Origin of the sequence: Bilophila sp. 4_1_30 (assembly GCF_000224655.1) — a bacterium.
In the GTDB taxonomy this organism is placed as follows: Bacteria; Desulfobacterota; Desulfovibrionia; order Desulfovibrionales; family Desulfovibrionaceae; genus Bilophila; species Bilophila wadsworthia.
This window is the reverse complement of the sequence record NZ_JH114233.1, coordinates 95,630-141,240: the sequence shown is the minus strand read 5'-3', so window position 1 is coordinate 141,240 and position 45,611 is coordinate 95,630. Positions and strand designations below refer to the sequence as shown.

Annotated in this window: 52 protein-coding genes, 1 pseudogene and 1 CRISPR repeat array; of the genes and pseudogenes, 14 read left to right on the top strand and 39 right to left on the bottom strand. The window is 57.8% G+C overall.

Features of this window, described 5'->3' with window-relative positions; genetic code table 11:
• The 10 genes from HMPREF0178_RS12765 to HMPREF0178_RS21040 form a co-directional block, all read right to left on the bottom strand.
• The coding region (locus tag HMPREF0178_RS12765) for a phage tail tape measure C-terminal domain-containing protein (RefSeq protein ID WP_009368463.1) at nt 1-4,708 on the bottom strand (4,708 nt) is incomplete at its 3' end.
• A 220-nt stretch (nt 4,709-4,928) separates the two neighbouring features.
• Nucleotides 4,929-5,234 carry a hypothetical protein gene (locus HMPREF0178_RS21570; protein WP_157134931.1) on the bottom strand — a complete coding sequence of 102 codons (306 nt, stop codon included), beginning with the start codon at nt 5,232-5,234 and terminating at the stop codon, nt 4,929-4,931.
• On the bottom strand, nt 5,209-6,273 hold the full coding sequence (locus tag HMPREF0178_RS12760) for a type I restriction endonuclease (protein ID WP_009368462.1): 1,065 nt from the start codon (nt 6,271-6,273) through the stop codon (nt 5,209-5,211). The genes HMPREF0178_RS21570 and HMPREF0178_RS12760 overlap by 26 nt, the downstream gene beginning before the upstream one ends.
• 155 nt (nt 6,274-6,428) lie before the next feature.
• Nucleotides 6,429-6,876: direct repeats of the CRISPR family, unit length 28 nt; unit sequence CTTCTAAACCGCCTACTCGGCGGATAAC.
• A gap of 97 nt (nt 6,877-6,973) precedes the next feature.
• Nucleotides 6,974-7,927, bottom strand: a complete 954-nt coding sequence (gene cas1f / locus HMPREF0178_RS12755; RefSeq protein WP_009368461.1) for a type I-F CRISPR-associated endonuclease Cas1f — start codon at nt 7,925-7,927, stop codon at nt 6,974-6,976.
• On the bottom strand, nt 7,918-8,511 hold the full coding sequence (locus tag HMPREF0178_RS12750) for a type I-F CRISPR-associated endoribonuclease Cas6/Csy4 (protein WP_009368460.1): 594 nt from the start codon (nt 8,509-8,511) through the stop codon (nt 7,918-7,920). The genes cas1f and HMPREF0178_RS12750 overlap by 10 nt, the downstream gene beginning before the upstream one ends.
• Before the next feature lie 2 nt (nt 8,512-8,513).
• Nucleotides 8,514-9,575: a type I-F CRISPR-associated protein Csy3 gene (gene csy3 / locus HMPREF0178_RS12745; RefSeq protein WP_009368459.1), complete on the bottom strand. Its 1,062-nt coding sequence runs from the start codon at nt 9,573-9,575 to the stop codon at nt 8,514-8,516.
• 13 nt (nt 9,576-9,588) lie between these two features.
• Nucleotides 9,589-10,422 (bottom strand): type I-F CRISPR-associated protein Csy2, encoded by an 834-nt coding sequence (locus tag HMPREF0178_RS12740; protein WP_009368458.1) that lies wholly within the window; start codon nt 10,420-10,422, stop codon nt 9,589-9,591.
• The gene (locus HMPREF0178_RS12735; protein WP_009368457.1) at nt 10,419-11,663 is read right to left on the bottom strand and encodes a hypothetical protein; all 1,245 of its coding nucleotides are present in this window, start codon (nt 11,661-11,663) and stop codon (nt 10,419-10,421) included. Before HMPREF0178_RS12735 ends, HMPREF0178_RS12740 begins: the two co-directional genes overlap by 4 nt.
• A gap of 14 nt (nt 11,664-11,677) precedes the next feature.
• The gene (locus HMPREF0178_RS12730; protein WP_009368456.1) at nt 11,678-14,911 is read right to left on the bottom strand and encodes a CRISPR-associated endonuclease Cas3''; all 3,234 of its coding nucleotides are present in this window, start codon (nt 14,909-14,911) and stop codon (nt 11,678-11,680) included.
• A gap of 591 nt (nt 14,912-15,502) precedes the next feature.
• Nucleotides 15,503-15,727: a helix-turn-helix transcriptional regulator gene (locus tag HMPREF0178_RS21040; protein WP_009368455.1), complete on the bottom strand. Its 225-nt coding sequence runs from the start codon at nt 15,725-15,727 to the stop codon at nt 15,503-15,505.
• 168 nt (nt 15,728-15,895) lie between these two features.
• On the opposite strand from HMPREF0178_RS21040, the gene HMPREF0178_RS12725 reads away from it, so the two are divergent.
• The 6 genes from HMPREF0178_RS12725 to HMPREF0178_RS12700 all read left to right on the top strand — a co-directional run bounded on the left by HMPREF0178_RS12725 (nt 15,896) and on the right by HMPREF0178_RS12700 (nt 18,643).
• On the top strand, nt 15,896-16,234 hold the full coding sequence (locus HMPREF0178_RS12725; protein WP_009368454.1) for a hypothetical protein: 339 nt from the start codon (nt 15,896-15,898) through the stop codon (nt 16,232-16,234).
• Nucleotides 16,235-16,287: 53 nt separating this feature from the next.
• Entirely contained in the window at nt 16,288-17,220 is a 933-nt protein-coding gene (locus HMPREF0178_RS20540) for a Rha family transcriptional regulator (RefSeq protein WP_009368453.1), read from the top strand.
• A gap of 128 nt (nt 17,221-17,348) precedes the next feature.
• Nucleotides 17,349-17,546 (top strand): hypothetical protein, encoded by a 198-nt coding sequence (locus tag HMPREF0178_RS12715; RefSeq protein ID WP_009368452.1) that lies wholly within the window; start codon nt 17,349-17,351, stop codon nt 17,544-17,546.
• A 47-nt stretch (nt 17,547-17,593) separates the two neighbouring features.
• The gene (locus HMPREF0178_RS12710) at nt 17,594-17,998 is read left to right on the top strand and encodes an ASCH domain-containing protein (protein WP_009368451.1); all 405 of its coding nucleotides are present in this window, start codon (nt 17,594-17,596) and stop codon (nt 17,996-17,998) included.
• Nucleotides 17,999-18,125: 127 nt separating this feature from the next.
• The gene (locus tag HMPREF0178_RS12705) at nt 18,126-18,380 is read left to right on the top strand and encodes a type II toxin-antitoxin system Phd/YefM family antitoxin (protein WP_009368450.1); all 255 of its coding nucleotides are present in this window, start codon (nt 18,126-18,128) and stop codon (nt 18,378-18,380) included.
• A 2-nt stretch (nt 18,381-18,382) separates the two neighbouring features.
• Complete coding sequence (locus HMPREF0178_RS12700) at nt 18,383-18,643, top strand: Txe/YoeB family addiction module toxin (RefSeq protein WP_009368449.1); 261 nt, start codon at nt 18,383-18,385, stop codon at nt 18,641-18,643.
• Nucleotides 18,644-18,707: 64 nt separating this feature from the next.
• On the opposite strand, the gene HMPREF0178_RS22600 is transcribed toward HMPREF0178_RS12700, so the two are convergent.
• The 11 genes from HMPREF0178_RS22600 to HMPREF0178_RS12645 form a co-directional block, all read right to left on the bottom strand.
• On the bottom strand, nt 18,708-19,508 hold the full coding sequence (locus tag HMPREF0178_RS22600) for a Bro-N domain-containing protein (protein WP_009368448.1): 801 nt from the start codon (nt 19,506-19,508) through the stop codon (nt 18,708-18,710).
• Nucleotides 19,509-19,528: 20 nt separating this feature from the next.
• Nucleotides 19,529-19,744, bottom strand: a complete 216-nt coding sequence (locus tag HMPREF0178_RS12690) for a hypothetical protein (protein WP_009368447.1) — start codon at nt 19,742-19,744, stop codon at nt 19,529-19,531.
• An 89-nt stretch (nt 19,745-19,833) separates the two neighbouring features.
• On the bottom strand, nt 19,834-20,220 hold the full coding sequence (locus HMPREF0178_RS12685) for a hypothetical protein (protein ID WP_009368446.1): 387 nt from the start codon (nt 20,218-20,220) through the stop codon (nt 19,834-19,836).
• A gap of 79 nt (nt 20,221-20,299) precedes the next feature.
• Nucleotides 20,300-21,697, bottom strand: a complete 1,398-nt coding sequence (locus tag HMPREF0178_RS12680; protein ID WP_009368445.1) for a hypothetical protein — start codon at nt 21,695-21,697, stop codon at nt 20,300-20,302.
• Nucleotides 21,694-22,131, bottom strand: coding sequence for a hypothetical protein (locus tag HMPREF0178_RS12675; protein WP_009368444.1), 438 nt, complete (start codon nt 22,129-22,131; stop codon nt 21,694-21,696). Before HMPREF0178_RS12675 ends, HMPREF0178_RS12680 begins: the two co-directional genes overlap by 4 nt.
• Nucleotides 22,131-22,613, bottom strand: coding sequence for a hypothetical protein (locus HMPREF0178_RS12670; protein WP_009368443.1), 483 nt, complete (start codon nt 22,611-22,613; stop codon nt 22,131-22,133). The genes HMPREF0178_RS12675 and HMPREF0178_RS12670 overlap by 1 nt, the downstream gene beginning before the upstream one ends.
• 2 nt (nt 22,614-22,615) lie before the next feature.
• Nucleotides 22,616-22,984, bottom strand: a complete 369-nt coding sequence (locus HMPREF0178_RS12665; protein ID WP_009368442.1) for a hypothetical protein — start codon at nt 22,982-22,984, stop codon at nt 22,616-22,618.
• On the bottom strand, nt 22,981-23,493 hold the full coding sequence (locus tag HMPREF0178_RS12660) for a DnaT-like ssDNA-binding protein (RefSeq protein ID WP_009368441.1): 513 nt from the start codon (nt 23,491-23,493) through the stop codon (nt 22,981-22,983). Before HMPREF0178_RS12660 ends, HMPREF0178_RS12665 begins: the two co-directional genes overlap by 4 nt.
• Nucleotides 23,494-23,636: 143 nt before the next feature.
• Nucleotides 23,637-23,942: a hypothetical protein gene (locus HMPREF0178_RS12655; RefSeq protein ID WP_009368440.1), complete on the bottom strand. Its 306-nt coding sequence runs from the start codon at nt 23,940-23,942 to the stop codon at nt 23,637-23,639.
• 8 nt (nt 23,943-23,950) lie between these two features.
• Entirely contained in the window at nt 23,951-25,078 is a 1,128-nt protein-coding gene (locus HMPREF0178_RS12650; RefSeq protein ID WP_009368439.1) for a P22 phage major capsid protein family protein, read from the bottom strand.
• Nucleotides 25,079-25,102: 24 nt separating this feature from the next.
• Nucleotides 25,103-25,894, bottom strand: coding sequence for a DUF6651 domain-containing protein (locus HMPREF0178_RS12645; protein WP_009368438.1), 792 nt, complete (start codon nt 25,892-25,894; stop codon nt 25,103-25,105).
• A gap of 202 nt (nt 25,895-26,096) precedes the next feature.
• Here HMPREF0178_RS12645 and HMPREF0178_RS12640 point away from each other — a divergent pair, with 202 nt between their 5' ends.
• The 4 genes from HMPREF0178_RS12640 to HMPREF0178_RS12625 are packed head-to-tail and all read left to right on the top strand — an operon-like array spanning nt 26,097 to nt 27,299.
• Nucleotides 26,097-26,351, top strand: coding sequence for a type II toxin-antitoxin system HicA family toxin (locus HMPREF0178_RS12640; RefSeq protein WP_009368437.1), 255 nt, complete (start codon nt 26,097-26,099; stop codon nt 26,349-26,351).
• Nucleotides 26,348-26,686 (top strand): type II toxin-antitoxin system HicB family antitoxin, encoded by a 339-nt coding sequence (locus tag HMPREF0178_RS12635; protein ID WP_009368436.1) that lies wholly within the window; start codon nt 26,348-26,350, stop codon nt 26,684-26,686. The genes HMPREF0178_RS12640 and HMPREF0178_RS12635 overlap by 4 nt, the downstream gene beginning before the upstream one ends.
• An 11-nt stretch (nt 26,687-26,697) precedes the next feature.
• Nucleotides 26,698-27,000: a HigA family addiction module antitoxin gene (locus HMPREF0178_RS12630; RefSeq protein WP_009368435.1), complete on the top strand. Its 303-nt coding sequence runs from the start codon at nt 26,698-26,700 to the stop codon at nt 26,998-27,000.
• A gap of 2 nt (nt 27,001-27,002) precedes the next feature.
• On the top strand, nt 27,003-27,299 hold the full coding sequence (locus HMPREF0178_RS12625; RefSeq protein WP_009368434.1) for a type II toxin-antitoxin system HicB family antitoxin: 297 nt from the start codon (nt 27,003-27,005) through the stop codon (nt 27,297-27,299).
• Nucleotides 27,300-27,311: 12 nt separating this feature from the next.
• Here HMPREF0178_RS12625 and HMPREF0178_RS12620 read toward each other — a convergent pair whose 3' ends face one another.
• From HMPREF0178_RS12620 to HMPREF0178_RS12610, 3 genes are read right to left on the bottom strand one after another with little or no spacing between them, the layout of a single operon-like run.
• Nucleotides 27,312-29,156, bottom strand: coding sequence for an ATP-binding protein (locus HMPREF0178_RS12620; protein WP_009368433.1), 1,845 nt, complete (start codon nt 29,154-29,156; stop codon nt 27,312-27,314).
• Nucleotides 29,153-30,739, bottom strand: a complete 1,587-nt coding sequence (locus tag HMPREF0178_RS12615; protein ID WP_009368432.1) for an ABC transporter substrate-binding protein — start codon at nt 30,737-30,739, stop codon at nt 29,153-29,155. Before HMPREF0178_RS12615 ends, HMPREF0178_RS12620 begins: the two co-directional genes overlap by 4 nt.
• A 3-nt stretch (nt 30,740-30,742) precedes the next feature.
• On the bottom strand, nt 30,743-31,399 hold the full coding sequence (locus HMPREF0178_RS12610) for a response regulator transcription factor (protein ID WP_009368431.1): 657 nt from the start codon (nt 31,397-31,399) through the stop codon (nt 30,743-30,745).
• Between the two features lie 169 nt (nt 31,400-31,568).
• On the opposite strand from HMPREF0178_RS12610, the gene HMPREF0178_RS12605 reads away from it, so the two are divergent.
• From HMPREF0178_RS12605 to HMPREF0178_RS12595, 3 genes are read left to right on the top strand one after another with little or no spacing between them, the layout of a single operon-like run.
• A complete protein-coding gene (locus HMPREF0178_RS12605; protein WP_009368430.1) occupies nt 31,569-33,242 on the top strand; it encodes an amidohydrolase in 1,674 nt (557 codons plus the stop codon).
• Between the two features lie 28 nt (nt 33,243-33,270).
• Nucleotides 33,271-34,503: a nitrate/nitrite transporter gene (locus HMPREF0178_RS12600; protein WP_009368429.1), complete on the top strand. Its 1,233-nt coding sequence runs from the start codon at nt 33,271-33,273 to the stop codon at nt 34,501-34,503.
• A 14-nt stretch (nt 34,504-34,517) separates the two neighbouring features.
• Nucleotides 34,518-35,939, top strand: coding sequence for an outer membrane homotrimeric porin (locus HMPREF0178_RS12595; RefSeq protein WP_009368428.1), 1,422 nt, complete (start codon nt 34,518-34,520; stop codon nt 35,937-35,939).
• A gap of 155 nt (nt 35,940-36,094) precedes the next feature.
• On the opposite strand, the gene HMPREF0178_RS12590 is transcribed toward HMPREF0178_RS12595, so the two are convergent.
• The 4 genes and pseudogenes from HMPREF0178_RS12590 to HMPREF0178_RS23045 form a co-directional block, all read right to left on the bottom strand.
• Nucleotides 36,095-37,354, bottom strand: a complete 1,260-nt coding sequence (locus HMPREF0178_RS12590) for a DUF4055 domain-containing protein (protein ID WP_009368427.1) — start codon at nt 37,352-37,354, stop codon at nt 36,095-36,097.
• Between the two features lie 9 nt (nt 37,355-37,363).
• Entirely contained in the window at nt 37,364-38,782 is a 1,419-nt protein-coding gene (locus HMPREF0178_RS12585; RefSeq protein WP_009368426.1) for a hypothetical protein, read from the bottom strand.
• Entirely contained in the window at nt 38,763-39,203 is a 441-nt protein-coding gene (locus HMPREF0178_RS12580; protein ID WP_039959049.1) for a hypothetical protein, read from the bottom strand. The genes HMPREF0178_RS12585 and HMPREF0178_RS12580 overlap by 20 nt, the downstream gene beginning before the upstream one ends.
• A 72-nt stretch (nt 39,204-39,275) precedes the next feature.
• Nucleotides 39,276-39,398, bottom strand: a pseudogene (locus HMPREF0178_RS23045) (HGGxSTG domain-containing protein); the annotation flags it as partial.
• A gap of 50 nt (nt 39,399-39,448) precedes the next feature.
• On the opposite strand from HMPREF0178_RS23045, the gene HMPREF0178_RS12575 reads away from it, so the two are divergent.
• Entirely contained in the window at nt 39,449-39,928 is a 480-nt protein-coding gene (locus tag HMPREF0178_RS12575; protein WP_009368424.1) for an ASCH domain-containing protein, read from the top strand.
• Here HMPREF0178_RS12575 and HMPREF0178_RS12570 read toward each other — a convergent pair.
• From HMPREF0178_RS12570 to HMPREF0178_RS22045, 11 genes are all read right to left on the bottom strand, one after another.
• Complete coding sequence (locus tag HMPREF0178_RS12570) at nt 39,925-40,593, bottom strand: hypothetical protein (RefSeq protein ID WP_009368423.1); 669 nt, start codon at nt 40,591-40,593, stop codon at nt 39,925-39,927. The two genes, HMPREF0178_RS12575 and HMPREF0178_RS12570, sit on opposite strands and share 4 nt — an antisense overlap.
• Nucleotides 40,559-41,260 (bottom strand): phosphoadenosine phosphosulfate reductase family protein, encoded by a 702-nt coding sequence (locus HMPREF0178_RS12565; protein ID WP_009368422.1) that lies wholly within the window; start codon nt 41,258-41,260, stop codon nt 40,559-40,561. Before HMPREF0178_RS12565 ends, HMPREF0178_RS12570 begins: the two co-directional genes overlap by 35 nt.
• Nucleotides 41,260-41,448, bottom strand: a complete 189-nt coding sequence (locus HMPREF0178_RS12560) for a hypothetical protein (protein ID WP_009368421.1) — start codon at nt 41,446-41,448, stop codon at nt 41,260-41,262. Before HMPREF0178_RS12560 ends, HMPREF0178_RS12565 begins: the two co-directional genes overlap by 1 nt.
• Before the next feature lie 69 nt (nt 41,449-41,517).
• Nucleotides 41,518-41,793 (bottom strand): hypothetical protein, encoded by a 276-nt coding sequence (locus HMPREF0178_RS12555; RefSeq protein ID WP_005027273.1) that lies wholly within the window; start codon nt 41,791-41,793, stop codon nt 41,518-41,520.
• A 316-nt stretch (nt 41,794-42,109) separates the two neighbouring features.
• Entirely contained in the window at nt 42,110-42,388 is a 279-nt protein-coding gene (locus tag HMPREF0178_RS12545; protein ID WP_232281272.1) for an RNA-binding protein, read from the bottom strand.
• A gap of 11 nt (nt 42,389-42,399) precedes the next feature.
• A complete protein-coding gene (locus HMPREF0178_RS12540) occupies nt 42,400-42,786 on the bottom strand; it encodes a D-Ala-D-Ala carboxypeptidase family metallohydrolase (protein WP_009368418.1) in 387 nt (128 codons plus the stop codon).
• A gap of 285 nt (nt 42,787-43,071) precedes the next feature.
• Entirely contained in the window at nt 43,072-43,350 is a 279-nt protein-coding gene (locus tag HMPREF0178_RS12535; RefSeq protein WP_232281300.1) for a hypothetical protein, read from the bottom strand.
• Nucleotides 43,351-43,382: 32 nt separating this feature from the next.
• A complete protein-coding gene (locus tag HMPREF0178_RS12530) occupies nt 43,383-43,658 on the bottom strand; it encodes a hypothetical protein (protein WP_009368416.1) in 276 nt (91 codons plus the stop codon).
• Entirely contained in the window at nt 43,639-44,145 is a 507-nt protein-coding gene (locus tag HMPREF0178_RS12525; protein ID WP_009368415.1) for a VRR-NUC domain-containing protein, read from the bottom strand. The genes HMPREF0178_RS12530 and HMPREF0178_RS12525 overlap by 20 nt, the downstream gene beginning before the upstream one ends.
• An 11-nt stretch (nt 44,146-44,156) precedes the next feature.
• A complete protein-coding gene (locus HMPREF0178_RS12520; protein WP_009368414.1) occupies nt 44,157-45,218 on the bottom strand; it encodes a hypothetical protein in 1,062 nt (353 codons plus the stop codon).
• Nucleotides 45,219-45,220: 2 nt separating this feature from the next.
• A partial coding sequence (locus HMPREF0178_RS22045; protein ID WP_232281271.1) for a hypothetical protein occupies nt 45,221-45,611 on the bottom strand: 391 nt, incomplete at its 5' end.

The following is a 45,611-nucleotide window of genomic DNA, read 5'->3' as shown; positions in this document are numbered from 1 at the left end:
ATGGCGTTGATCTGTTCCTGTATCGCCTGTTGCTGAAGCTGGACCCGCTGCTGTCCAGCGCATCCATCTGCGCCTTGAGCGAATCGTATTCGGACTTCGCGGCGTCCTGCGCGGCCTTCGCCGTCTCCGCCGCGTGGAGCTTCAACAGTTCCGCCACCTGCGCGGAGCCTTCCCCGAACTGTTGGATCGTCTCCCGCAACTCGTTGGCTTGCGATATGGCCCGGCCCACCTCATCACTGTTGCCGTTCACCGCCGCCCACCGCTGCGCGACGGACTGGTCGAACGAGCGCAGCATTTCCTCAGTGGCCTGTTTCACCACCTCGGCGCGCATGGCCTCGACCTGCGCAAGCTGCGATTCCGTCGCCCCGATGATTTCAAGCGACTTCTTGCGCTGGTCCACGGCCTCGTTCGCATCCTTTATGGCCTGTTCGTAGGCCGAAAGCGGGTGCAAGGACTCGTCCAGCGTCTTGATGTAGTCGTTGATGAAGGCCGTCCGGTACTCATTGATGAGCCCCGCCGCGTACTGCGCGTTTACGCCCGAATCCTTCATGCCCTGCGTCCATGCGTCGAGCTGCGCCCTGGCGGACTGCGCCTGTTGCTCCATCTCGGACAGCGGGCTCTTGATGGCGTCGGTCGCGCTCTTCACCGCGCTGATTGCGGAAAGCGCCGTGGACGCCTTCTGCAACCCCTCGTCGGTGGTGACGTCGAACGAATCAAAGAACTGCGAGATGCCCGCGTTCGAGAAAACCTGTTGGGCTACGGCGGTCATCTGGTTGCGCATATCCTGCGCCGCTTCCTCGAGATCTTCCTCGGCCATGCCTTCTTTCCACCACTGGAAGTTCCACGAGGCGTCGGAGATACCCCGTCCGGCGGACCATGTTGCCGTCTCAAGACCGGACAGCGCGTTCTGGCGGATCTGCTCAGGCAACGCCCCGGCGATATCCAAAAGGCTCCCGGCGGTCTGGCTGGCGACTTGGGCGATACCCTGCGCGAACGGCTCGGCTTCTTTCTTCCCGGCCCGGTCATACCAAGCCCCGCCCATAAAGGCATCAATGTAGGTCTGCTGGTCACGGGAGAAGCCCACGTCCTCCATTTTGCCGTACACGCTGGCGTGGGTCCGCCGTCCGCCGCCAAAGAGGGAACCGAGCAGGCCCCCGCCGATGGCGCCGAGGACAGTGCCTACCACGGGAACCACGGAACCAAGGGCCGAACCTGCCGCAATACCGGCGGAACTCCCGAGCGCCGAGCCGCCCCATGCGCCAAGTGCGCCACCAAGCCCTGCCGTAAGCCCACTATACTTGTTCTGGGGAAGCCCCAACGCCCCACCGAGCAGAGAATACCCGAGCGAACCGAGCCCCCCGTACATGAGCGCGGAGCCAAGGGAAAGCCCGCCCGACATAAGCGCGGCCTGACCGCCCACCGTACCCGCCGTAGTGCCGCCGCCCTGCATGAGCAGGATTTCCCCCGCCGTGTATGCTCCCGGCGTCGTCAGCGCGGAAACAGTACCCGGAAGAGTCGCCCCCATGATGCCGGACAAACCGGAAGTGAATGAATCGGGGAGAAAGCTGGACAGGTTGGAAAGCGGAACGTTGCCAAGCAAACCACCAGCCCCTCCGCCATTGCCCCCCGCCGCATACGCCACCCCACCCGTGCCGAGCATCCCTGACACCACGCCCGCAATCTGGACGGTGATGGGCCGGGTGATGGCCATATGCATCAAATCGGCAAGGAAGGACGCGAACACGGAACGGAACGACGACAGGGACACCTTGCCCGTCTCGATCATCTGTTCCCATGCCGATTTCCAGCCGGAATCCATGCCAGAATAGAGCGAGGAAAAAGCTTCCTCAGCACCCTTCGCCGCGTCGGTCGCGTCGGCCCGGTACTGGAGGAACGCCCGTTGCGCGCCGTCCGCCCAATCGTGGGAGTTCATCAAGTCCTTGTACTGCCGCCACGTCTGGATGAGATTTTCCGGGATGTCCGCGTCACGGAAGATTTCCATCTGTTCATCAAGCAGACGGTTCTGCACCTCAAGGGACAGGCCGAACGCCCCGGACATTTCCTCAAGCTCCTTATAGAAGGAAAGCTTCTCCTGAAGGTGTTCGTTCTGCTCCTTACTGGCCCGCTCGGCCTTGCGGAGAGCCTTTTCATGCTCCGTTTCGGCCTTGGTCATGAGCTGCGTGTAGTGTGCCGGATCGGACTTTTTGAGCAGTTCGATATTACTAAGAAAATCCTGATATTCTTTGTCTACCTTGGCGACGGCTGCGGCTGCGGGATCGGCATAGGACAAGATATCTTTCAGGATGTTGTCGTGAAGTTCTTTTTCGAGAGCCGCCCGGAGTTCGATAACTTTGGGATTCGATGCACCAAGAAGTTTTTCCAACTTCTCGACTTTTTCGTTGACTTGCCATTGCTTGAACTGAGCATCCGTCATCTGGAGGCGGTTCAGCTCGGATTCAACGGAATGCAGGGCTGATTCGATCTGCTTCGCTTTCTTTTTGCCGTCGTCTGCAGCAGTTTTGCCGAGCGTAGATGTAGCCCTGATGCCATCTTGCATTTCTTTGAAAAAGCCAAGTGTAGCTTGTCTCCATGCGTCAATAGCAAAGGGGGTTCCTTCGCCGGGATCTCCGCTCAGGAAATTTTGCGCACCACCTGTAAAATTCAGATTGAAAGAAACTTCAGCAGTTGTCCCGTCCAAGTCGTTAACTGCCTTCTTCGCTGTGAAGAGGCTTTGTCCAAACAGCCTTGAAGTAGTGAGAAGCCCGACGAAAGAGGCTGTAGAATCAGAAAATGGCGCTGTCGGAAATAATTCTTCTAAATCAAAAGAGGTAGCCTCCTGATTAATAGAACGCAGCGTGTCGGTTACTTCATTGAGCTTGCTTTTTATCGCGTCTATTCGTTGTGCGATGTTGTCGGCCTGTTCTTGTGCCGCTTCTCGTCCATAAATATCAAAGTCGTAATTTTTAGCATTTTGTGAATAGATCTCATAAAGGCGTTGTTGCTCCAGAAGTTCTTTTTCTATGGATGCTGTTTGTTCTCTATATTGGTTTCGTATAAATATTAATGCTTCAGCATTTTTGTCTTTTGAATAGCCGGATATTGCATCTATAGATTGTTTTTGCTTTTTCTCATAATTTTTTATCCACTCATCAAGCTCGTCACCAGTCATGGAGGCCCATTCCGAATTACTCAGTTCGCCACTTTGAACCAACGCTATGGCCTTCATTGTGTTTTGGATAAAACGGTTTGCTACAGCTACGCCAGCAAGGGTGAGTACGCCCTTTTTCCCATATAAAGCAATGCCAAACAGACCGATTTCACGAATTGTATCCGGGAGATTATTCCATCCATCAATTGCTGCTGTAGCAATGGAACCAATTTCTAGAGCGGCTTCTCCTGCTCCCGTTCCGATGCTTACGACAGCATCCCAAACGTTGGAAAATGTTGTTTCAAGGTTCGCAAGTGTATCTGCATCATTCAGATCACGGAGAGCGTCAGAAAACGCATATGTTGCAGTGAGGATTTTGTCCCCTATGAAATTATTCAAACGCTCATATGCTTCTCTAATATTATTAATATTCTGACTTATTTCAGGTTTTCCTGTCTCTTTATTGAACGTGATGAGAAGTTGCTGAAGCTGAGAAATGGATGCCTTCATCGAGTTGAATAAGCCGTCCGTAGAGCCGCGAGAGATGAATTCTACATATTCTTTTGTATTACTTACTAATCCTTCCCATGTGTTCGCGATTGCATCACCGGAGTATTTGAAACTCTCCAGCCGTTTGTTGATTTCCTCAACAAGAATCCCTTGGGCCTTCCATTCTTTCACCAATTCTTTACTGATATTTAAGTATGGGGCGAGGAGATCTTGAGCCTTATTGATGTTCCCCGAGAGCAGAGCTTCCACTTCTGTCCGCATCTGCTGAATCGGGATCTGGAAAGCGCCCATAGCCTGCGCTGCTCTGGTAGCAAGCTCAGGAATTTCTTCGAGGGCGTATCCGGCTTTCAGAGCAGGGGCGATGATCGCCTGAAAACCCGTCACCAGTTCTTGTGTCGTAGCTGTGGTTTCGAGGCCAAGCTGTTGAATGCGCTTCATCAGTTCTTCGGCTACGTGTTGGGATGCTATGAACTTCTCAGCTCCCTCAAGCACCCTGCCTTGTGCGTCGGCAAGTTGGTTCGTGGAGGATACGATGGACGCGATGGAGAGTTTTTGCGACTCCCAAGCAGAATTGGCCTGAATGCCTATACTGGTCGCGGCAACAGCTCCACTTAAAAGCTTGTATGCCGAATAGGTAGCGAGAGCAGTCTGGGCGAGCGACATGAGCTTTCGATTAAGCTCATTGGAAACGGTGGCGGCCTTGTTGAGGGCGATGGCGGCGGAATTGGTTTCCGTCCCCATACTTTTGACCTGTTTTCCGGCTTTCTCAGAATTGGAACCGACGGCGCGGGCTTGGATCGCCGCCTTTTCGGATGATGAGGCAAAGCGTCCGTTAGAGGCATGAAGCCGACCAAGGCTGTCGTTGAACATGCCCGCTGCTTTGGCGGCCTCGGACAAGCCATCATAATTCCGTTTGGCCGTGCCGGTGGCCTTGCCGATGCTGGAAGACGCCTGCTCCGCAGCCTTTGCCACGTCCTTCATGGCTGCCGCAGCCTCAGCCGCTCCCCGCTTCACATCGGACGCATCCATCTTTATCGCAAATACAGCCATACCCCATCACCTCACAAAGTTACCCCAACCCTACCACGTTCCCTCCGATGTCTTGCAAGAGGTTGTTGGAAGGTTTTTCGAGTATACGGTTGGAAGAGGGGAGAGGGGCAAGGGATTGTCTGAGTGTTTTTAGAGCAGGGGAGATGACTGACGGAAGGACATATGGTGGGATGAAGAACGCGAAGCCCCCAACCTTAGGGAAGGGGGCTTTATCAATGGGTCAATTCAATTCTTTTTTACAAAATCGGCATAATTTTGCATCAGGATAAATCCACTCTCTACAATACGGACATTGAACCTTGCCGTCGCGTTCGACTATTTTCTGAGTAGGATTGAGTACAAGGATTACAATTATGAGTGGGGGAATAAAAAGGCTGGCGAGCGCCCATCCCCATGCAGAGCGGCCTTTTTTCTTTGCAAAACTGTATGATAAAATTGAACAAATAATAGGAATGACAATAAACAAAAGTTCTTTTTCCCCAATACCGTACATAGTTCCCTCACTCAGCAAATTTTTGAGCTGCATTTACAAATCGCTGAGCATAATTGTATAGATCCTCAACTTCTTTTACATAGGCTTTTTCCTCAGCTTGTTCATCATAAATAATAACATATGGATTTTTTACATCATAAAAAAGCCTACAAAGGGGTTTTCTGTTATTATTATCTATAATAATGGAACAGTATGTTTTGGCATCTCGTAAATATACTCGTCTAGGTTCAATAACACCTCTTACAATAGCTTGAATGACATACAGTGATGCAAACTCTTCATCTGTTGTAATAATTCCATTATTATCATCTTCTTGTTCTTGAATTTGTTGTGAAGAAGTTTCTATTTCTATTTTTTCTTCTACAGTTTTTGCAGACTCAAGCCTTTTATTAATTTGATCGTTGATATATTCTGATACAGCGCGTTTTATAATTGGCTTAAATTGCTCTCGAATGGTTGAAGTAATTTTTCCACCATCATAACATTGAGAGGCATAAAGTCTTATAAATTCATCGGATGGATTTGACATGTCATCAGAAAAGAGAAGGTATACAGCCCGAGCCATTTTTAGATTTCCAGCAGCGCTGACAATACCATCTTCATCAAAGGATTCTTTTGCGAGTTTTTGAATTTCTGGGAGGTATCTTTCGTTGAAATCAAGAAGGTTGATTTCCATAAAAGGTTTTGTGTCCATGATATTTAGTTGATCAATATCGCTGAAGAAAAGATAGCGGCACCCATCCGTTAAAATACCAATACGGGCAGGTTGTGTGGAAAAATATCGAAAGAGTTGAGAACACTTTCCTGTGTCAAGTGGGGCGCCAAGAGGTTTACATTCGATGAGGATTACGGGATTCCCTTCTTTGAGAAGTGCAAAATCTATTTTTTCTCCGCGTTTTGTCCCAAAATCGGCAGTGTACTCTGCCGCAACCTCAGAGGGATTGAATACATCATAGCCTAGAGCATTTATGAAAGGCATGATCAGAGAATTTTTGGTCATAGCTTCATTGAGCGACTGTCCCTGTACTTGCCGTACTCTTTCTGCCAGTGCCGCTATTTTTGCTGCATCCATAGTCTAATTCCTCCTTTCCCTCTCACGCCATATAAACGAGTCTATGTCAAGGGCAGACGAGAAAAAGCCCCAACCGTGAGGAAGGGGCTTTCGGGGGGGGCAACCTCCTGGCCTTTTCTAAACGACCTACGAATGGAAGAGGGATGCCGGGAAGTTTTCTAAACCGCCTACACGGCGGATAACGGCTGCGGGGATTCGCGCTGGCCCGGATGTGACTTCTAAGCCGCCTACTCGGCGGATAACAACTTCAAGCGCGAGGTTCCGCTCACGCGGCTCTTCTAAACCGCCTACTCGGCGGATAACTCAACGATACCGAATTCACCGCTCATGGACACCTTCTAAACCGCCTACCCGGCGGATAACCCCCATCTTTTTCTCTAGCTCTTTGTCAGCTTCTTCTAAACCGCCTACTCGGCGGATAACGGATTCCAAGCCATCATCGCCCCCGCGCTCAACTTCTAAACCGCCTACTCGGCGGATAACTAAAAGGCATCTACGAGCCGAAGCTCCAGCTTCTTCTAAACCGCCTACTCGGCGGATAACGAGATGCATAAGCCGCTGATCTCTACGGGGCACTTCTAAACCGCCTACTCGGCGGATAACTAGAGTTTTTGAAAACAAAATCCTTATTTTTCAGGAGATTGAATTCCAAATCCTTTTGAAAGTTTCGTTTTGGCGAGCTAGATGTAACACGTTTATATCATGTGTTTTTTACACACAGGTTTTTCATGAAGTCAAAAAGGAAGTCCAAAACCTCTTCCTCTTGGCAGTGCTCAATAAGGCGTTGCCGGAAATCTTTTTGTGTCTCTCCTCCTTTGGCACATTCGAAGGCCAGCGGCATGACGTAACCATCCTTGACCACATCCGCGAGGTCAAATACCAACGCGCCTCTTCGCGTCTTCCCATGCAGGATAGGCATGGCAAAACTGATCCCAAGGCCACAAAGCGCCACAGCGGCATACCCATACGCGATATAGTTGCCATGATCCAGAAAACCGTTGCAGACATCCGCTTTTGAGGTTGAACGCCGCGCGCCTTCTTCGCGAGCGAATGAAAATCCATGTCCTCGCGCCAGATCCGCATACAAACGTTTGGCCCAGCGTGCCTCCGCCAGCAAAAGCTCCTGAACATCCTTGGCCTGTTCCAGATCCGAACGGAAACGCTCCCGTACGGTATCGGACAGGACTATTCCCAATTTTTGGAGATAGTCGTTTTTCCGCCAACACTCCGCCGTCACCTGTGCCCGCCGCCTGAGGAAAGAGCGGGCTTTCTCCAGCCGTCGCGCGGGATCAAACCACATTTCCGCCCATGCCTGCATATATTCCGTCGGGCGGTACTCGCTTTGCGGTGTCATGAAAGCGATGTCGCACACTCCGAACAAAGGCGATCCGCCCGTTCCGCAAAAGCCCACCATCACGTTGGATGCCGCCATACGCCGCATAGCGGCATCCGTGATGGAAGTGCCTTTGCCCAGCAACAGGAATGCCGTATTCCGCTCGGGGATATTGAACATCTGCTCGAATTCTCCCCCGTCCTGCGTCAGATAGACGATACGGTCATCCTGCTGCACTACGCGGGCATGTTCGAGATAAAAGACATTGGCCCTTTTGGAGAGCAGGAGCGGCCTTGGTTCGGCTTGCCTCTTCATGCCCATGGAAGTTCCGGCAGACAGAAGGGCTTGCTTGTCACGCAAAAACCATAGCCGTTGGGTGTGCATTCCTCCCGTTGCGGCTCTCCCTGTTCACGGTTCACAACCAGCGAAAAACGTTGTTCCGTCCCTGCGCTGTGCAGGATGAAATAGGCCATTCCCGCCTTGCGGGCATGCTCCATACGTCGTTTCCGCAGTTGTCCATACTCCTCGCCTTCATGGCGATCCGATGACAGCGATGGTACTCTGTATCTGACGAAACGTACCCAATCCCCGCAAAAATCATCAGGGACAGCCCGGGGATAAGACAATCGCGCATAATCCCGAAACCACGGCTGTGAAATTACGTTTTCCGCCAGCCAGTCCATGTCTTCACGGGAGGAAGCGAAAACGCGCAACGCCCCCGTCAAGGGGAGAGGCAATACGGCCAGTTGTTCCCTCCCGGGGAAAGCGACGGCAAATGCCCCGGGGCGCTGGGAGAATACGCCGTGCAGCAAGCCCAGTATACGGTTCCGCAGCACCGGCCCGCTTGCGCCCGTATCGCCTCCCACGATCAGCGGCAGGGCATCACAATACCATTGGGGCCTCATGATCATTCACTCCCCGAAAAGACGCCGCCACGGATAATGCAGGCCAGCAGGAACAGCCCATCAGGCGTCATGGGGTCCAGCTCGCTCACGCGGAGCATCAGCTTGAAGCCGGATGCATCGCCCTTGTTGCGGAAGAATTCCTGTGCATCGAGGCTTGCGCCGTTGGGCTCCACGGGCAGCGGCACACGGCGCTCCTCATAGGCCGGATACCATGTATCGATGGTTCGCAGGGCATTGCCGATCTTCTGGTCACGCAAGGCCGCCTGTCCCATGATGCGTACGCTGTGCTGATCCTGTCCGTCCGGCGCGCCTCCCACGCAATACAGGGGGCGGGCAAACCCGCGTGCCTTGTTCTCAAGGTAGTTTTGCGAAGGGAAGACTTCAACGGCCCCACCGACCCCCAGATCGACGTGGGCCGTCACCCGCAATTCTGTTGCCGGGTCGCCTTTCCAGCCGCGCGCCAGCACTTCGGCCACAGCACGCTCGTCATCGCTTACCTCTTCAAAATGATTGAAGGGAGTCGCCAGCGCGTCGAACATTTTTTTCGTACCGTCGGGCAAGAGCACCTCAACCGTAGCGGAACTTGCCACTGCGCGGTTACGCCACAAAAAACGTCCGTTGGCGATGTTGCGCACATAGCGGCAGGCCAGGTGAACCAACGTCTCACTCTCCTTGGCCCGGTCGACAAACGCCGCCAGATCGGCCTTGAAGGCGTTCAGGTCATCTATGGAGTCTTTCTGTCCCGGAGCGCAGGCGAACAACGCTTTTTTGATATCCATGCCGCGCAGGTTGAAACGCACTTGTAGGGCCGACGCATTGGCGTCGAGTTTGGCGCTGTCCGTCGTCTGGATATTGGATACTTCTTCCCGTTTGGCGCTGGCGGAAGCCGCTTGTCCTTCTTTGCTGGCTTTGTTGATATTCTGCGTTCCACGGATGCCGTGTCTTATCACCCACAGAGGGCTCAGGTTCCCATTGTCCAATTCGTTGTAAAAGAGGCCATCCGTCACCAGAAGGCAGCGCTGAAACGACAGTACGCCCGGAAGTTTATTCAATTTTTTTGCCATGATATTTGTCTCCTTACATATCCTCAGGTTCCGCTTGTTCTTGCCGCAGCACAAATGCACCCCGCCGATCACCCAGCCATACGGGGCGCCAGAAAGCCTCTTCCACATCCGCTTCCTTCCGCCACTGGCGCAAGGAACGGTATTGCACCATGCCCACCAGAGGCTCGGCAAAGGCATGTATATAGCCGCAGCGCGCTCCGCTGCGGTGCTCGAAAGGTGTGATCGCTGCGTAGCCGAGGCAGGCTGCGGACAGCCATGTGTTGTCCTCTCCAGCCGCAGGCTGCGCTCCCAGCGCTTCCACCAGAAGTTCGGCCTGATTCTTGCCCCGGTTTTCGAGCATATCCCTCCTGTCCTTGACGACATACCCGTTTCCGATGCGATCGAACGCGGCCTCCAGAGACTCTTCGAGGACGATTTCGCCGTGCCCCGTCACGAGGCCGCCGGAAAGCCGCGCCCGGTGCAGAAACTCACGGGCCTCCATCACGCCCGCCACCTGTTCCAGTTCCCAGATGATGCTCACGCGCAGATGGGCACAGGCCACGGGCTGCAAAGAAAGGGCGTGTGGGTTTTTCGAAGAGTAGTCGCTGCCGTTGGCCGACTTGCCGAACGTGAACGCGGCGGCTCGCCGTTGCTGTGGCGAAAAGACGCCGTAAAAAGATTGCCCCAGCGCCTCGCGGTTGTGGTGGATCAGAGCCATGCCCGTCACTTTAGCCCCTCCGCCCAGATGAAAGCAGAGCGCTTCTCCGAGGCCGTAGGCAGCGAAGACCGGCGGCCCGCCCATCAGGAAAGAGGCGGAAAGCATGTTGGCGGCCTGAACCCGCACGCGGGGAAAGACAAGATAGCTCATCGAAACGCCTCCTCCAAACGCCCCGCAACCGTCGCGGTCGCTGTCACGTCCAGAACCATCACTCGGTTTCCGTTGGCATATGAGGCATGTTCCATGCCGCCGATCACCAGCCACGCCATATCGCGGGGCCATGTACCGTCGCGTAAGGCGGGATCAAGCAAGCCGCGCATCGCAATCGGCCTCAACTCCGGCGAGACCAGCGCCTCGGTTCCTGTTTCAGGATTCTGTTCCTGCGGGAGCATAACGGCATAATCCCGTAGCATTTCCCGGGCCTCGTCAGCCCGTTGCAGGACAGCGGCGGCGATGTTCCCCAGAAGGGCTTCCTCTTCCTCCCGCGCTTTCAAATCGGTTCGCCCGGGCGTAGCGGACTCCCCATTGTCCAATCCATGCCGCCGCCGAAAATCCGCGTAGGCGAGCAGGGCTTGCCTCAGAGGACCGGGCAGGGAAAAATCGATAGATATTCCTTTGTAATAGAGGGAAAAAGCTGCTCTCAAGTCATCCGCGCTGCGTGGCGCATCCACAAAGAGCGGGCGCTGCATGACCCGTACGAGACCACCAACGTTCTGGGGGTTGGAACCGCCGATGCCGAACTGCGCCTGCCGTAGCTTGCGCATCTTCATGCGGGGGGCGTTCCCCACCTCCTCTCCGTTTTCGGGCTTTCCGGTGCGCTTCCCTTCCTCTTCACACGCGGCATTATGGCGGGGCACCAGCCCGTTGTCCTTTTCGAAGAGCAGTTCGCATATCCCGCCCGCTGTCATGGGCGTCATGGACACATAACCACCTTCAGCGCCTTCTTTGGGAATCAGGATCTGGCGCAAACGGTGATCCACATGCTCAACGCCGACGCTGAAGGCCGAGGAGCACGCTCCGGTCATGGCGTCCTCGATGGCGAGACGTTCTTCTGACGATGCGGCTTCCGCAAAGGGATTGCCCCGTACCACGGCATTCACCTGTTTGCAGATGCCCGCCACCGCCGCGCCGCCCTTGCCGTAGTCCAGCGAAAGGGACACCCCCCGCGCCATCAGCGTACGGGCCGAGACATAAGGGGCATCCAGAGCATCGTCCGAAGCGAGGCGCACCCCCGCGAGGGCCGCGTTGGAGTTGACCGTTTTCGAGCTGAAATGAACAAGTTCCGCGATTGTGTTGCGATAGGTTTCTGGTGGATAGGCTTTCCACGTTTTTTCATTTTTGGCCTGGCGTTCCTGCTGTCCGCCGTCCGCCTCCATGTTCGGTTCATCCATTTCTTGTCTCCTTGTCATCCCGCCGCCGGACGGCGGACAATGCCGAATCCCTTGTCATATTCCCATCTGTCAGTATCGCTGTATGAAACCAGTTCAGCCGAGAGCGCACGCTCTTCGTCCACCCCGACAGCTTCGCATTGGGTGCGCATGGTTTCGGCATCCAGCCAGAGCCATGCATTGGGCAGGGCATCGACTTCCCGGAAGGAACGCTCGTCGCGCTCCACCCACTGTCCGCCAGAGCCACGCCGTTCTCCCTGATATACAAATGCCTCGTAGACATCGCCAAGGCGTTCGGCGTCACGTCCCAAGCGCCACGTTTCCGTTCTTCCCATACGATTGCGCAACGGTGTCTCGTTGTAAACCCATTCGGAAAGCAGGGCGGCCGGCGAACGCTCCGCAACGAAAGAGTATTCGCTGGCCTCTGGCCCAAAATACGGAAACAGCCGCTTCGCAATGGCCTTGTCGTCGCGTCTGGCAAGGCGGCAATCCTCGCCAAGGCGTACGTCCGCCGTTATGACGAGCCGTCCCTCGCGCCACGGCAGGATTTGGGCCAGATCATGGATGGAGTACCTATCCTTGCCTTTTCCCTCATAACCGGGCCAGCAAAATGCAGGCACGTACGGTTCGCCCCTGTCGCGGTTACGGCAATGCCGCCAGTTGAACTGTGGCACGGCAATGTTGGGCGCATCCCCGCAAGAGCGCAGGCGGTGCCGGTTGACCCGGCCCGCAGCCTGCACCAGCGATTGGGCGCTGGACACGTCCAGTACGGCCCAGTCGAAGTCGTGATCCCGCCCCACCTCTTCCACCGGAGTGGCAACCACGATGAAAGGCACGTCTGGGCGTCCCTCGCGCGCGGCTTCATCCAGAAAGGCACGGATCTCGCGGTCGGCTGTAACATGTTTGTCGCCTTGGGCACGGGAAAGCAAAAAATCCAGCCTCTTTTCCTTGTAAAAACGGGCGATGCGCCAGTCGTTCGCATGATAGCAAGCAACACGCGCCTGTGGCAGTTCTTTCGCCAGATGCCGGGCCACGTCCACGGCTGTTGCGATATTCGCCACGCGTACCAAACCAAAGGAGTACGCCACGCCGGAGCGGGCATCCGTCAGGGCGTGGCGGGCGTGCAGTTTTTGAACTCCCACGGTCACGGCACCCATCCATGTGCCGACGCTTTCTTCAGCCATCGGGAGCAGTTCGGCATGGCGGTACACGGGTAAGGCGGCTATGGCCTCCAACTGTGCGGACACCCGGCTGTCGTACAGTGCAAGCAGGGCCGCAGCCCTTTCCGCTCGGCCTTTTTCCGGCACATGGGGCACGGCTTTTATGAGCGGCGGCAGGGCGTCATCAATGAACGCCAGTACATACAGCGTCTTTGCCTCGGAACGGGACTTTTCCTCGTCAGTGCAAGCGCTCTTGCCATGCCGCAATGCGCGCGCCATTTCCGCGCCGGAAGCATAGGCCGCTTCCACGGCCTGCGCTACGGGGCGGGACAGTGTGGCTGAGGAACAGATGACGTTGCGCCCGAAAAACGCGCACCACTGGACAAGGCGCAGTACGGCGACAAGGGATTCGGGTTCATAGGAATCGATTTCGTCGAGGACAAGATCGGCACTCATGAGGCGCAGCAGGGCTTTGACGTGATGTCCTTGCCGATGTGGTTCTCCGGCGGCGATCAGGTAGTCGATGGTGGAAACCAGCAGAGGAGCGCCAACGATGCGCCGCTCCTGCGGCTTGGGGAAGAAGGATTCCAGCCATGCGGGCAATGGCCAGTTTCCGCCGGAGGTCAGCGCTTCCGGTTCCGCAGGATTGCCGTCATCGTCTGACCACGGGGCGGCAATGTTTTCTTTGATGTTGGAAGCATTGAACAGTTTCCGCGTCACCTCATCGCCGATAACCGTAGCGAGATCGCTGTCGGAAAGGCCAAGCTGGCATTGCAGGGCCCGTCCCGTTTGTAATGTAAGGCTACGCAGGTTCAAGGCGATGGAAAACCGGGGAGTGACGCTGCGGGAGAGAACGCAGGCCGCGCGCACGTTCATGCGTGTCTTGCCGCTGCCGGTTCCCGCCATGTTGAAAACAAGGGCACCGCTTGTGGGGTACGCCTCCCGCGCTTCTGCCAGCGCATCAGCCGCCGTATTTTGCCATACGAAACGGCTTTCCGGATCCGCCGGGCGCAAAACGGCCTCCAGCGAGCAGGGTTGTAGGCCCGTCAGGGATGCTTCGGGACGCTCCACAAGGTTCGCCATGCGCCAAACCAGATCCGCCGCTTTTTCCGAAACGCGGGACAAATGATCGGCGAGGCGTTGATTCAAGCGGCGTCCATCGGGTGCGGCATGCGTGTTGGCGAAGGCGAGCGAGGTATTTTTGTCAGGCGGGCACTCCAACGCCGATACAGTGTGATCCGCAAAGACAAGAGCCGCGCGTGCATACAGAAAAACGGCCCTCCAGTACGGAATCCATGCTTCACCCGCCATGCCCACAGCCGCTGCGGAAAGGCGTTTGTCCAGCCGTTGCGCGAGCTCCCAAAAGGAACCTTCAGGTTCGGACCACGTGGTGAAAAGCGCGGCATCAGGCGGGCGGGGCAGGTTTTCCCGTACGAGCCTGCCTTCCGGGCAGGGCAGACGAGAGGAGAACAGGCCATGATGTGTGGAAACAAGCGCATCCACGCATTCCTGTGCCGAAGCAAGGCCATAGCGCGAGGCGTTGCAAATCTCCCGTTCTCCTATGAACATTTCGAGGCGTTTTGTATATACGTTCGCCCATGCCGTCTTCCAGTCCATGCCGGATCGCACCGCCTGCCATAACTTGAGCGAAATCCATTCATGCCGCACGGCATCGGCCAACTCCGCTTTCCCTCGCAGCTTTTTCTGGAACTTCAGAGAATATTTGCCCAAGTCATGCAGCAGGCCCGCCAAGCGCGCCGCTAACCCGGCATGGCGAACCCACTCGGACACACGCACAGGAGTGGTAATCCGGCGATACCCTGCTGGGAAATGGCCTTCCGGCCCGAAACGTCCCCGTGCGCCCACTATCCAGAGTAACTTCATACGGCGGCGCCCATCGTTTTGGTAGCAGGCCACGGAAGTCTGCCGTGTAGCGCTTCGGGCCAAAGCGGCGCGCACTTCCTGCAACCCTTCGGTCGTCATGGGCGACATCCAGCAACGTTCCCCTGCGCGCAGGGCGTAGCTGTCCAGTATGGCGCGGCTGCGGCGGATGGCCCGTTTCTGACAAGCGGAAATGAAGATGACGTGCATAGAAGAAAAGGTATCGGTTTATACAGATGAGAGCAATATGACACGGGGAACAGCATCTCATCTTTTTTGTAGCTTCCTTTTGGCTTCAAAAAAAGTTGTTCGGAAAAACCTTTTGGAATAAAGTAGTTAAAAAGAGGCGATGCGAACGAAGCTATTGGAGGGTGCCAAGATGTAATCCTTTGAAAGATAAAGATATTGTCTCGTATCGCTCTAGTTGTCCGCCGTGTAGGCGGTTTAGAAGTCATCGCTCGAAGGGTCGAGGCGCACGGTGTCGTTGTCCGCCGTGTAGGCGGTTTAGAAGATTCTCGATAAAATCAAAAGGCGACCGTTGCGGTTGTCCGCCGTGTAGGCGGTTTAGAAGGTGTAGGCGGCTATTATCACATGTGAATCTTCTGCTATTGACGAAGAAACTGAAGCTAGGTAGTCTCAAAAAACATAGTATTTTTATCCACCCAAAGGTGGTTTAGAATTTTTACAGATTGTTAGTATGTTAGACCGCCGTGTAGGCGGATAAAATATAAATTTATCCTTTTAAAGATTATTTGTTAATCAAAAAATGCCAATCAATATTTTTCCATAGAGCGTAAGGAGTTAAGAGTGTTCTTTTTCGTGCTCTTCCACCTCTTCATACAGCCGTTTCGTCTTCACGCCGAGGGCGTCCGCGATCTTCGCCAGCGTGTTGAGCTGACAACCGCCAATGGTGTCGTCTTGAGTGGCGCGGTGGATTGTACGCGTGGATAATTCTGTTTGACTAGATAAATCACGTATTGTAAAGCCTTTTTTATTCATTAACTCTCTGATATTACTTTTAAACATTGTGCACCTAAAATATTTTTTGTTGTAATTAAGTAATTTTTATTGACAGGATATGAGGTAATTAGTTACAACAGAACCATCGGAAAGGCAATAACAAAACAGCCCTCGGAAGTGTCGTTACCACTGCCGAGGGCCTAACCACAAAACCCTAGAGCATAGGAGTATTGTATGGTTAATCAGAAGATTACCGATTCTCGCGGTACAGTCAAGCCTCACGGCATTGACGCCCTGTTCGCCAACTATGCGGACGAAACCCGGCGCATGAAGGAAGGGGCCGCAGCAGCCCGCAAGCGCATGTTGAGCTTGCCGAACGTCACTGAAGGCCATGAGTACGGCAAGTGGTGGCTGTGCATCGTCTTCGCGCCCGGCACTTCGGAAACGGAGCCTCGCCGTCTGCACTGGTGCTACAACCAGAAGGGGGCCGAAGACTTCGCCCGTGACTACACGGAACGCGGTTGTTTCTGCGTGATCGCGCAGACGACCAAGCAGCCCGGCGACGACCTCTAGAGCGAACGAGGCCCGGCGGGAGACTGCCGGGCCACAAAGAAAGCGAGAATCATATGTCACAGTGCGAACTCATGCCCATGCCCGCGCCTTCGGTCGTCTTACACGACGGACGCCCCGCCACTACCTCTTTGGAGATCGCCAAGTTCTTCAAGAAGCGTCACGATGTTGTATTGCGGGATGTTCGCAATATTATGGATAACTGCCCGGAAAAATTTACTGCCCACAATTTTGTGGTGAGTAACTATCTGGATAATACCGGGCGTTCCCTACCCATGTTCATCATCTTCAAGGACGGCTTCACTCTCTTGGTGATGGGCTATACAGGCCCCGAGGCCATGCGCTTCAAGCTGGCCTACATCGAAGCCTTCAACGCGCTGGAGGCCGAGTTACAGCGCCAGCGGGAAGGGGCCTTGCCGCCCGCACCCCGGAAGTTCTCGCCTTCATCGACCGTCAGCCGGAAGCCTCTTGAGAGGCTGGTCAAGGTCTGGGCGTCCCAGTCCGGCCTCCTTCACGCCCAATGCTGGACGATGCTCAACGCCCATTTCGGGCTTGAGAAGATCACGGAACTGCCGGAGGAATGGATACCCGACGCCGTGGCATGGGTAGAGGAGCAGCTACGGCCCACGCCGCCTGCCTTGCCGGGGAACGCGCCCATGCCTCTGACGGAGACGGAAAAGGCCCTCTGTGCGCTCAGGGTAGAGGCGCTGGAACGCCTTGAAGACGAATGGCTGGGCTTTGCCGCCGAAACAAGACAGAAGTTCGGCAAGCTGGTGCAGGAGTATCATCGGGTCGCCGGGTCTTCGTTCAGCTTGCTCTTGAGCCGGATACCGACGGAACGCATCGTGCCCACGGATGCGGTAACGGACATTCTCAGCTTCACCGTCTACGATGCCCGTACAGCCCTTGAGGACGGCCTCAAGGAGATGCACCATGCCATCAGCGCGTCGCGCATCGTCAACAAGCTCTTGGCGAGGGGCACGGCATGACCCCGATTACCCGCCTCGAAATCTGGATGTGCGGCTACGTGCTCGGCATCGTGACGATGCTCATCAGGGAAATGGGAATATAGACGAACGGCCCCCGGAAACGGGGGCTTTCGCATAAGGGGCAAGGAATGCTGGAACAGGAAAAGCCGCACCGGACGATTGCGGAGCGCATCAGGAAGAAGGAATCGAAGCCGAAGAAGGCGAAGACGCCGAAGAAACGGGAGAGCTACGGGGTGGAGGTCGAACCGGGGGAAGCGCGGATCATGTGGTGCCCGCGCCCCATGTTGGTGACTGCCCCGGCATGGCTGGCGGGATGGCTCAGGTAACACACAAGGCCGGGGTGGATGCCCCGGCTTCTCATAGGAGCGGAGTTATGGAAATGAAAGCCTTGTCAGTGCGCCAGCCGTTCGCGTCGCAGATTGTCATCGGGGAAAAGACCATCGAATGGAGGTCAAAACCGTTCAACTGGCGCGGCCCGCTGGTCATTTGCGCCTCGAAAAGCGCGATCATCGAACTGGACAACGGGAAACGCCTGCCAGTGGGCGTGGCCCTCGGCATTGTGGATGTGGTGGGATGCCGCCCTATGACGCGGAAAGACCTTGTTGCGGCGTGCTGCGAGGATTACGAGGACGAGATGTACGGTTTCGCATGGGAGCTTGCCAACCCGCGTGAGGTCGTACCGGTGCCCGTCAAAGGCATCGTTGCCCCGTGGCCTTGGAGAGGCCCGGAACTGACGCTGTGCCCAGGATGGCATGACAGGAACGTATTGGACGATTGAATGGAGCCCCGACCGGAAGGAAGCTTTGCACATGAATCAGACGGTGAAGGGGCGGACAATTTTTAGATTCGTCTTCCCTTGACGGGACTTTTATTTGTACATATATTTGTACAAAAGGAGGCCAATCATGTCACAGGCTATTACCTATTCAGAAGCACGGCAGAACCTTGCTGAAACCATGAGCCGCGTCTGCGATCATCATGAACCAGTCATTATTACCCGGCAAAAATCACCCTCTGTGGTCATGATGTCTCTTGAGGACTACAATTCCATCATGGAGACGGCATACCTGCTCCGTTCACCCGTCAACGCCGCACGCCTCAGGGAAGCGATACAGGCCTCAGATACAGGCAAGGCCATTCCGCATGAACTGGAGGATTGATCATGCTGCTTACGTGGACGCCGCAGGCGTGGGAGGATTACCTTTATTGGCAACATACGGACAAGCGCACGGTCAAACGAATCAATGAATTGCTGCGTGATGCCATGCGAAACCCCTTTGAAGGGCTGGGGAAGCCGGAACCGCTCCGGTTCGATCTTGCCGGATGCTGGTCGCGCCGTATCAATCAGGAAGATCGCCTCGTCTACAAAGTGGACGAACGAAGCGAAGCCCTGATCGTACTCCAATGTCGTTACCATTATTGAATTGAGATAAAAGCCCTGTTCGTTTCATCAACGAGCAGGGCTTTTTTACCATGTCCGGCAATCCCTACGCGGCGCACCTGCGCCGATACTTCCAGAGCATGTTGCGGTCGGCTTTCAGTGCATGGCGGAATGCTTCAATCACATCCATATGGTACGCCTTTACGCTGCCGTATCGGCTGTCCTCGACTTCCCTGATTTCGTACCCCATGCGCCGGGACATGTCGGAGAGCTTGCGTCCGGCCACTGAGTACATGGCCTGTGACACCTCAAAGACCTCTTCCAGCCACGGGATGGCCTTCACCTGTTTCCATGTCCGGCTGTCCCCGATCTCGTCGCGGAGCTGGTCGTTTTCCTTGGAAAGGCGGCTTGCCGTGTTCATCGCCGTGGCCTCGCGCCGGGAGCCGATTTCCGCCTTGGTGCGGACGGCCTCGTCGCGCTGTGCTTCCACGAGTTTTCGCTGTTCCCGCTCGAACTTGTACTGCTGGAGTAGGGAAATCCCGAAATCGGGATCGTCGAGGATGCGATCCATCACCGCTTCCGTGGCATACAGGCCGCGCTTGCGGATGGAAGGGACGACCTCGTGAATGATCCACCGTTTGAACGCCTTGGCTTCCGGTTTGCGGGAACGGAGGATGAGGGAATAGAGGCCGGGTTCGGATACGACGAGCATTTGCTGTTCTCCGCCGGGGGTACGAATACTGTTCGTACCCTTTTCGTCGTCATCCAAAAGGGAAATGGTTTTGCTCACATCAGTAAGTTCCAGGCACTCGCACACGTCCTTGGCCACAAACCACGGCTCGCCCTCGCATTCCACGACGCGAACTCTGCCGAATTCCGCTTTTTCAAAAACTTTCAACATGTTCATATGAATCCCTCGGGTTGCTGTCATTTTTTCAAGTACCGCACCGGGAACAGAACCGCCTCAATGAGCATGACCTTCTGGAAATTCCCTTCCGGGTCGTCCGTGCGGTCGCATTCGGCGCGGACGGCTTCAATTCGGACAGGGCGGGCTTGCCCGACCATGCCCACGAAGTCGCGGGCGTGGATGTCGCAGATTTGCCAGATATGCATGGCTTGCAGGTTGTCGGGCAGGAGTTCCACTTCCGATGAGGTACAGGCGCCGCAGGGAGGTTCCAGCCCGTCGAGCGCCCATGTCTCCCGGCATTCGTCACAGCTTGGCGCGTTGTCCGCTAGGCGTCCGCACCAGTCACGGAGTTTTTTTCTTCCGCCGCCTTCACGAAAGAGAGTTCGCTGGACACGCAGGAATAGATGATCCCCATGAGGTTGGGGTTCACTTCCCACAGTTCCTTGATCATTTCCTTGGAGAAGGGGATGGGCGAGCCGTCTTCGAATTCGAGCCCTTCCCAGCCGGAGAGGGCGCGTTGCAGGTGTAGGATCTTGAAGCGGCGATCCATGAGTTCGGGGGTGCGCTTCTCGTTGCCGTTGAAGGTGCGGGATTTTACGCGCAGGGTATCCAGCTCGGTTTCCGTCAGGACGCGGGCATACACGCCGGAATCGTCGGGAAAGCATTTGATGAAGGCGGTATCCTTGGCTGTGGCGTCATTTACGAATTTCATGATGTTGATCCTTTGGCTGAAAGTTGAAGTGGTTCTTGGAGAATAGTCCCGCCGGAAAAGGAGGCGGCGGGAGCCGGAGCTATTCGAGGATGATTTCCACGGCGTCTTCGAGGGCCACGCCGAGGATGTCGGAGGATTGCGAAAGGGTGACGGTCGCGGAATCGGCGTTGATGGCGGGCATCTTGTTCTTGATGCGGGGGCAGGCCACGACGACCTTGCGGCCTTCCTCACTGCCGAACTCCGCGTCGAACCGGACTTCCTTGCCTTCGCTGCCTTCCCTGAGCCGTTTGGCGGCGTCGTTGCGCATGTAGTATTCAAAGTCCACGCTGGAGGCCCGCATGGTGTCGATGGGCTGGCCGGGGAAATGGTCGCCAAGTTCGTCGGTAAACTCCGTGGGGGTGGAGAACTTGATGGTGCAGGAGCGCATTTTCCCGGTTGTCCCGTCGATGCGGATAACGGAATCGGTATTCTCCATCTCCGCGCCGATGGCGGGGCCGTAGGGCATCCACCACGTCACCACGTCGTCCTCGGCCCATGCGCCGGAGATGCCGGGCGCGACGGCCAGCGTGTTCGTCCGTTCGTCCACGGCGGTCACGGCGTAGCCCTTGCCGGAATTGTCGTCCGACTTGGTGGTGTTCTGGATTTTCTGCCCCACGAAAAACACCTTCGCGTCCTCGACAACTATGGAAGTCGCGGAAGCCTGCGCCTCAGTTGCCACAGCGGAAGGCCCGGCGTTGAAGACTCGGCGTCCGGTGAGGGTTCCGGTCAGCTCCACGGCGTTTTCCTTGGTGACGGAGATGCTGGCGTCCGTGACGTGGCAGCCCTGCACAGCTTGCAGCGTCTTGTCGATGACGATCCATACGGAGACGTTGGGGCGGCACAGGGCCTGTACGAAGGTACGGCTTTTCAGGGAGACGGCGGCACCGGATGCGCCGGAGGCCGCCGTAGTGCCCTTGTACCCTCTGGTCAGTTCGGAGAGGAGCCATTTGCCGGGGGTGGCGGCGTCTTTTACGGCGTTGCGGTAGCGGATCAGTTCCTTGCCGGATGGGGTACTGGTCACTTCGATGACGCCGCGTAGGGGGACATGGCCCGACGTCACGGTGACGGCAATCTGCACGTCACTGTCCGTGAGTGCATCGGCAAGGGTTCCGGTGAAGGGTGCCGCCAACTTGCCCTGAAGCGCCTGTATGAGGGCGTCTCCCTGCATGGGGGCATCCAGAGCGGTGGGGCGCAGGTACATGCCGAAATTGGCTGTGGCGGGGCTGGCACTGCTGTTGAACACGTTCAGTTTATTGAGCGTATTCGCCTTTTCCTTACTGTCGGAGGTGGGGATTTCCTGATTGGCGAACACATCGGCGGTGACGTTGATAATGTCGGTCACGGCTGGGAATTCGAGCGTTTTGTCCGCGCTCTCCTTCACCACCCACATATTCTGGTTGCGGGAAAGGGCGACGTTCGGGCAGGCGTTTTCGCTCATGTTTTGCTCCTCTGAGTCGTATAAAAGGTGTGCAGATCGACGGTGGCGGACAGGATATAGCGCCCATCCTGCCCCGTTCCGGGTTCCTGTAGTGTTGTTTCCTCGCATCGGAGTTCACCGCCGGAAGGCAGGGGGAGGGCGGTACGGCGGAAGGCGTTTTCGATGCGCCCCTGTAAGGCGTAGCCCTTGGGGACGGGCATGTCCGGGGGCAGGGACAGCGTGACGACATAGACGCCCACGCGCTTGGAGAGGGCTTCCGGCCCGCCGAGTTCCCCACGGAAGCTCTTGCCCATGTTCAGCTTGCGGGTAAGGAGCACCTGATCGGGTGAAGGCGTGGTCTTTTGCCCCATCGGAAGGATGTGGGCGTCGGTACCGACTGTCTGGAAGAGCAGGGCGTCCAACACGGCGTAGAGATCGAAGAGGCTCGCGTACATCAGGCTTCCCTCGCCATTTGCCCGAGCTGCTCCGCGGCTTCCCGGAAGGTAAGGGCGATGAAGCCTGCGGGGGCCTGCTCGGACCATCCGGCCTCAAGGAAAGGCATATAGTCGAGATCGTTTGTGATGCTGAACGATTCCGCGTCGGCCCCCACTTTGGCGATGGCTTGTTCCACGGCGGCCGACACGTCGCCCCGGAACTCGGGGTAATCGCCCGCCGGAGGCACGGCGTCGCTCGGTTCCGCGCCGAGGTTCCATGACGCCCGCGCCCGGCCCGTATCTTCCGGGGTGCGCTCCACTAGTGTCCGGTAGGCTTCAAAGGCCACCAGCGCTACGGTACTCCGGGCGTATTCCGCATACAGGGCGCACATCTCCGCCATGGCCTTGTCGAGTGCGCGGGCGTCGGACGTGCTCAGACGGTCGAGTTCGGCCATGCGGCGTTTGATGGCTTGGCGGCGGCTTTCGATGGCGGCAATATCCACGGCTACCCTCTGCGGATCAGGATGTTGTGGACCAGTAAAGCATCTCCCGGGGCCACGGGTGCGGAGTCCACGACGCTCCATGTTTCGCCGTCCATGATGATCTGGTCGGGGACGGCGGGCACGGGAAGGCCGGAGGCTGCGGCGAGGATGATGCAGTCTCCAAGCTGTACGGGCAGCTCCGGGTTTTCTTCGATTTTGGCGTTCTTGCGTATGCCCTTGAACGGGGTATCCTTGATTGAAGGCTCATAACGCATGGTCTGATCGTTGTAGACCTGTCCATCCTTCTTCTGACGGTAGATCATCCGTTTGCCGAACTTGTTGATCAACTGGCGTGCGGTCCTGCCCACGCTGGCGTACAGGGATGCGCTCATCCTCTTCCGACCTCCATGATGCCCCCGCCCTTGCCCGTGCTGACGGTGCCGAGCCCGGCGAGCAGGCCGGACAGCGAGGGGAATACTGTTTCCGCCGGGGCCGTGCCGTTGTAGGCGATGCTGATCACGTCCACGCTCAGGCTGGCGATGTCCCCTCCCCGGTCGAGCGGGGCGAGGTAGTCCTGTTCGACGAAGAAGCCCGCCAGCTCACAGCAGGCCTCGACGACTTCCGCCGGAATTTCATCTGGGGCTATTTCCCCGTCCTGCGTGCTTACGCCCGCCCGAGGCCACGCCATGCGCTGCGAGCGGGAAGCCTTGCGCCCGTTCCACATGACCTTGCGGTTGAGCCAGTCAGAGGAGCGGATCAGCGCGGCCTCCTTCTGGGCTTCCGTCAGTTCGTCCGTCCATGCGGCCATCAGCCGGGCGGCATGGTAGGCGTCGGCATCGGCAACGCTGGCGAAGCTGTTGGCCCCGGCGGGCAGGGTGCCGTCTTCAACGATGAGGGGCATGGTTTTCTCCTTGAAGTCCCGTTTTGGGGTTCCGGGCGGGGGCGGAGGGTATTCCCCCGCCCGGTCGAAGCGCGGGGTTACTTGCCCTTGCGCTTCTTTTTCTTGGGGGTGCAGGTCATGGCGGTGTCTCCTTGCCGTTGGGGTTACGCTTGCGGCTGCCCGGGGACGTCACTGCCGACGCGGGCTCCGCTGGCGGCGAGGACATGGGCCAGCACGTCGGCCTTGGCTGTGATCGTCGCGGGGATGGCGATGCCGTGCGCCTTGGCATGGTCACGCAGCTCCGCCAGCGTCATCAGGTCAAGAGACTTGTTTGCGTTCGGCTCCGGCGTAGCGGCCGTGACTTCCGAGTTCCAGATCTGGTGCTTCGACGGATCGAAATCGGCCTCGTTGATGACGATGAACCCGCTCACCGTTTCCGTACTCGTGATCCTCACTGTTCTGATGTGCATGGAGCCTCCTACCCGGCGATGCGGCAGCCGAGTTCCCGGCGTACCACGTCCGCGCCGTACAGGATGTCATAGCTGAACCGGGTGCGCTTGTGCTCGCGGGAGACTTCCAGGCGGAGCGACAGGCCGGAAACCGGGTCCACGGCGGACTGGATGAGGTTGCCGAGGCCGTTGGCGGAATCCATCAGCGGGCGGGTGGCGAAGGCGATGGCGTCGCGGTGGAAGGCGAGGTTCATCACATGGGAACCGGATACCGTGACGGCTTCCGAGCCCGTGGTGGCCTTGGCGAGGCCGGGGTAGATTTTCACGGCGGTGTTGCCCACGGCGAGCGAGACGGCTTCCGTAACCACATAAGTCTGGCCGTCGCCCGCAATGGTCAGGATGTCGCCTTCCTTGAGGCCGGCGGCGTTGGTGGCCTTGGCGAGGCTCACCACCTGCGCTCCGGCCTCGTTCGCTCCGTTCACGGTGAGCGCGCCTTCCGTCATGACGCTGGCCTCGAAGGTGGGCACCTGCTGGTCCATCGCCCAGTCGAAGCCGTACTTGCGCCCGATGGTCCCGTCGATGATGGGCCGCGTGTCGCCGGACTTGCTCACGTCCGCGAACCCGGACAGGCCGAGCGCGGCTGCTTCGGCATCGGGATCCAGCACGATGCGGCGGTCGTTGACCGGGGCAAGCTGGCGGTTCAGCACCTTGCGGGCATTGGTGGCGTCGACCACGGTGGAGAAGGGCGTGGTGCCGGGCGTGCCGACGATGCCGTAGAACTTGCGCCCCAAGCCGAGCAGAGTGGCGTTCACGTCGTTGGCAATGGCCTTGACCGCTTCGCTGGCCTGCATGGGGATAACGCCGCGATTGGCCTCCATCAGGTCTTTGTCGGTCAGGTAGAAAGGCGCTTCCATCCAGCGGTCGAGCTTGATGGTGGCGGACACGGGGCTGATGTCGCCCGTGTCCTGCGAAGTGGCCCCCGGCGTGACCGCCTGCGCCTTGATCGCGGAAGGGATGGGCACGTCGATGCTGGCCCCCTGCTGTGCGGCAAGGTTGCTGTAGTCCGAATTCACGAGGCGGGGCATAACGCAGGTGCCGCGCAGGGCGAGCAGGCCCTGTGCGAGCAGCTTGTCGACGACTTTGGACAGATCGTTCATGGGAAATCCTCTTGGTGCGTGCGGCTACTGGGCCGCGACGGTTACTTCGCCCTTGGCGATGGCTTCAAGGTTGGCCCCGAAGGCACTCATGTCGCCCTTGGGGATGACTTTTGCGCCGGGGACATACGCGGAATTGGGATGGCTACCTGAGCCGCCGTCCGGGGCCTTCAGGATGCGGTCCTTCATGGGGTATTTGTCGATGATGGCCTCAAGCGCCTCTTCGGGCGTGGCGAGGGTGCCGGGATCGGAGCGGCTGAAAATGGGCTGGCCGTTCATGGTGGCGACCACGCGCAGCTCGCCGTTTTCCTCTTTCACCTCGAAATGCCTGCCGAACGAGGCGTAGGCCACGTCGGAGGGAAGCACGGTCTTGTCCTTCAGGAACGCGCTGGAATCGAAGATGCCCTTGACCAGCAGCGTACGGATGGAGGCTTCCTTGGCGGCCAGCCTGTCGGCGGAATCTTTCTTGGAGTCGGCGAGGGCCTTTTCGAGATCGGAAATCTTTCCGTCATAGGACTTCTTGATTTCCATCTTGAGGTCATCGACCTTTCCCGCGTCGATGAGCTTCCCGGCGTCAAGGTTGGCGACGGTTTCCAAGGCTGTTTTGGCCTTTTCGGGGTCAATGCCGTCAAACGCCTTGAGCTGGCTGGTCAGGGCGTCGATGTCCTTGCGCCGCCCGGCGGATTCCGCGTTGACGGCGGAAATTTTGTTCACGAGGTCGGGGACGTTATACGCAATCTCCGCACCGTCTTCGGCAACCCACACGGGGAAGCCGTCCTTCACCACCACATGGCCGTTTTCGTCGAGCTTGAGTTTCATGGTATCCTTCTCGGTTCGGGTTAGGGCTTCACGCCGGGGTATTCTTCGGCATCACGCCATGATAGGCGGGCAGGCCCGCATAATTGGGCATGAGTATAGACCCGTGCCCCGGATGCGCCGCAAGGGATTGTTGGAAGGTTTTTGTGTGCGGGGAGAAAAGAATACCTCTTGACATGATGTCAAAAAATAATATCATAAGGACATGAAAAAGAAACACCAGATGACCCTGAAACAGATATTCGCCCGCCCCGTTTCGGGGAGCATCAGATGGGCGGATATTGAGGCCCTGTTTGTGGAGCTTGGCGCGGAAGTAAGCGAACGTGCTGGTTCTCGCATCGCTGTGGTGCTGTTCGGGGAAGTGAGAGTGTTTCACCGTCCGCACCCTGCGCCGACTACGGACAAAGGAGCGGTTGCGAGCGTACGTATCTGGCTGGAAGGCCACGGAGTGAAACCATGAATAATGTCATGACATTTGAAGACGGCTACAAGGCCGTCATTGCCTATGACCCGGAAATCGAGATGTTCCGGGGTGAGTTCGTCGGACTCAACGGCGCGGCGGATTTTTACGCCGCCGATTTGGAAGGGCTGAAGCGCGAAGGTAAAATCTCGCTGGAAGTCTTTCTGGAGGTCTGTGCGGAAAAGGGGATCGCCCCCAAGAAGCAGGCAGGACGCTTTGCCTTGCGGCTCGATCCCGAGACGTACCAGTCTGTCGCTATTGCCGCCTCTGCTTCGGGAAAGAGTATCAATCAGTTTATCGTGGACAGCCTGAAGCAGTCCGTGCAGGCGGTTTGAGAAGGATAGACATGTGCGCTGCTATCCATCCCGGAGAAATTCTCCGCGAAGAATATATGGCCCCGCTCGGCTTGAGCGCGAATGCCCTTGCCATCGCCCTCGGCATCCCCGCCACACGGATTCATGAAATCCTGCACGAAAAGCGCGGCGTCAGCACGGATACAGCCATGCGTCTGGCCCGGTATTTCGGGACTGACATGGAGATGTGGATCAACTTGCAGGCGCAGTATGAAGCCTGCCTTCTGAAAAGGGAAAAGGGGCAGGAGTTCATGCGGATCATCCCGCATCGGGCTGTACAGGCTTCCCTTCAGTAGCTATGGAAAAGTATACCTATCGCGTCATTTGGTCGGAAGAGGATCAGGAGTTTGTGGGGCTGTGCGCCGAGTTTCCCAGCTTGTCATGGCTGGAAGAGGAACAGGACGCGGCCTTGCATGGAATCGTCCGGCTTGTCTCGGATACGTTGAAGGACATGGAAGCGAACAAGGAGCCGATCCCTGAGCCGCTTTCCCTTCGCAAGTTTTCCGGGAACTTTGTCGTCCGCACGACGCCTGAGATGCACCGTCAGCTTGCGATCCTCTCCGCAGAGGCGGGAGTCAGCCTGAACCGATTGTAACTATACGATTTTCTAGTTAATTTTCCAACAGGCAGTAAGTTGGGTACCTTTATTGGGCTTGCTCCGTATTATAAATGTTCCTCCGCTTAGCTCCACCCGTTCCCGCATACTTTTTAGGCCACGTCCCGTTTCCTGCATTCCCATAGCCGCTGTAATGTCGAAGCCTACGCCGTTATCCGTAACGCTGACTTTCAGTGTGTTCCCTTGTTTTTGCAGACGGATCTTGACGGATGTTGCCCCGCTGTGTTTGGCGATATTGTTCAGGCTTTCCTGAATAACCCGGAAAAGCACGATACGTAGCGTCATGGGAATGTCGTTTTCGTCCACATCGGCGGCGAGATCCAGCCGCAAGTGGGAATACGCTCCTTGGTAGTCTTTGCAGAACCATTCCAGCGAAGTAAGCAGACCTACATCGATATGGGCCGGGCGTAATTCATTTTGGATGCGCCGGAGCTGGCGCGCCAGCCCCTTGACCAGATCGACGGCCTCGTTAAGCGGTTCTTGCACTTTGATGGCGTCTGGCCTGTCGAGCATCAAAAGTGCCCGTTCAATACCGAACTTGATCACGCCCATTGTTGCTCCAATGTCGTCGTGCAGTTCCGCCGCTAGTTTGAACCGTTCCTCCTCTTGCGCCTGAAGCAAGCGGTTGGACAGGCGTTTCAGTTCTGCCGTCCTGGTTGCTACTTGCTCTTCCAGCCCTGCGTGGGATTCTCGTAATTCGTGCTCTCTGTGTTCTATCTCGGATACGAAATAGAATACGGATCGGGCCATCTCACGGATTTCCCATGCTCCGTCATATGGGATGTTGGCAGAAAATCCCTGTGTTCGCAGACGCATACAGTTGTTGAGCCTAATGACGGGCCGGATGACGTGACGTGCGAGGTATAGATAGGTCGCCGCGATGACCGCCAGCACCAGCACGACGAAGCCGTACAGTAACCCTGAAAGCCCGGACACCCGCTCGGAAAAGCCGTCCCGTGCGTGCTCGGCGTCGGTTTTGGCCTGTGCCATAAGTTGTCCCGCTACGATCATGATAGATTCGGACAGTGCATCCATACGGATGGTCAAAGCGGCGAATTGCTGTGAGACGGCGTGCTGGCGCTTGAATGACGGGATAATGCCGTTTTCGCCCTGTGCGCACAGGATGAGTTTGTCATACAGGTGATTGGCTGCTTCCACCATCCCCGAGATATGCGGAGTAGACGGGACACGCGACAGATCGGCCCTGACGTTGCGTACCCATTCGTACATCTCGGAGGTCACACGTAGGCCGTAGGGCACATCTAGGTCCGTGCTCAATACGAGAAGTAGTGAGAGGACTCTGTAGGCTCCTTGCTTCCACGCTTCCAGCTGCTCTACCCCGGAAACGTCCAGTGCGATGAGTTCCTCCGAAAGCGATCGCAGGCTCTTGACCTGATTCTGGCGCTGTTCCCGCAATATGATCCATCTGGTAATCAGAGTGTTCACGTCGTAGGCGATTCCATCAAGCGACGAGAGCTGTTCCTTCAAGCTTTCCACCTTATCCTTGTACAGCCCGATGGCTTCCAGCCGGGATGCCATTTCCCCTGCTTCATCAATACGTTCCTTTAGGGTAATGATAATGGCTTCGCGCACCAGTTCGCTGTCCGTCTGCATCAAGCGGAACATCATGCCGCGGAGCCATTCGCATTCGCGGACAAGCGCGGTCGTCTGGGTCAGGACGGGGATTTTCTGTTCGGCGGCTTGTTCCAACATGGCGTTGATGTCACGGAAGGCGAATAGCAACACACCAGCCAGCAGTACGAACGCCGTCGCAAACAGGAGCAGAGGGAGACTGGCCATGCTGGCAAGACCCAACGGGTGGCGGAGCAGATTCATGGATTTCCTCCCAGAAAAAGGGAAGGCACCTTCTCGATCCCATCTAGCGGGGACATAAGCCCGAGCCCAAGTTGTTCCAGATGGCGCAGGGACGGTTGCGCAACCAGCGCGTACGGGCTGGTCGTCAACCACAGTAGGGCATTGTCTTCGACAAGTTCGCGTTGCAACCGATCGTATAAGGTTTGCCGTCTGCGGGGGATGGCCTCCTCAGTGGCTTGTTGCATCAGTGTCTCAACCGTATCGTTGGCGTATCCCCCAGAATTCGTCCACACGATCCCCCGGTCACTGTTGTTCTTGCTGTAGAGGCGGTGAATCCCAATCACTGGATCATACCAAGCGAATAATTCGTCCAGCACTACCTGATAGTCTCCGGTCACGACATGGTGCATCCAATCGGAAACACTTTCCGAGTCGCGTGTGCGGACTTCGATGCCAAGCCGTGCGGCGAGTTCGTACTGAAGCAGGCGCAAAAGTTCGCGGGGCAGGGGGGAATCCGGCGAATAGTCCACAATAATGGAGAAACGTTTACCATCTTTGCCGCGCGGGTAGCCTGCCTCGTCGAGCAGACGGTTGGCTTCCGCAATATCGTGCGGCGCGGGGAGCGGCGTATAGAAAGGTGCCCCCGGAGGGAAGGGACCTGACAAAGGCTTCACCATGCCATGCAGGAGGCGCTCCGCAAGGAAGTTTCTGTCGATGGCGAGCGCGAAGGCCCGCCGCACCTTGCGATCGGAGAAAGGCTTCTGACGCAGGTTGTAGGAAAGGACTGTGTACGGATGGAGATTGCCCAGCGGCAGGACGGTAAGCGGCGCGAATTTGTAGTCATCGAGGAAACGCCGCAACTGAATGCACGAGGCGAAGAGGTATACGTCCACCTCTCCGGAGGCAAGGGCAAGAGGGATTTCTCCTTGATCCCAGAAAATGCGGAACGTCAGTCTGTTCGCAATCGGTCTATCTGGCAGAAAAAAGCGAGGGTTCCGCACAAGCCGGATGGAGCGATCCGGGGTAAAGGATTCCAGCATGAACGGGCCCGATCCGACGGCTTTCTTGTTGGCGGGATGTGTGGGGAAAGGGTGCCCGTTATCGAATACGTGCCGAGGAAGAATAGGCACCAGCGCCGGCACGAGCACTTTCGGCAGCAGGGGAAACGGGCGGGAGAGCCGGACTATAACGGTGTGCGGGGATGGCGTATCCACACGCGTCACGGATTCGAGCATTGGCCGGAAAGGATGGTACTCGCGGCTCATAAGGATGGAATAGGCGACGTCGCCCGACGTGATAGGGTGGCCATCATGAAAGAACGCGTTTTCCCTCAGCTCGAAACGGACACTGCGTCCGTCCGGGCTGGCTTTCCATGATTTCGCGAGGTAGGGCACGGCGTTTCCCGCCGCGTCCACCCTTGTCAGGCCAGCATAGATCTGGGCTCCCACAGTTGCTACCGTGCTCCCCGACAACAGCGCGGGATTGAAATGGGGGGGCGTGGATTCGATGGCAACGACGATTTCCTTTATGCCGGCGGCGGAGGCGGGGCAGGAAAACGCCCAAAGGAATGCGGCGCAGCACAGCGCCCAGAGCATACTGCGCATTGTTCACCGTCTTTTCATATCGATAAGGCCGCATTCCAGAGCAAACATCGTGACTTCACGGACATTGCGCAGCCCCAGCTTACGCATGAAATTCGTCCTGTGGGTGACGACTGTTTTCTCGGCGACGCTTAGGCGGGCGGCGATTTCCTTGTTGGAACAGCCTTCGGCCACGAGTTTGAGAATCTCGCGTTCCCGCTGGGTGAGCTGATCTAAGGGAGATGCTATCTCTTCCGTTTGTTCTCCTACGCACCAGTCGATCATGGTACCAGTCAGTTCCGTGCTGACATACCGATTGCCCCGGAGCACGGACTGGATGGCAAAGAGGAATTCCTGGCGGTCCGCCGTTTTGAGGAGATAGCCGTGCGCGCCAGCCTTGAAAGCCGCGCGGATGTGCATGGAAGTGGCGTGCATGGAAATGATGAGGATGCGGGTGTCGGGGCATTCTTTGCGGACATGCGCGATGACCTCCAGGCCGTCCCTGCCCGGCATGGACAGATCGAGCAGCAACAGATCCGGACGGCTGGCCACGGTCATGTTCACGGCTTCAAAACCGTCTCCAGCTTCACCGATGACTTCCAGCCCTTCTCCCAACAGAAGAAGCTGTTTCAGGCCACTGCGGAACAGGGCGTGATCCTCCGCGATAACGATGGATACGGACATGGAGCACCTCCGTCGGTTCCCCTCTTAGATAAGCCGAAATCTTTTCCGAAACAATACGGTGTTTATCCTTCATCTCTAAGGTGCGGGCCGGATTGTCCGGGAGAACTGTCGTCCGTAGAGTGTTCCATGACCGAACTCCCCTGTACCGTTTTCCACAAGGAGGATCGTTATGGCAATACGAGAAGGCACAGGCGCGGTTCCGCAGATTGCGGATACAGTTTACGGCAATGGAACCATTCTGACGATGAATCCCGCACAGCCTGAGGCTGAAGCCGTGGCCGTGGCTGGGGGCGTCATCATCGGTGTGGGCGCTCTGTCCGACATGAAGGCGCTGTGTGACGCGGAATCCCGCTTCGTCGATCTGCGTGGCAGGACCATGCTACCCGGCTTCATCGACGCGCACAGCCATTTCATCGACAACGCGGCCCGGACTCCATGGGTCAATATCAACAGCAAGCCTCTTGGGCCTGTGGAATCCATTGAAGATATGCTCCGGTTGCTTGGCGAGCGTGCAGGGAGGACCCCCGAAGGGGGATGGATCGTCGGTTGGGGGTATGACGACACCATGATCAAGGAAATGCGCCACCCGACACGGGTAGATCTGGATACCGTCAGCACCAAGCATCCCATCGTCATCCAGCATATTTCTGGCTGGGTCACAGCGGCGAACTCGGCGGCACTGCGCTTGGCAGGGATTACGCGCGACACGCCTGATCCCGAGAATGTCGTGATCCGGCGTTCCGCCTCAGGAGAGCCCTCCGGCGTAATCGAGGCAAGCCACTGTCCCGTGCTGGCGTTAGTGCCTCAGCTGGATCAGGATCAGTTTCTCGACACTTTGTCGGCGGGCTCCGACATGTACCTTGCCAAGGGATGCACCACGGCACAAGAGGGGTGGGTAGCTGATCCAAACTGGTTTCCGCTCATGGGCGAAGCCTTGAAGAGGCGTACCCTCAAACTCCGCCTTGTCCTCTACCCGCTCGGGCAGGACATCAGCCTTGAAGAGTATGGGCGCGTGTTTCCGGATGTTCCTTCCGGCACACCGTTGGACGAAGAAGGTAAGCTCGTCATGGGGGCCACAAAGCTATCAGCAGATGGCTCCATTCAGGCGTATACAGGCTTTTTGAGCCAACCCTACCATAAGACACCGGAAGGCAAACCCGGATATGTGGGATATCCGTCCAACGACTTAAAGTGGCTTCGGCAGCGCATTATCGATTTGCACAGTAATGGACACCAGATCGCGGTCCACTGCAACGGTGACGCTGCCATCGATGCAGCCCTCGACGCCTATGAGGAAGCGCAGCGCCAGTCTCCTCGCGGCGATACCCGGTTCATCGTCATCCATAGCCAGATGGCACGGCCCGATCAGATTGAACGCATGTCCCGCCTCGAGGCGATACCGTCATTCTTCATTACCCATACCTATTTCTGGGGGGATCGGCATTACGCTATCTTTATGGGGCCGGAACGCGCCGTACGCATGAGTCCGGCGGGCGACGCCCTGCGCTGTAACCTCCCCTTTACCCTCCATAACGACACCTTCGTCACTCCCATCGATCCCCTCCTTCTAGTCTGGTCGGCTGTCAACCGCCTCAGTTATGGGGGGCGGGATCTCGGCAAGGCCGAACAGGGCATCCCTGTTTTGGAAGCGCTCAAGGGCATCACCATCAATGCCGCTCGGCAGGGTTTTGAAGAGGGAGTCAAAGGCAGCATCGAACCGGGTAAATTCGCGGATTTTGTCGTTCTCGACGAAAACCCGCTTGCTGTCGATCCCATGTATCTTAAGGACATTGAAATAGCGGCCACTATCGTGGGGGATGTGCTCGCCTACGGTGCCCTCTAACGGCGGCCTCGGCCGAAAAAGGACTGTCATGACGAACTTTACCAAATACATGCGCCTGTTGGCTCTGGGAATCACTTTTTCCGCCTCAATGGCGCTCCCCTATGTGCATATTAAATTTTATGATGTCATCCGTGAAGCTACACAGGCCACCAACAATGAGCTTGGCCTGCTCATGACAATTTTCACCGGCGTGGGGATGCTGTTGTACATACCCGGCGGAGTGTTGGCCGACCGCGGATCGCCGAAGAAGCTTCTGATCATCTCGCTGGCGATGATGGCCGCTCTCAATACGATTTTCGCCGTACACACATCGTATGTGATGGCGCTGCTCATCTGGGCGCTGCTCGCCGTTTCCGCCAACATGATCCAGTGGCCGACGCTCATCAAGGCCGTCCGTGACACGGGAAGCAAAGAGGAGCAGGGGCGCATGTTCGGTACCTTCTATGGGGCTACTGGCATCTTCTCTTCCCTTATCGGCTTTGCGGGGGCGGCACTTTATTCCAGCGTCGACGACCGGATTCAGGGGTTCCACTATATGCTGTACGGACAGGCCGTCATCGCGGTGCTCGCGTTGATCGCCGTGGCCATGTTTGTCGACGACAAGACTGAGTACAACCAGAACGTCAGCGTCCCGGAGGAGAATCCCTTCAAGAGCGCGCTTACGGTTATGAAGCTCCCCGCCGTATGGATGATGGTCATTCTGATCTTCTGCGGCTACGGCATGTACATCGGTATCGCCTATATGACGCCTTATACGACGAACGTACTCGGCGTATCCATCACCTTCGGGGCCATACTCGGCACTATCCGGGCTTTCGGCCTCCGCATTCTGACCGGGCCCTTTAGCGGCTATATTTCAGACAAGATAGGATCCACCGCCAAGATCCTCATGGTGTGCTTCCTTCTCCTCATAGGGATGCTGTTCGTGCTTCTCCGTCTGCCTGCGGGCACCTCCAGCACTGTGATCATCCTACTCACCATGATGTTCAGCTTCTTTGGGCTGGTGGTGTACACTATCATGTTCTCCTGTATGGAAGAAGTACGCATTCCACCGCAGTACACCGGCATCTCGGTCAGCGTGATCAGTTTGCTCGGTTACCTGCCCGACGGCATTTTCTCGCCCCTGTTCGGACACTGGCTCGATGTCTACGGTAACGAAGGGTACAGGATTATCTTTTATTTCCTCGCAATGATCAGCCTCATCGGCTCGATTGTAAGCCTGCTTATCTATCGGCGTGGCAAGGCCATAAGAAACGCTTAATCAAGGAAAGTAACATGAAGCGACTTATAGCACTTTTCTTCGCCGCCGGGCTTATTCTGAGTACCACGACGGCAGCGCAAGCCGTGGACTTCAAAGTCAAAGGCCTGTCCCAGCACCGTCTTTCTTGGGCTGACCGCAATTTCACCAAAGGAAATGGCGATGACAACTTCAAAGCCGCCAGCCGGTTGCGCACCACTATTGAAGCGGTTGTCTCGGAATCCCTCAAGGGCGTGGTTTTTCTTGAAGTCGGACACCAGAACTGGGGTGTCTCCAAGGATGGCGCATCCCTCGGTACGGACGGAAAGCAGGTCAAGGTGAGCTGGAGCTATGTTGATTGGAGTGTCCCCAAAACCGAGGCGAGGGTTCGTATAGGGCTTCAGCCGTATACTCTCCCGACGTTTACAGGCACGGGATCGCCTATACTTGATGGTGATGGGGCAGGCATATCCATTTCCAACCGCTTTTCTGAAAACGTGGAAGGCACATTGTTCTGGATCCGTCCGGGCAACGACAACGCATCCGAGGAAACGGGGAAGAGGGACCCCCATGATGCGATGGATTTCATCGGCGTCACGCTACCTCTGTCGCTTGAAGGACTTAAGGTTATCCCTTGGGGGATGTACGGCATCATCGGCCGCGATAGCCTGCACGGCAGCGCGGGCGACTTGGAAGTGGCAGCGGCGGGCCTCCTGCCCCAGCTTGCTACACCCTCCATCGTGTCCCTGTCTGACGATGCCCACGGGGACGCATGGTTTGGCGGCGTCGCTTCCGAATTGACCGTACTGGATCCCTTCCGTTTCGCTTTCGACGCGGCTTATGGCAGTGTGGATATCGGCTCCGCACCCGTAAACGGAAGGAAGCTCGATCTGAAGCGTTCCGGCTGGTATGCGGCTTTTCTCGCTGAATACAAGATGGAGAACGTCACGCCGGGTCTGTTGTTTTGGTATGCTTCCGGGGACGACGCCAACCCGTGGAACGGATCGGAACGCATGCCGTCTCTCGATCCTGATGTGTATGTGACCTCCTACGGATTTGACGGAACCTACTATGGCGGCGCGGCCCAGACTATGGGGTACGGGTTGTCTGGCACATGGGCGGTCATGGCGCAACTTTCCGATATTTCCTTCTTGGAGGACCTCAAGCATACAGTTCGGGTAGTATACTATCAAGGTACCAATAATACGCAAATGGTTCGGGAAAAGTCCGTCACCAACCCACAGGACACTATGTACAGTATGCTTTATCTGACTACAGAGGATAAAGCGTTCGAGGTCAATGTGGACTCGTCATACAAGATTTACGAAAATCTCTCCTTATACTGGGAACTGGGATATATTCGGCTGGATATGGATGAAGCTCTATGGAAAAACAGTGTGGGCTACGAAGCGAACAAGAATAATTTCAAGTGTACGTTGTCTATGATTTATACTTTTTAAAAGCTTCGTGTATTTCATGACAAAAAAAGGAGGCGCCGAGTTTTTCTTTGGGTTCACTGAGTTTTCGCCGAACCCCAGATAATGTCACAATGTATAAAATCCCCCGTTTCAGGCGATGAAAGCCCCGGTCAGCCCACACTGCCGGGGCTTTCGCGTCACCCTTGGCCTTCCTTCGCGGGCGTCTGCCCCTTGATCTTCACCGTCGCCTCGCCCACATCATACGACTCGTTGTATTTCGCCTCGATCCCGTCCTCCTTAGCTCCAAGCCACCGGGCGGCGAGCTTCCAGCAGAGGGCTTCCGCGCTGCCGCTGCGCCGGGCGAAGCTGGCAAGCTGCGTGTCGAGCTGTGTTTTGTCGATGGCCTTGGACTCGGCGGACTCTCCCACGGCGGACTGTGGACGGACCATACGAAGGGCGATTTCCCGCACGCTGGCCTCGTCGCGGGCAAGGGCTTCGGCCTGCGCCTGAAACGCGGTACCCGACGGCTCCACGTACTGCGCGGTGATGCCGCCCGGTTCCGTACTCATGAGGGCGTTGGAACTGGCAACCACGAACGTGTCCCAATGCTCCTGGCTTACGCCGCCCACATTGAGCAGAGGGACGGCCCGGTCGAACAGCATCTTGTCGAGTTCCGAGTCCCGCCTGTAGATGCGCAGGATCAGGGACAGCACGTCGTCCGTGGCGGGGAGCCCGGTCATGGGGGAGGTCGGCTCGAACAGGAACGGCACCAGCGGCACGGCGCCGAGCCCGTGCCTGCGCTCGCCGTCCTCGGCAATGGTGTACTCGGTGTTCTCCTTGTCCTTCATCGGGCGGCGGTAGCGAGTCCACGAGTCCCGCGTCCAGACGGTCAGGGTTTCGTAGCGGAGCGGGGCGGCGAAGGCTGCGGGGTGCTCCATCTCTTCGCTGTGGACGACCGCCCACGCGAGGCCCTTGGCGTCCATCCCCCAGTCCCACACGTCGTCGGGGCTGATGGAGGTGAAGTAGGGCACCATACGGCGACCGCTGGCCCTGTCCTCCGCCACGGTTTCCCCTTTCTTTTGTTCCATGTCCACGATGACGAACCGCGCCCCGCCTGCCGCCGCGAGCCGGGTCACGTCCGCGAAGAAGGCGTCGGCGGTCATGCCGTACCTGTCGGCGTCCGCCTCGATGGGGCGGAGGGCATCGGGCAAAATACGCTCCGGCCGCCCCTCGTTGATGAAGCTGGCGAACACGTCCACGATGGGGGCCGCGAAGTTGCGGTAGGTGGCCCGGCTCGCCCGGATGTCGTATTGCTTGTCCGATTCGTAGGTGTGGCGCGTCAGGTAGGCCCTGTTCCCCTCGATCCGTTCCCCTCCTTCGTAGAGATCCATCGCCTTCCGGCGCTTGGTGGAGGATGCCGCGTACAGCGGGTGTTTCTGCTCGTAACTGCTGTTCATTGTCGCTCCTTATCCGTGCGAGCTTCCGAAGAAGATTTCGCGTTTCTTGATGGGGAATTCGACCGCCGTGTAATACCGGACGGCGGTGGTAATATGCTGGTACTCGGCGTCCTCTTCCTGAAACGTGCTGCCGCCCTTGAGCTTCAGCGTGGAAAGGCCCTTGTGCAGCATCGGGCATTTCCCCTTGTTCACGAAAAAGGAACGGACGTTCATGGCGTCGCAGATCTTGGCGTTGAGGCTGGCTTGCCCGTCCTTGATCGCGGGATTGGTGCGGGGCACCTTCTGTTGAACCCGGAACCCGTTGCGCCTCAGTTCCTGTTCGAGGGTTACGTAGTCGCTCGCGTGCCCGTGCTTTTCGCCCACATGCCCGCTGGCGTCCCCGTAAAGATAAACGATGCCCCTGAACCCCGCGTACCGTTCGCAGAACTCGACGGCCGCCTGTTTCGCCACGGCGGAAGAGAGCACGATTTCGTCGACGGCATAGACGTTTCCGTCCTTGTCCGTCTGGAGGATTACGGAGGAAAGTGGCGTGAAGTTGAAGTCGTGGGTCCATATGACGTCTCTGCCGGGATCGAAGGAAACGCCCGTCAGGTTCCCGTCGCCGTATTCCGGGTAGACGAGGTTTCCGGGGTTGCTGCTCCCGTACCTGTTCATGACGTAGACGTTGACCCATTCCGTATGCTTGCCGGGAAGCTGGAGGAAGTAATAGCCGTACCCCGCCGTGTGGTTTTCGATGTTCTCCGCTTCCGGGTTTTCCCGGTACTGGAGCTTTCCCTCGGCATCCTTTTCGACGAGAAGAGCAGGGGGCTGGGCGAAAAAGTCATACCCTTCCGGGCGTTCCTCCTCGGCGAGCCTGTACCACCAGTTGTCGACGTTGCATGAGTTTGTGTCGGCGATGATGCCCGTCCACGAGAACCCGCCCTGCATCTTGCTCGGATAGCGGTTCACGCGCCCGGTCGCCATTTGCAGAACCTCTTCCGGCAGTTCGCTGGCTTCGTTCAGCCATACGCCCGTCAGCTCAAGGGACTTGAGCTTTTTGACGTGATCCGGGCGGTCAAGGCTGATGAAGACAAGCTCGGCCTGTACAGCCGTCCCGTCCTGAAGCGGCATGTTGATAAGGCCCATGATGGGGTGCCCGTAGGAGATTTTCGTTACCGCCCCATACCAGTCCATCCATGTCTTGATGGTGGTCGTCTTCAGTTCGCCGTAGGTGTTGCGGATGATCGCCCACCGCGACCGCCTGAGCCCCATGAACGCCTTCTGGCGGAGGATGCGGGACATGACCTCGGCGCAGCAGCCGACGGATTTCCCGGAGCCCAGAGGCCCGCGGACTCCACGGAAAAAGGCGTCGCTGGCATGGAACCGCGCAAGCGTGGGTTCCGCGTGGTAGACGGGGACGGGGATGCCGTCAGTTACCGTCGCCTTCATGTCTCCTCCCGCCGCCCAAATCGAGGACGATGGCAACCCCGTTCCTGCTTTCCTCGCCGCCTTCGCCTTCCATCCGGGCGAGGCTGTCCGAAACCCGGCGGATCTGTTCGAGGACCATCGAATGGGCAGCGTCCAGCCGCAGGTAGTGCATCTCCTGCGTTTCGGAGGCCGTGGAAAGGGATGTGGACTCGCGCCCCTCGGCGTCGGCCTGTTTGCCCTGCGTCCCCGTCAGCACCACCATTGCGGGGATCTTCCTGCCCGTCCCGTCGTCCCTGCCCACGTTTTCCATGTCGTCCTTGGCCTTTTTCAGGCGTTTGGCGATGCGCGCTTCCTTGACGCGGAGCGTCTTGAGCTGCTCGCGGAGGGTTTCGCACGGATTCAGCGTGACCGCATTGGCGTAGGCGATCTCCTCTTCCGTCATGGTTTCCAGCGATATGGCCTCATATGCGCCATGTTTCAGAGCGTTTTTATTGCCCTTTGGAGGGCCGTCGTTTGCGCCTCCGTGAATACGGCACTTTGTTTTTCCCTTTACCGCATGGTTCCTGCATTGCTCGCCTGAGCGTTTCGATTTGGCTGTGCATTGCACGGGGTCGTTCCTTTGCTTTTTTCGTTGCATCGCCGCGACGGGATGCTATACTGGCGCAAAACTCAAAAGAGGAGTCGCGTATGAAAGCTATTTCGGTCAGGCAGCCTTGGGCATCGTTTCTCGCCGGCGGAGGAAAATCTGTGGAGTGCCGGACATGGCGCTGCAATTACCGTGGGCCGCTGTTGATCTGTTCGAGCAAGGGGGATTACCCGATCAACGACGGGCTCATCGCCCCCGGCGGGATGGGGCTCGGCGTGGTCGAACTTGTTGATGTGCTCCCCATGACCAAGGCCGACGTGCCTGCGGCCATGCTGTTCGACGATGACGTGGAGGACGCGCTCAAGGGCTTTGCCTGGCATGTCAAACCGCTCTATGAGGTCATCCCCTTCCCGGTGAAGGGCAAGCTCAACTTCTTTGAGGTGGACGATGCCCTCTTGAAGCGCCTGCCGGATGGGTATGAGGATCATTGCGATTATATGTACCAGCAGGGGCTGCGCTGGAAAGACGAAGACGACCCGCTGACGCTGGAAGAATTCCTTGAGCAGCAGGGGCTCGTCTAGACGCCCAGCAGCCCGGCCAGCTGAGAGCCATGTACAAAGGCTTCCCAATGGGGGACGCCCAGAGCCTTGAGCATGGCTTTCTTCTGGCCTTCGTTTTCGCAGACGACGGTGAAATAGAACTCGCCGCTGGCCTCCCGTTTCATCTTCTCTGTCGATTCCGCCCGGTGCGCCTTGATTTCGCGCAGGGTATCCTTGGCTTCGGCCACTTCTTCAGTATCGGAGAAGGCCCCGCCCATGTCGCCGTCGAACATGACGGAGATGTCGCCGGAGGAGAACCCGAACTCTTCAGGATCGATGCCGTTTTCTCCAGCCAGCCCGTTCAGCTTGTCCATATCCCAGTCGCCCTGCATGGAGGGGTTGTTGAGCTGGACATTCAGGAGCTTCTCTTCTCGCTCGTCGACGTCCACCACGGACACCTGCAGGTCGTAGTCTTGGGAGCGCTCAAGCTGATCGAGCTGTGAAAGCCGCTGATGTCCCGAAACGAGATTGCCGGTCCTCCGGTTCCACACAAGCGGCTGGACAAGGCCGTGCTTCGCCAGCATCCTCTTGAGCCGCTTGCGGGCGTCTTCGGAAATGACGCGCGGATTGTAATCCGCTCCATGGATCTCGCCCCGGCTGATGACCTCGACTTCAAACTTCTGGTACTTGCTGAGTTTCCCGCCCACGGCGTTCCTCCTTGAGCTGATGGTGGATGATCCCCGCTTCGACGAAGGGGAACCACGCCCTGATTCTGGCAAAGTCCGCGGGGAAATGCCGCTTCACCGGGATGACTTCCCGCGCCTGTAACGAGCCGAACGAAAAGCCGAGTTTGCGCGATTCGACGCCGACCTTGAGCTTGTTCTGCCGGATGTAGGCGACCACGTCCTCTTTCCTCCATTCCGCCACGGGATAGATGCGCCCCCGCTTTTCGTCGATGGTTCCCGAGGACTTGATGATGGCCCGGCGCCATACCGAGTCCGCAATCCGTTCCCCGGCCGCAATCCACCAGATGTCGGTGTTCAGCCGCAGGTAGTTGTAGACGTCCCTGATGCTGACGACGGGCACGGAGAAGTCCGTGGGGCGGTATAGGCCGTAGCGGAGGAACTGTGAAAGTTCGAAGTGGGGCACCCGATGGATGGGAAGCCCGTACCTGTCCTCATAGTAGCGGCAGATCTGTTCCTGGAAGGAGAGCCCCTTCACGTAGTACATGAAGAAGCCCTCCACATGCCGGAAGTGCTTCACGCACAAGTCCAGCGTGACGACGGAATCTTTGCCCCCGGAGAAGGAGACAAGGACGCTGTCGGTGATGGCCGCCGCCGTTTCGACGGTGCGAAAAAGCGGGCGGGTCGACATCAGTGGCCGCCTGTCCCGGTGGCGCGCTTGAACCGCGTGGGCGACATCTGCGTCTTGAATACGGCGGCGGAACGCATGGCGCGGGCCTGATTGCCGACGGCGTAGTTCCGGTTCCGGGCAATGCGGCGGCCAGCACCGGTAAGGCTGTTGATCCGGGATACCGTGGAATTGGGGTTCATCTTGGGCATGGTATTGCTCCTTTCCATGACATCGTTTCCCAAAATTGGGGATTGCCTCAGCCGAAATATGTGAGCCGCTTATCCCGCGATCCAGCGCGAAAGGACGTTCCCGGCCGCTCCTGCCGCAGCCGCTACAGCCACGAGTGCGGCCATGCCCCCGGCCCGGCGGTTTTCGGCGGCTTCAAGCGCGGCAACGCGGGTTTCGAGCATGGACATGCGCTTGCCGTGGTCACGCAGGTTTGAAATGACCACATCGTCGATACGCTCGCGCAGTCCGGCAAGTTCGGCCTTGACCGCAGACAGTTCGGCCTTCACTTCGCCGAGATCCCGCAACATCTGCATGTCGTCGCTCATTGCGCCTCCTCAACGCTCTTGATCCACAGAAGCAAGTTCCCGGCCTCGCCTGCGGGCAGGTGCACCCACTCGCCTGGCTCGGTGAACGTCTCGCCCCGGTAGGAGTAGGACCACTCACCCGTCACGACGGCCCCCGGCGTCAGCGGAGCCGGGCTTGTCGCGGCTGTCGGTTCCGCCCATCGAGCGCACCCACTCGCCGCCAGCATCATCACGAACAGCAGTGCGATCAGCCTCGCGGCGTTCACCGTACCGTTGACGCAGCCACAGCTTGAGGAGCCCGGCGAGCGATGAAAGGAACTCAAGGACGGCCCGCACATCACTTCCCCGTCACGGCCTTGACTTCGGCCTTCACGGTTTCGGACTTGCCGTCCGCCACGGCACCCTTGTTCTGCCCGAAGTGCGCGGCAAGGGCATGGACCCAGCGGTAGAAGACGGCATAAAGCCCCACCGTTTCCTTGGGCACGGGCATCCAGACGGTGGCTACGGCGCACAGGCCGCACACGGTCATGACCACGCTCAGGGCGACGGCGAGCCACGCCGCGTCGGGGTACTGCGCGGAAAGGCTCATCAAGGTCGAAAAGATGAAATCAATCACGGTCGCTTCCATCAGTACTTGCCTCCATGCTGGTAAAAGGCCACGTCGCGCGGCTTGTCGGGGTCGTTGTCCACATGGATCCACGTCGGAGCCAGCTCGACGCGCCGGAACCCGGCCTCAAGCAGGGCTTGCAGCATGGCGAAACGGGAATGGGAATCCACGCAGCGGATATCCACAGCGTAGCCGCGAGTGTGCGCTGAGGTGGGCACACCGCCGACCGCCCTGTTGTGTTTGGGGCAGCGGTAGGCGGAAGAAAGGGGGAACGGGATGCCCGCCAGATCGCGGGCCTCATCGAGCATCTGGAGCAGGTCGGCGTCCATCTTCTCCATGCCCGTGCCGCACCCGCATTTGCAGCGGAACTCGACCGGGGAGAAGTGACGCAAGGGAAGAACAGCCATAAAAAACTCCTGATTTTTGGTCAGGAGCATACCATTTCAAGGGGATGAGGGTTCAAGGGGTTGTTGGAAGGTTTTTTCCTCGCGCGGCTTTCTTCCAGTAGCCGTGCCCGCCGTTCACAGGCTCGACCCAAACGTCGGTATATTGGCAATGTTGACACCCACAGAATCGAGTACTCATGTGCCCGAAGATATGCGAACCGTAACTCCGCATCTCATCCCGTCCGCACAACGGACAAGGAGGACACTTTCGCGGACGTCCCGGTCTGTTCTCGTTGTCGAATGCGCTCACGCTCCTCTCCTTTCATGCTCCCCCGCCCACATGCGAAGGGCCGTCACCGCGACATCAAGGGCCTCGTCCCGCATCCGTTCGGGCGTCTCCTTCTCCACGGCGATCACCAACTCGTGGTATTCTTCCCCCACGACGCCGAGGGCTTGATATTCGCCATCCGCGTGCTCAGGCCACGGGTGCTTCTCCCGAGCCTCGCCCATGCGCTTCGCCAACGCCGCCATCAGGCCGCGCCCGGCCTGCACGCTGCCGTTGCCAAGAATCAACTCCGCTTCCATCAATTCCACGACATCCCCCACCTTTCGCCAGCCTAGAAAGCGGCGGCTTCCGTTTCCTGTTTCCATACGTTGTGCTTCATGAGCCCCCGTTCCGGCCTCTTACCCTTGCCGAACAGCGGTTTGCGGTCCTCGACCAGCCGGTAGACATACGAGACGCTTCCGTTGCGATGCGCCCGTTGTGGCCCGAATACGGCGATCTCGTCGCGCTTGACGTTCCACGCGGGGAGCTGCGCGTGGATAGCCCTGCCGAGAGCGTCATTGGTGCGGGCCAGTCTGTCTACAAAGCTTTCATCTTCCCTGAACGGCACAACGACCTCGACGATCCGTGAGGGGCTGCTGGTTCGCTGCTGGCTCGACACGCCTGGACGCTCCTTTGGGGATTTCCCCGGTCAGATAGTTTTCGATGACTTCCCGCGCCTCCCACCAGCCCTTGCAGACCTCGACGCGGTACCCGGCCTGACGGAGCGCTGTGATCAGCTCCTTCTGCGTGGCCTGAACCGTCCCCCCGCGCTGGCGCTTCATCTCGATGTACAGCCCGTGGAACCCCTGCCGGGGCGAGGCAAGGAACACGTCGGGGACGCCCGCCACCACGCCCTCGGCCTTCAACCGTGCCCCGGTGAGCTTGTCCCGGCGTCCGCCGTTCGGGATGTGGTACATGACGAAGTGCCGGGCATACGGCGTTCGCTGCCACCAGTCGAACAGGGCTTTCTGCTCTTCCGACTCGGGAGGGCACGGGGCCCGCTTCGCCGGTGCGCGCCGGACGGGGGCAGGTTCGTTGGAAGCGCTCCATGTCATAAGCCGTTCTCCTACAGCGCCCGTTGCAGGACGCTCCTGAAATTCGCCGGAATGGGCAGCGGCTTCCGGCGGTCAAACTGTCCGGCCTGATTGTCCGGCCTCACGCCATGCCGCCATTTCTTCATGAACGACAAGCCCGCCTTCCAGCCTTCTTCGCGCTGCGCCTGTGTCGGTATGTCGATGACGGGATCGCCAAGCAGAGGGCCACGGGCCGCAACCGGCACAAGCGGGGGCGGTGCGTCCGCCTCGTCCTCCCATCGCCGCCCGGACAGCCAGCCCGTCAGCATCTTCGGCGTTTTGCCCCGCGCCATGAGGTCGGGCCTGCGTGCCGCTTCCTGTTGGGCCGCCCGGCATATGGCGGCCACTAAGGGCTCGGACAGCCCCTCAATGTCGATAAAGACGTCCGCAGCCTCGGCCTTGTTGCGCTTGTAGCCGAAGGCGTCCCATACGCGGTTGAACCACGCCAGCCGCTGCCCCGTGAGTACACGTTTGGTCGCCGTCCGATACGCCGGTTCAGGTGCGGGCCTTTCCCCGGTAGCGGGTGCGGCAGCGCTCGTTGTGGGTGGGTTGTCCGTAACGTGTACGGAAGCTGGAACCGTGTCTTCCCGCCTTTCCTTTCCCGGGAGGGAAGCCTCCTCCGCTGCATCGGCGGATGCAGAAGGGATTTCTTTTCTTGCTTTCTTCCCTTCTTCTATCGTGTGCGGAACCTGTGCGCCGCTTGTGCGCCCGTTGTGCGGCTGCTGTGCGGCCTCTTCCGTAGTGGACTGGTATAACTGCCAATTCACGACGGTAATCAACGTGCATACTTTTCCGAAAGTCTTGCGCGAGATGAAGCCGTCGTCCTCAAGCGTCGCCAGCATCCGCATCACCTGATACCGCGACAGGTCAAGCTCGCTCGCCAGCAAAGCCCCGGAACAGGCAAGCTGACCAGGCAGGATTTCCTGCCCGTGAAAGTATCCTTGCTTCCAGTTCGCCTTCTGGAGAAGTGTGATCATCAGCCCACGATACAGCGCGCCCCGGCTCCACGACTTCGAGTCCTCAATCTTGCGCCAGACCTTGAAATAGCCGCCCATATTCACACCTTTCCCTTGACGGCAGGCCCGGTTGCGGGCATACTGTTTTCAACGTTTTGATGAATAACTCGCATGTTTTCATCCTCCTTGGCCCGGTGTTTCCCCACCGGGCCTTTTTCGTGTTCTGAACCTTCAAGCGGCACTTCAATTCTATCTCCACACTTCGCGCAGGCCTTCCGATACAGCCAGTTCCAGCTATGCTTCTTGCAGGGCCGCAAATACGGATATTGTGCGGCGGCTTCCCTGAGGCCTTCCGCCGTAAGGAATCCCACGGCTTCGGGTGAAGGAATACGGTGGCGGCAACGGATGTTCATGACTCCACCAGCCGCTTGAACAGGTTGATGAAGTAGATTTGCCCCTTGCCCGTGATCTTCGGCGTGCGGGTGATGTGGC

Coding starts and splice junctions, on each gene's coding strand:
- HMPREF0178_RS21570 (WP_157134931.1), bottom strand. CDS start 5,234: ATGCAGCTCAAAAATTTGCTGAGTGAGGGAACTATGTACGGTATTGGG.
- HMPREF0178_RS12760 (WP_009368462.1), bottom strand. CDS start 6,273: ATGGATGCAGCAAAAATAGCGGCACTGGCAGAAAGAGTACGGCAAGTA.
- cas1f (WP_009368461.1), bottom strand. CDS start 7,927: ATGGGCATGAAGAGGCAAGCCGAACCAAGGCCGCTCCTGCTCTCCAAA.
- HMPREF0178_RS12750 (WP_009368460.1), bottom strand. CDS start 8,511: ATGAGGCCCCAATGGTATTGTGATGCCCTGCCGCTGATCGTGGGAGGC.
- csy3 (WP_009368459.1), bottom strand. CDS start 9,575: ATGGCAAAAAAATTGAATAAACTTCCGGGCGTACTGTCGTTTCAGCGC.
- HMPREF0178_RS12740 (WP_009368458.1), bottom strand. CDS start 10,422: ATGAGCTATCTTGTCTTTCCCCGCGTGCGGGTTCAGGCCGCCAACATG.
- HMPREF0178_RS12735 (WP_009368457.1), bottom strand. CDS start 11,663: ATGGATGAACCGAACATGGAGGCGGACGGCGGACAGCAGGAACGCCAG.
- HMPREF0178_RS12730 (WP_009368456.1), bottom strand. CDS start 14,911: ATGCACGTCATCTTCATTTCCGCTTGTCAGAAACGGGCCATCCGCCGC.
- HMPREF0178_RS21040 (WP_009368455.1), bottom strand. CDS start 15,727: ATGTTTAAAAGTAATATCAGAGAGTTAATGAATAAAAAAGGCTTTACA.
- HMPREF0178_RS12725 (WP_009368454.1), top strand. CDS start 15,896: ATGGTTAATCAGAAGATTACCGATTCTCGCGGTACAGTCAAGCCTCAC.
- HMPREF0178_RS20540 (WP_009368453.1), top strand. CDS start 16,288: ATGTCACAGTGCGAACTCATGCCCATGCCCGCGCCTTCGGTCGTCTTA.
- HMPREF0178_RS12715 (WP_009368452.1), top strand. CDS start 17,349: ATGCTGGAACAGGAAAAGCCGCACCGGACGATTGCGGAGCGCATCAGG.
- HMPREF0178_RS12710 (WP_009368451.1), top strand. CDS start 17,594: ATGGAAATGAAAGCCTTGTCAGTGCGCCAGCCGTTCGCGTCGCAGATT.
- HMPREF0178_RS12705 (WP_009368450.1), top strand. CDS start 18,126: ATGTCACAGGCTATTACCTATTCAGAAGCACGGCAGAACCTTGCTGAA.
- HMPREF0178_RS12700 (WP_009368449.1), top strand. CDS start 18,383: ATGCTGCTTACGTGGACGCCGCAGGCGTGGGAGGATTACCTTTATTGG.
- HMPREF0178_RS22600 (WP_009368448.1), bottom strand. CDS start 19,508: ATGAACATGTTGAAAGTTTTTGAAAAAGCGGAATTCGGCAGAGTTCGC.
- HMPREF0178_RS12685 (WP_009368446.1), bottom strand. CDS start 20,220: ATGAAATTCGTAAATGACGCCACAGCCAAGGATACCGCCTTCATCAAA.
- HMPREF0178_RS12680 (WP_009368445.1), bottom strand. CDS start 21,697: ATGAGCGAAAACGCCTGCCCGAACGTCGCCCTTTCCCGCAACCAGAAT.
- HMPREF0178_RS12675 (WP_009368444.1), bottom strand. CDS start 22,131: ATGTACGCGAGCCTCTTCGATCTCTACGCCGTGTTGGACGCCCTGCTC.
- HMPREF0178_RS12665 (WP_009368442.1), bottom strand. CDS start 22,984: ATGAGCGCATCCCTGTACGCCAGCGTGGGCAGGACCGCACGCCAGTTG.
- HMPREF0178_RS12660 (WP_009368441.1), bottom strand. CDS start 23,493: ATGCCCCTCATCGTTGAAGACGGCACCCTGCCCGCCGGGGCCAACAGC.
- HMPREF0178_RS12655 (WP_009368440.1), bottom strand. CDS start 23,942: ATGCACATCAGAACAGTGAGGATCACGAGTACGGAAACGGTGAGCGGG.
- HMPREF0178_RS12650 (WP_009368439.1), bottom strand. CDS start 25,078: ATGAACGATCTGTCCAAAGTCGTCGACAAGCTGCTCGCACAGGGCCTG.
- HMPREF0178_RS12645 (WP_009368438.1), bottom strand. CDS start 25,894: ATGAAACTCAAGCTCGACGAAAACGGCCATGTGGTGGTGAAGGACGGC.
- HMPREF0178_RS12640 (WP_009368437.1), top strand. CDS start 26,097: ATGAAAAAGAAACACCAGATGACCCTGAAACAGATATTCGCCCGCCCC.
- HMPREF0178_RS12635 (WP_009368436.1), top strand. CDS start 26,348: ATGAATAATGTCATGACATTTGAAGACGGCTACAAGGCCGTCATTGCC.
- HMPREF0178_RS12630 (WP_009368435.1), top strand. CDS start 26,698: ATGTGCGCTGCTATCCATCCCGGAGAAATTCTCCGCGAAGAATATATG.
- HMPREF0178_RS12625 (WP_009368434.1), top strand. CDS start 27,003: ATGGAAAAGTATACCTATCGCGTCATTTGGTCGGAAGAGGATCAGGAG.
- HMPREF0178_RS12620 (WP_009368433.1), bottom strand. CDS start 29,156: ATGAATCTGCTCCGCCACCCGTTGGGTCTTGCCAGCATGGCCAGTCTC.
- HMPREF0178_RS12615 (WP_009368432.1), bottom strand. CDS start 30,739: ATGCGCAGTATGCTCTGGGCGCTGTGCTGCGCCGCATTCCTTTGGGCG.
- HMPREF0178_RS12610 (WP_009368431.1), bottom strand. CDS start 31,399: ATGTCCGTATCCATCGTTATCGCGGAGGATCACGCCCTGTTCCGCAGT.
- HMPREF0178_RS12605 (WP_009368430.1), top strand. CDS start 31,569: ATGGCAATACGAGAAGGCACAGGCGCGGTTCCGCAGATTGCGGATACA.
- HMPREF0178_RS12600 (WP_009368429.1), top strand. CDS start 33,271: ATGACGAACTTTACCAAATACATGCGCCTGTTGGCTCTGGGAATCACT.
- HMPREF0178_RS12595 (WP_009368428.1), top strand. CDS start 34,518: ATGAAGCGACTTATAGCACTTTTCTTCGCCGCCGGGCTTATTCTGAGT.
- HMPREF0178_RS12590 (WP_009368427.1), bottom strand. CDS start 37,354: ATGAACAGCAGTTACGAGCAGAAACACCCGCTGTACGCGGCATCCTCC.
- HMPREF0178_RS12585 (WP_009368426.1), bottom strand. CDS start 38,782: ATGAAGGCGACGGTAACTGACGGCATCCCCGTCCCCGTCTACCACGCG.
- HMPREF0178_RS12580 (WP_039959049.1), bottom strand. CDS start 39,203: ATGACGGAAGAGGAGATCGCCTACGCCAATGCGGTCACGCTGAATCCG.
- HMPREF0178_RS12575 (WP_009368424.1), top strand. CDS start 39,449: ATGAAAGCTATTTCGGTCAGGCAGCCTTGGGCATCGTTTCTCGCCGGC.
- HMPREF0178_RS12565 (WP_009368422.1), bottom strand. CDS start 41,260: ATGTCGACCCGCCCGCTTTTTCGCACCGTCGAAACGGCGGCGGCCATC.
- HMPREF0178_RS12560 (WP_009368421.1), bottom strand. CDS start 41,448: ATGCCCAAGATGAACCCCAATTCCACGGTATCCCGGATCAACAGCCTT.
- HMPREF0178_RS12555 (WP_005027273.1), bottom strand. CDS start 41,793: ATGAGCGACGACATGCAGATGTTGCGGGATCTCGGCGAAGTGAAGGCC.
- HMPREF0178_RS12540 (WP_009368418.1), bottom strand. CDS start 42,786: ATGGCTGTTCTTCCCTTGCGTCACTTCTCCCCGGTCGAGTTCCGCTGC.
- HMPREF0178_RS12535 (WP_232281300.1), bottom strand. CDS start 43,350: ATGGAAGCGGAGTTGATTCTTGGCAACGGCAGCGTGCAGGCCGGGCGC.
- HMPREF0178_RS12525 (WP_009368415.1), bottom strand. CDS start 44,145: ATGACATGGAGCGCTTCCAACGAACCTGCCCCCGTCCGGCGCGCACCG.
- HMPREF0178_RS12520 (WP_009368414.1), bottom strand. CDS start 45,218: ATGGGCGGCTATTTCAAGGTCTGGCGCAAGATTGAGGACTCGAAGTCG.